Genomic DNA, 57,671 nt, shown 5'->3' with positions numbered 1-57,671 from the left:
TTTACAGCAATCTCATTCTTGTTAGGACTATTGCTTAAACGTCGCATTGACAACAAAAAACTCGCACAAGAGTTATTGCGTCATCAACAGTTACTCGAAACCGAAAAAAACCTACTGCAAAATATTATTGATGGCATACCCGACCTGATTTTTTATAAATCGACTGACGGTAAATATTTGGGCTGTAATAAAGCTTTTGCCAACGAAATGACCCTGACATTAGATCAAATCAAGGGTCGCACCGACCATGATTTTTTTAGCGCGCAACAAGCCAAAAAGTTTATTCACGATGACACTCAAGCATTAGCACAAAGAGCAACCATGGTTTGCGAAGACAAGATTGTCACAGCCAATGGTATTGAACACATTTACCGCACTCAAAAGACTCCATTTACTAATATTGATGGTGATATTTTAGGGATTGTTGGAGTAAGCCAAGATGTAGCAGAAAAGAGACATATCGAAGAGCAACTACAGCGCAGTGAGTCCACTTATCATAATATTATTAGCACCGCCCAAGATGGCTTTGTTATTGCCTCACTAGACGGCAGCATTGTTGAAGTGAATCAGAGCTTTGCCAATATGACGGGTTACACTACGGATGAGTTAATTAGCCTGTCAGTTAATCAAATTGAAACCGATGACAAACGCCAATTTTCAAAACGTAATCTTGACCGCGCAAAACGCGAGCAGCGTTTTAATTACACGTCATTACACAAACATAAACAAGGTCATCTTTACCATGTAGAAGTGACGGTCAGTTATTGGGACGGTGATAACGGTATGTTTTTCTGCTTTGTTAAAGATATTTCAGAGCGCATTGAGGCAGAAAAGAAACTCTTGCTCAGTGAATCAAAGTTTAGACATATCTTTGAACGGATCCCTGCAATATCGGTGCAAGGATATAACAAAAATCGTGAGGTGATTTTCTGGAATCAAGCCAGTGAAAACCTTTACGGTTACACCAAAGAACAAGCTCTGGGAAGTAAGCTTGAGGACCTTATTATTCCTGCACCATATCGCCAACATGTTATCGACAATGTAAATACGTGGATAACCGAGGGCTTACCTATTCCGGCAGAAGAGTTATTACTCATGAGATCTGACGGCAGTAATATACAGGTGTATTCGTCCCATACGTTAATTAATAACACCGACAATGAAGCGGAAATGTACTGTATCGACATTGATTTAAGTGCCCAGAAAAAGGCTGAAGCTCAAGCATTAACCCTGTCACAGGCTATTGAGCAAAGCCCTATTTCGATGATTCTGACCGATACCAATAGTAAAATAGAATACGTAAATAGTGCTTTTGAGAACATCTCGGGATATCGCGCGGAAGAAGTCATTGGTCAACAAACCAGTATATTAAAATCTGGATTAACACCAAAATCACTCTATAAAGAGTTATGGGAGGCTATCTCAACTGGGCAGGCTTGGCAGGGTGAACTCCAGAATAAAAAGAAAAATGGCGATATTTTTTGGGAACATGCTCATATAGCACCCATTTTTGACAGCGCGGGCGTGACTAAACACTACTTGGCATTAAAACAAGATGTCACTCAGTATAAACAGCAAGAAGAAAAAATCATCCATCAAGCACATTACGATAGCTTAACAGGCTTACCCAATAGGCTACTGTCACTTGGTCGATTGTCGCAAATGCTCAAAGATGCACATAGGGCAAAGAACCATGTCGCAGTACTGTTTTTAGATTTAGACGACTTTAAAAAAGTTAATGACACTTTGGGCCATTCTGTTGGTGATGAACTGCTGATCAAAGCCGCTACCCGATTAAAAAGTACCATTAGAGAGAGCGATGTGGTTGGTAGGCTGGGAGGTGATGAATTTATCATTATACTGAGCAATATCAATGCCCCTGCTGAAGTTGAGATCATTGCCAGTAAACTACTCAAGCAATTTTATACACCTTTTAAACTCGGCAGTCGTGAGTTAGTGTCGACCATCAGTATTGGTATTGCTCTATACCCTATAGACAGCGAAGAGCCCAAAGAACTACTAAAACAGGCAGATTCTGCAATGTATCATTCAAAGGATCGTGGCAGAAATACCTATAATTTCTATACCAGTCAGATGAATAATGACATGAATAGACGCCTTAGAGTTGAAGAGCAATTACGCAGTGCATTGAAGCGAAATGAACTAGAGGTTTACTTTCAACCTTTTGTCGACATTAAAAGTCGTAAAATTGTTGGTGGAGAAGCCCTTTTACGCTGGAACAATACTTTGCTAGGTCAAGTGACGCCAGATGAGTTTATTCCTATAGCGGAACAAACTGGACTGATCGTCTCTATCGGTCAATATGTTATCGAGATTGCATTTGCTGCTGCTAAAAAATGGCAACAAACATATGATCCTCATTTTAAAATTGCCGTTAATGTTTCCCCTAAACAATTCCGGGAAAATACTTTTGTTGATATGCTTAAAATTCAAATCGATAAATATAAAATTAATGTTAACTCTATAGAGCTTGAAATTACTGAAGGAGTATTGCTTAGTGGGGACTCAGTTATTGACAGTAACTTAACATCCATTAACGATATTGGGGTCAGTATCTCAATGGACGATTTTGGTACTGGATATTCGTCACTCAGTTATCTGCGCAGTTACCCATTTGACACCTTAAAAGTAGATAAGAGCTTTATAAACGATATAACCGTTGACCCAGGCGATCTACAGCTTGTTGGTGCAGCAATAGCAATGGGCCACGGACTTAATTTAAAAGTTGTTGCAGAAGGCATTGAAACTGAAGAGCAGTACCAATTACTTAACGCATTAAAATGCGATTACGGTCAAGGTTACTTGTTTAGTAAGCCATTACCACAACCTGCATTTGAAAAGCTTTTACAAACACAGGTAGAAAATGAATTAGCCAATAACTTAGTAAGCCATTAATCAACAATGCCTGTCAGCTGGCTGACAGGCATTGATAAGTATTTTACAGTTAACACTTCAGTGAATCATGAACGATTAAAAACGGTTATACCTAATTAGCTATGAGTGAATCATTAACTAACTAACGCCTCAACTAAGCGCTTTTCACTTTCCAATTCACAGTTTGGCCTGCAAAAAATGGCACGATAGGACTACCATTAGGTAAAATAATCTCTTCTGGTACCGTCCATTCTTGTTTGACTAGTGTCACAGTGCCAGTATTGCGTGGTAAACCATAAAAATCTGCACCATGTAAGCTGGCAAAACCTTCTAATTTATCTAATGCCCCTAAGTTATCAAACACTTGAGCATAGAGTTCTAATGCACTCCAGGCACTGTAACAACCTGCGCAGCCGCAGGCTGACTCTTTACGGTGTTTTTCATGCGGGGCAGAATCGGTACCTAAAAAGAACTTACTTGAACCGGTTGCCACAGCAGCTTGTAATGCATGCTGATGAATATTGCGTTTTAGCACTGGTAAACAAAAATTATGTGGGCGAACGCCACCAACTAACAAATCGTTACGGTTTAACAATAGATGCTGAGGGGTAATAGTTGCTGCAACATTAGCAGAAGCACTGGCAACAAACTCAGCAGCCTCTTTAGTAGTAATGTGCTCAAATACCACTTTAAGGCTAGGAATAGCATCGACAATGCGTGATAAGTAGCGATCGATAAATAGCTTTTCACGGTCAAAAATATCAATATGAGATTCGGTTACTTCACCATGGACTAGTAATAACATACCTTGCTGTGCCATCACTTCAAATATCGGAAATAGCTCATCTAATGCTTTAACCGCCGAATCTGAGTTTGTCGTCGCACCTGCTGGGTATAACTTCCCCGCCACCAAACCAGCCGCTTTGGCATCAATAATGTCTTGGGCGCTGGTATTATTCGTTAAAAATAAAGTCATTAGCGGTTCAAAATGACTTCCGCTTGGGCGAGCAGCTAAAATACGATCTCGATAAGCTAAGGCCATTGCTGCTGTGGTAACGGGTGGAACTAAATTAGGCATTACTATTGCGCGTTGAAATAAGCGAGCCGTAGCAGGAACTGTCTCACCTAGCATATCCCCATCTCGAAAATGCAGATGCCAATCATCGGGAGTGGTTAAGGTAATTTGCGTCATGTGGGTTCCTTGGCTTAAATAACAGATTGTTAGCCGTTATTGTGCCTGAATTCACTTTTTCTTAATAGATGCATAATTTGAACGCTGACTTTGCTATAGCAAAAAATCATCTCATTTTATCGGTATATTGAGTGATATATAGAATGTAAGGTAAATAAAACCAGCCATATTGCGCTATGCTATTATTTTGCAAATATCAAAGTTGCAAGTATCAATTTTTATAAGGGAATTAAATTGTTAGCTAATGCCAGATCGAGGTTACGACTCAACGTAAGTCTTATTATCGCTATCACGGTAACGATGATAGCTGTAGCCGGTTGCAATCAAGCTGTGGTGACGAAAACTCCCGACAAAATCCAACCCCTTGTTAATGAGCCCCTTATCGATGGCTTACTGTCTAACGATGCCAGTATGGCGGTTACATTAGGCAGAAGCCGCTCGTTATCAATATGGGATGTAGCGACAAGCCAATTATTACACCAATGGTCTGACAATGACTTTGATGAAACTAATTATCTGGTGGCATTGTCAGGTAATAAGCAATACCTTGCTACCGCAGGCAAACAAAAAATATCTATTTTTAATCTTGAAACAGGTAAATTAGATATTCGCTGGCCTGCCCAAGGCTTCAATCCCGATGCGAGTATTTCGAGCCTTTTTCTGAGCCAAACAGGCAGCACTATTTTAGTCGGTATGAATGATGGTTCGATCACTGTTATACAAAGAAGCAGCATGACAATGTCGCTGTTTAAACAGCATAGCGCCGCAGTGAATCATCTTGAATTATCTAATTTTGAACAACAGGTATTATCAACAGGACTTGATGGTGATGTACATATTTGGGCCGCTTACAGCGGTGAGTTGATCAGCAGTTTTTCACGTCCGCAACGGATCACCAGTGTCAGTTTTGATCAAGCTAACCGACGCTTGTTTATTGCCGATGCTCTGGATAATAATGTCATTATCGATACTCAAACATCACAAGCGATTAGCCAGCTCGATTACCTTGAACGCTATCGCTATTTTAGGCAGGCGCTATTCATTAACTATGGTAAAAACTTAATTACTGCAACCTCCAAGCAAAGTATTATCTATTGGGATACTTCATCGGGAAAGGAGCTTTCTCATTGGGATATTACCGCCTATAACGCTGGCACAACAGTGTTTTCAATGGTACTCAAACCTAATGGCAAACTATTAACGCTAAGTTCAGACGGCGCGCTTGAGACCTGGAGCTTATAGTTACCTCAACTTAAGATCATTCACCGCCAATACCCATTCAATGGCAGAATGAGCAGTCGTAGTGATCTCATCTGCGCTGTAAAATAATCAATTTTGTCGGTGAGTTCAAAGTTCTGTTGATATATCAAAGCAAGATAAACAATAATCTTGCATATATGAACCAAACTCAGTATATATGGCATATGCTAAAAATGAGGTATTAAATGGCAAGACCCAAAATCCCCCGAACCATATGTGGTCAAGCAGCCAACATCTGTTTTAAGCCCAATGGTATTCCGATGACACAGTTAGAGCAGGTACCACTTGCTGAAGATGAAATTGAGGCTATGCGCCTAGTTGATTTGCTGGGAATGCAGCAGCAGGAAGCCGCTAAATCAATGGGTATATCTCGACAAACCTTGGCTAACTTGGTTAAAGCAGCTCGCTACAAGGTGGTTGATAGTTTAATTAATGGCAAAGCATTGATGACCAAAGTATCAACTGAAAAGTAAACACTGAAAAGTAAACACTAGTAGCACGTATTAACGTGTTTAGGTAAGTCTAATGCAAACACTATTAAAAGACTCTGGCCTAAAAATAACCATGCAAAGATGTAAGTTGCTTGAGTTTTTAACTCAAGTTAATCAGCAACATCTAACTATAGAAAATATCTATTTGGGGTTAAACGCACAAGGTGAAACCATTGGCCTCAATAGCGTATATCGTATTATGGCTCATTTTGAACAAGCAGGCATTGTCTCTAGGCGAGTATTTGAGTCTGAAAGTGCTTTCTATGAACTTAATAATAAACCGCACCATGACCATTTACTTTGCCTAACCTGTGGCAAGTTAATTGATTTTATCGACCCCCTGATTAACCTTCGTTTAGGACTGGCGGCCGAACATCATGGTATGAGTATTCACCATCACAGCCTAAATATGTATGGTTACTGCTTTGATTGCCTGCAAGCACTTAAAAGCAAATCGACTCGGTAACCCCTTTATTAATAACGTTTATTTTACCAGTTTATGGCTAAAATTGTCATTATTGGTAGTGATGTTGATGTTGATGTTGATGTTGATGTTGATGTTGATGTTGATTCAGTAGCTGATGCCTTTACAGCAACAAGAGCAAGAGCAAGACGTATTTTTTAAAATAACAAGATTATCATCCTATAACGTCAAAGCCGACTCAACAAGCTTTCAAAAGACAAACAACTACTGGGTTTTCTGCTAATTGGTTTTATGCAGCATGTGGTCGATAACATCTTAATCCAGCATAGTTTTAAAGTGAGCAGTCTCAGCAGGATCACAAAACTTACCCTAGAGCTAATATCCACTTTTAGTGTCTTACAGGCTTTAGGGGAAACCTTAACAACCATCTATACCTATTTATAAATAAGGCTTTACGTGAGCAGTTATCAAGATTGTAAACAAAGCCACAGTCAATGTGTTGTCTGTGGTGACGCGAAACAGAATCCGTTGTCATTACAATGTAAGTTTTTTGCAGACGGTGACAATCAAGTTGTTGGTTATCATAAAGTAACTCAGCAACTCCAAGGCTATAACAGCTTCTTACATGGCGGCGTAGCAAGCACTTTAGTCGATGCCGCTATGACTCATTGTCTGCTCATGCAAGGCATTAAAGCTTTAACAGCCGAAATGACAGTCCGCTTTATTGTCCCAATAAAGGTTGGCGATGCCATCAAAATTGTGGCTAGTCTGGTAAGTAAACGCTTAGGAATGTACCAACTAGAAGCGGCGTTGTATGTAGAAGATACTGCTTGCGTAACGGCAAAAGCGAAGTTTATTCAGCCTAGGAGCGGAGTCATAGACTAGGGGCTGTTGATCTTTCAAGGTTATTTTACAGTCAATTGTGGGTCATTTGTACAAGAAAAAGACTTTATGCTGTCGTTATTCTACATCAAAAGTCGATAACGCAATAAAAATGACCTATACACGCTGCCCGAAAGCTTCAGCTAAAAACGTTTTACTCTTTATTGAGGATTCTTTGTTAAGCAAGGGCTACTTAGATTGCCAGGCAGCAATCCAGTAAGAACAAGTTTATATTGGCTGTTCATTTAACAAAAAAACCAGCCTGATGGCTGGTTTGATTTAATGACTGAGCTTACTTAATCTGAACTCGGGATAAGGGATGAACTTAGCTATTTGAAATCAGTATGTTAACCAAGCTCACTCTCAAGCTTATCATTTGTTATGCTAACAAGGCGAATTGACGCGTCAATAGCGAGTCTATTGTAAGTCGATTCAACACAGTTAGCAGAACAAAGAGCTGTTTGAAAGGCGTTTATTATCCCGAGCTCAGGTTACTTACTAACGATTAAGCTTGTGGGCGCATCGCTGGGAATAAAATCACGTCACGGATTGTATGCGTGTTAGTGAATAACATCACTAAACGGTCGATACCAATACCTTGACCTGCTGTAGGCGGTAAACCGTGCTCTAGTGCAGTAATATAATCTGCATCGTAGAACATCGCTTCATCATCGCCAGCATCTTTAGCATCAACTTGTGCTTTAAAGCGGTTGTCTTGATCTTCAGCATCGTTAAGCTCGCTAAAGCCGTTAGCGACTTCACGCCCACCGATGAAAAACTCAAAACGGTCAGTAATGAAATCATTGTTATCATTACGACGCGCTAAAGGCGAAATATCAGCTGGATAACCGGTAATGAACGTAGGTTGCATTAACTTAGTTTCAGCTGTTTCACCGAAGATTTCTTCAAGTAACTGACCACATGTCCAGAATTTTTCTAACTTGATGCCCAGGCTCGATGCTAAGTCGCGCATAAACTCTACATCTTTAACTTGCTCGTAAGTCATTGCTTGAATAGTTGCATTGTCAGGATTATATTTCTGAATAGCTTCTAACATGCTTAAACGTGCATAAGGACCACCAAAGTCTACTGTATGCTCACCGTATGGCATTTGGGCACTACCGAGCAAATCAATGGCAATAGAACTGAGCATTTCTTCAGTTAAGTCCATCAAATCTTTGTAATCAGCGTACGCCATATAGAATTCCATCATGGTGAATTCTGGATTATGACGTGGCGATAAACCTTCGTTACGGAAGTTACGGTTAATTTCAAACACACGCTCAAAACCACCAACAACTAAACGCTTAAGGTATAGTTCTGGCGCAATACGTAAGTACATGGCCATGTCTAACGCGTTGTGATGAGTCACAAATGGACGCGCTGAAGCACCACCAGGAATAACATGCATCATTGGGGTTTCAACTTCCATGAACTCTTTTTTGATCATGAAGTTACGAATGGCAGAAACCACTTTAGAACGCATAATAAAAGTATTGCGAGACTCTTCATTGACGATCAAATCAACATAACGCTGACGATAACGAGTTTCTTGGTCGGTTAAACCGTGGAATTTTTCAGGTAACGGACGTAATGCTTTAGTCAGTAACTGATATTCTTCCATGTTAACGTACAAGTCGCCTTTGCCTGACAAATGCAGCTGGCCTTTAACACCAACGATATCGCCGATGTCTAAACCTTGATAACGTTCTTTTAAGTCACCTTGTACTGGCTTACCAGCATAAGCTTGAATACGACCAGATACATCTTGAATAACTAAAAATGGACCACGCTTAGCCATAACACGGCCTGCAATGCTCGTCTGAAAAGCTAACTCTTCCAGCGCTTCTTTGGTCTGCTCGCCATATTGGGCCTGTAACTCAGCCGCTTTATGGCTACGTTGCCATGTATTTGGATGAGCGTTAGCAGAACAGCTGGTGCGGATGTGGTCTAATTTAGCGCGACGTTCAGCAATCAGTTTGTTTTCATCTTGTACGTGTTCAGTCATGATATATTCTCGCTTTTACCCGCCATCATTCCATGGCGGGAAGTATTAATGTTAATTAAAGTCCTGATTTTAGGCTGGCTTCAATAAACTTATCTAAATCACCATCCAGCACAGATTGAGTATTACGGTTCTCAACCCCTGTACGTAAATCTTTAATGCGGGCGTCATCTAATACGTATGAACGAATTTGGCTGCCCCAGCCGATGTCAGATTTAGCATCTTCAGCAGCTTGCTTATCGGCATTTTGTTTATGCATTTCTAACTCGTACAACTTCGCCTTTAATTGTTTATAGGCAGAGTCACGGTTTTTATGTTGCGAGCGATCGTTTTGACATTGCACCACAGTATTGGTTGGCAAATGCGTTATACGTATCGCTGAATCTGTTTTGTTAACGTGCTGACCACCCGCACCTGATGCGCGGTAAGTGTCGATACGCAAGTCCGATGGATTGATTTCAATTTCGATATCATCATCAATTTCTGGATAAACGAAAACAGAACAAAAAGAAGTATGGCGTTTACCCGATGAGTCAAATGGTGATTTACGCACTAAACGGTGCACACCAGTCTCTGTACGCATCCAACCAAAAGCATATTCACCGTTAAATTTAATCGTAGCCCCTTTAATACCGGCTACATCACCGTCGGTCACTTCCATTAACTCTGGGCTAAAACCATGTGCGTCACCCCAGCGTAAATACATGCGCAGAACCATATTGGCCCAGTCTTGTGCTTCGGTACCACCGGAACCAGATTGAATATCCAAGTAACAGTTTGCTGCATCACTTTTACCAGAAAACATGCGACGAAATTCGAGATCTGCCAGACGACTGTCTAACACCTCTAGTTCTGAAGCTGCATCATTAAAGGTCTCTTCGTCATCTTCTTCAATGGCCAGTTCAAGCAAGCCCTCGATGTCTTCTAGACCAGAGTCCATATCATCAATGGTTTTGACTACTACGACTAACGCAGCACGCTCTTTACCTAGTGCTTGAGCACGTTCAGGCTCATTCCACACTTCAGGACTTTCAAGCTCTCGACTGACTTCTTCTAAACGCTCACTTTTAGCAGCGTAGTCAAAGATACCCCCGAAGTAGCTCAGTACGTTCAGCGAGCTCTTTGATTTTGAATTTTACCGGATTAACTTCAAACATGAATATTCAACTTAAAATTAGCAGTTAACAGAAGGTGCAACGGCGCATTTTACCTCATGATAGGCGCTAAACCTAGACCAGAAGGCTGATTATTAATAAACAAATGACGAATATATTTCATCAAATCAACATCAATAAAACCATTTACCGCGAGTATAGCGATTAAATATGCGTCATATTATTTTATAGCGGATGGTGTAAAGGAGCATGCATAAGATTGGGTCACAAATTATGTCGCTGCTTATTCAAATGACGAGACGAGTAATCATCAAATAGCGGTTTATATTATGATAAAAAAAATGAACCCCTTAGAGTTCATTTCCCAATTCATATCAACAACGGTTATATTTTAAATTGACCCACTAGCTGAGATAAAGTCTGGCCTTCATTGGCGACTGTTTTACTCATACCAGATGCATCTTGACTGGCTGTTAATAGCGTATTAACAATCTCTTGTACTGAATTAATGTTACGATTGATTTCTTCAGTTACTGAGCTTTGCTCTGTCGCTGCTGTGGCAATTTGAGTACTCATATCATTAATACTGGTTACCGATGAGGTCACCGCACCCAAACTTTCAGAAATAGCCCTAGAAGACTCCACCGAACTCAAACAACTCACTTGGCTTTGTTCCATAGTTTGTACCGTTTGGGTCACTAGCTTATGCAGTTCAGACAGCATTTCATTAATTTCAACCGTGCTGGCTTGGGTACGGCTGGCCAAGTTTCTCACTTCATCAGCAACAACCGCAAAACCTCGACCTTGCTCGCCGGCTCGCGCGGCTTCAATTGCCGCATTTAATGCCAGTAAATTGGTTTGATCAGCAATCCCACCTATTACACTCAGTACAGAGTTAATTTTTTTAGACTGTTCACTTAGTGACTTAACGTTGGCGGCAGCATTGTCAATTTGGGTCATTAAACTGGACACCTCAGTTAATGAAGTATCAACACAATCTTGTGCTTTAGCGACGTTATCTGAAGCAGCATGGGTTGCTTCTGCTACCATATTAGTATTATGAGCCACATCATGAGCTGTCGCTGACATTTCAGTAATCGCGGTGACAATTTGGTCAATTTCATTATTATGGTTATAGAGTTGCTCAGTCATTGATACTGTTTGACCACTGATACTTTGCGCGGCATGTTTTACCCTGCCCGTTGCACCCGCTACATCACCAATAATATGCTGTAATTTATCGACAAATAAATTAAATGCACTGCCTAATTGGCCAATCTCATCTTCACTGGTGATATCTAAGCGTTTGGTTAAATCGCCTTCGCCTTTAGCAATATCATTTAATGAGGTGGCCATATTTTGAATTGGCACCACCATTTTATGTGCCATTAATACCACAGCAAACGCAGTTACGCCTGTAAGACCTAAAGCAATTAATAGAAATAATAATGACTTCTGGTTCATCTCTTCGGTTTTATAAACTTCATATGCCGCAATCGATTCTTCTATATCATCAATGTAGGCACCCGAGCCTAACATCCAATTGGTGTTGGGGATCATCACGGCAAAGCCTAGTTTTTCAATAAGCTGATTGCTTCCTGGTTTTTGATAATAATACGAAAAATTACCGGTACCCGCTTTAGCTGCATCCAACAAGCCAACAATGATTTTAGTACCATTGGGATCGGCCATATCGATTTTATTTTGACCTTCAAGTTCGGGCATGGTCGGGTGAAAAATATTCACACCTGCATCATCATATATAAAAAAATACCCTGCACTGCCAAAACGTAAATCCCTTAATGCCGCATTGACATTACCTTTGTCATCTAAAGCAAGTTGATACTCAACAACGCCTTGAGCGATCTGAATAGATTCTTTAAGTTGGTTTTTGCGTTCTGAAATTAGCTTACTACGAAAGTTATCTACATCGTTTTTCAGCGATGAGCCTTCGTTAACATAAAAAATACTCAGTAAAACGATGAGGATCAACGAAAGTGGAATTAACGATAACCCCAGTAGTTTATTGCGTAGGGAAGATCTCAGCATAGTGGCAAGCCTTTTTAGGGTAATGGTCTATTTAATATAATAGTCTATTTATTATAGATGTTTACACTAACTAACGAACAATTACAGCCCAATAAAGTGAAACATGTCGCAAAAATATACAATACAACCGCTTTTTACAACATCGACAATCCAGCGCCCACTGCAGCAAATCCTATGACTAACCATACAAGACTAGGCTTAAACACTTTTAATAAACTAAAACCAATAATCACTAATGCCATGTCCATTGGCATGATCACTGCGCTAGTAAACACTGGTTGATAAAGTGCTGAAAGCAATAAACCAACAACGGCTGCATTTACCCCTGCGAGAGCGCCAGCAATGGCTGGGTGTTGGCTTATAGAATGCCAAGTTTTTAAGCCCACCAGCATCAATAAAAAACCAGGAAGGAAAATAGCTAACGTAGCAACTAACGCGCCAAGAATAGGCGACTCTAACCATAAATCTGCCCCTAAAAAGGTCGCTAACGTGAACATAGGTCCAGGAATGGCCTGTGCAAGCGCATAACCAGTTAAAAAGCGGTCTGGGGTAATATATTCACCCACACTGGCTTCAAGCAAAGGCAGTACCACATGGCCGCCACCAAACACTAAACTGCCCACTTGGAAAAATTGTGCAAAAATTTGTCCGAGACTATCAGGTTGATTGATAAGATATAGCGACGCAGTTATTCCTATAATAAATAACGCTAACCACCCATAGTTAAGCTCTATAGCTGGGGCATCTGGCGTAATACTGTCTCCACGAGTCATCAACATTACCCCTATAATAGCCGCCACAATTAACACTCCAATTTGCATTAATAATGAAGGCATTAATATGATAGTAACGGCAGTTGCCGCCATCAGCATTTTAGCGGTCTTTCGTTGGCAAAATTGGTGAAACATTGACAAGGTAGCATCAGCAACAACGACTACAGCCAATAGTTTTAAGCCATGGATAACGCCCTCAACGGCCGTTAACTCTAGCCATTGAGCACTGGTCACAGCAAATAAAAACATCAATAAAAAGGACGGTAAAGTAAACCCTAAAAAGGCAGCTAATCCGCCCACCAAACCACCACGATGATAACCAATAGCAAAACCAATCTGGCTTGAACCAGGTCCCGGCATAAACTGACTTAGGGCAACAAAACTAGAATACTGTTTGCCGTCTAACCATTGCAGCTCATCAACAAAGGCTTTTCTAAAGTAACCGATATGAGCAGCTGGGCCACCGAAACTGATTAAACCTAACGCTAAAAAGCGACTGAATATTTGCCACATCGTCCTGATACCTTATTATGTTGATAAACAATGTTATGACATTGAGATTACATTTTTATGATGACAAAAACATCAAAAAGTGAACCGCCCAAATAAGTACTGAATGCCTGCGCGGGTTTACGGTAATCACTTAAGGCTTATCTTTAGCAAATTACCCTTAAGTAAAATAGGTGGCGTCAAGTACGCTAAAATAAGCTTGAGCGCTCAATTTGATTGCTGACAAAATGACACATCCAATAACTCAGATTTAATACCGGTTAAACGGATATGCTTAGCGGTTAAATGCTGCATGGCAAACAATCACCACGCTCAACATCATCATATGTCACAGCTGCTCGCCTCTCCTGCACTAAGCATGCTAAATACTTGGTCACACAGTTGCTTTAATTGTTGTAAATCTTCAATACTACCACCAACTTTACAGCGCATTTGCTCAGGAATACTCAACGCTTGCTGATATAACTGTTGGCCTTGTTCAGTAACATGCAGTACTCGCACGCGCTCATCTAACTCACTGCGACCGCGGGTGACTAACGTTTTACTTTCTAACCGTTTTAATAACGGTGTTAGTGTTCCAGAATCGAGATGTAATTTTTCACCTAAGGTTTTAACGCTTATTCCCGGTTCTTTCCAAAGTACCATCATCACCAAATATTGCGGATAAGTTAGCGACAACTCATCTAATAAAGGTCGATATGCACGGATCACAGCATTGGTCGCACTGTATAATGAAAAACATACTTGGTTTTCAAGAGCTAGCGGGTTTTGCGCTGTAGGTAATTGAGATTCAGTAAACGCTTTACTAGACATAGGATTCACTCCACTAACCAATAATATCTGTTAATCATAACATTGGTTGTGCACAACCTATAATCAAAAAAGACTCAATAAGTGTTTTTTAACAAAAAACCATCAAGCCGTTCGATTTTCAGCCGATATATTATTATCATTCTATTTTATATTAAGGTTAATCATGTCACTTAGTATTAATTCACCATCTTCAATGCCTACAACGATTGATTCAGGCAGCAGTTTAAAAGTTGCGGTTATGGCTAAAGATCAGCAAAAAATTGAAGGCCAAATGGCTTTACAATTGATTGAAGCAGCGCAACCACCCGCGCAGCAACCTGTTGGTAATAGTGGTCATAATGTTAATACAACTGCATAAAGTATTTGCAGCTGCATTAAAACCCTAGCGAATATGTATCATTATATTCCTAGGGTATTTGCAGCTTATCGACATCGCGTGATAAATAACCACTGACAGATCAACATCCGCTTATTTACCGAAAGAAGTTAGTAACGAAGCCATTTTAACGCATCATCTTGTTTTTCAAAATATTGGATCTCACCTGCAATAAACCAACTGCCTATTTTTGCCGCCCATTGTTGCCAGTTTTTATTACCCCAAATGGCGACCCTTTCAAACTCGGATTGATGTATTAATCCTAGCGTTAAATCATCCCAAGCGGCATGCAAATCCCAACCGTCGAGTTCAGTGGCATCAAGAAACAAACTCACTTTAGCTTGTTTAACTTGGCTTAATGCTCCTTCTAACATAGGCGTAATAACCAGATAATCATCATGAGTTAATGTACCCGTTACTTTTAATGTCACAAAGAACACATTTTCAATTCGATTTATGCCAATCGATAAACCATGTTTTTTCATTTCCATTTGAAGGCTCCTTTGTTATGCGATGACACAATCAACTATCCGTGCTTGAATAATACTTGCGCATGCTTAGATTTTAACCAACTCGAAAAGTAAGTATGCGCAGAAGTGCACAAAATGGCAGCTAGAGTACTCAAGGTGTAATTGAACATATTCGCTTTATGCGGTTAGTATTTGATGAGCCTGGGTAGCGGTTTAAGCTGAGGAGTCATTAGAGCTATTGCGACTAAGCCTAAGCCTAAGCAACGCTGACAATAGAGTGCTAAGGCTATAATTTTCAACATAATCATTATTAATATCGTTATTTTAAAAGCTATGATGGATAATCTACTTTATAAGCATCATTTCAACAGCTCACGGTCAAACCATCATCACAATAATGTCATTATATGGCGGGCCTATGGACAGAATAAAGGATGATTAGAGATCGTCAATTAAACCAAAACTCGCGTAATCCCCTTTTCTATGCAGATGTATTTTAACATCAACGAAGCAATTATAGATGCGTGCCCCTTCGTCCGTCTTGTGTCGACAATTGTGAAAAAATGGCTGCTGCTAGCATAGTCATCATTCCAACGGTAACAAAAGTCAGTTGAAACGCTCCAAGTACCGTCTCCACGACCTCGCTATCGACACCGGCACTGAAGCCGCCAAGTAAAGCGCCGGCACAGGCAACGCCCAAACTTAATGATAATTGTCCCACGACCGACAGTAGACTATTGCCGCTACTGGCATTGGCATCGTCAAGATCGATCAAGGTAACCGCATTCATCGCTGTAAACTGCAATGAGTTGATAGCGCCCAAAATGGCCAACATACTCAATAACAACCAGTAAGGCGTTTGCTCACTAACTAAGCCTATGCTTGCCAGCATGCTCCCCAGAGCTAAAGTATTCACGGTTAATACAAATCGATAACCAAAACGTTCAATAATAGGCCGAGCTACGGACTTAGCCATTATTGCTGCTGCGGCCAGTGGCAGCATACTCATCCCTGCCTGAGAAGGTGAGTAATCCAGCGCCACCTGAAGTAACAATGGCACCAAAAACGGCAATGCTCCACTGCCCCAACGGGCAAAAAAATTACCAAACAGACCGATAGCAAAGGTTCTGGTCTTGAACAATGAAGGTGAAAACAGCGGATTATTAATTCTCCCGGCTCGAAGCCAATAGGCAATTAAACACGCCATACCAGCAAATAACAGCAACATAACTCGCATGTGTGGCAAATGCAGTTCGCCTAGGCCTTCCATTGCAATGGTGATTAACAACATAGCCTCACCAAATAGTACAAAACCTAAGCTATCAAAACGCGATCTTTCTTTGCCCCGTAAATCGGGAATATATTTCCACACCGCATAACACCACACCTACGGGTAAGTTGATCAAAAAAATCCAATGCCAGGTTAAATATTGCACCATCCAACCACCCATCGTTGGACCTAGTAATGGACCAAGCAAACCTGGAATCGTGATAAAACCCATTATCCGTACTAATTCCGATCGCGGATACGCCCTAAGTACCACCAGCCGACCAACAGGTAACATCAGCGCACCACCTAAACCTTGAACCACTCGAGCGCCAATGAGCATGTCTAATGAATTGGACAATGCACATAGCAATGACCCTAAGCTGAATAAAAGGATGGCACCAAAGAATATTTTCTTGGTACCAAAGCGATCGGCAATCCAGCCAGAAGCTGGGATCAGCAAGGCAACCGTGAGCATGTAAGCGATAATAACGCCTTGCATGCGCAGCGGATGTTCATTTAAGTCGCTAGCCATAGTCGGTAATGCGGTGTTAAGGATCGTCCCATCAAGCGATTGCATAAAAAAGGCAATCGCGACCACCCAAGGTAACCCACGGGCAGTTTCGGCATCAAGCCGTTGACTATTGGGCATTAAGCCTCCATTTACCACATGAGTGTCGCCACACCAAGCAGTGCAAATAACACGGCACATCCTTGGTGAATAAGCTTCATAGGTAATTTATTAGCGCTAAAATGGCCTGCCAATACCACTGGAACATTGGCAATCAACATGCCCAACGTAGTACCAATAACAACCCAGATCAGAGATTGGTATTTTGCGGCTAAAACAATGGTAGCAATTTGAGTTTTATCGCCTATTTCAGCAATAAAAAACAAAATAAACGTTGCAGCAAAAGCGCCTAGTTTATAGAAGCGGTTATCATCATCGTCCATTTTATCGGGTATCAATACCCATAACGCAATAGCAAAAAATGAACCCGCCACCAGATAGCTTGCCCATTGTGGATCAATCCAAGCAATGGCCAACTGACCTAACAAAGCAGCAAGAAAATGATTCAATAACGTAGCAAGTAAAATACCGGAGATGATAGCGGCTTTGTTATTAAATCTTACCGCGAGCAGTAAGGCTAACAGCTGAGTCTTGTCGCCAATTTCAGCGATGGCAACAGTAAGAGTTGAGGCGAATAAAGCTTCCAATGTGATATTCCTAGGGGTAAATGACAACTAAGCACAAGCCGCCGCATACCCCTTGATGCAGTGACAGTGCTTAGGTCTTGCATAGCAAAATCATTAACATCAATGATTTGCTGTAAGTACCATGGCATGAGGCCAAGTATGTTGACACTTACTCCTACGCATATCGTTTCGACATGCTTAGGTTAGCTACTCCCCTAAAACGACTCGCATTATAACCAACACATGGATTTAATCAATCGGGTAATTTAACTAATAACATCAAAGTAACGCCGTAATGCTACGCTATTGCAAAGTTAGCGTGAAACAGTTTAGCTTAATGTTGTGTAATTGTTTATAAACACAGCTGTTAGCCTTTAACAGCCAAAGATCCTTGCCTGCTCTGTCACCCTTCTGCTAATGTCCGACACAAATAAAATAATAATTAGACAGGACGTTTTCAGTGAATTTTAAAACTTTAGGCTCTATTTCAATTGTAGCTGGAACGGCAATTGGCGGGGGAATGCTAGCATTGCCATTAGCTACGGCAGCCTTGGGAATGATCCCCGCATTAATCTTATTAGTCGTCATTTGGGGTTTATCGGCTTACACCTCGTTATTGATGTTAGAAATTAATCTTCACAGTGGTATCGGTGATAACGTCCATGCCATAACCGGTAAAACGCTGGGTAAAGTCGGCCAGTTAATCCAAGGAGGCTCATTTCTCAGCTTATTATTCGCCTTAACCATGGTGTATTTAATGGGAGGTTCATCGTTATTAGAAACCCGTTTACAACCCATTGGGATTAACATGAGCAATCAAGTAGCGGTAATACTGTTTACCGTTATTTTTGGCGGCTTAATTGCTATTGGCGTCAAATGGATTGATAAAGTATCACGCATTTTATTTACCTCTATGGTGGTGTTACTCATCATTGTGGTGGCATTTTTATTACCCGACGTTAATTTAATCGGTGCATTAAACAATTATTCAACCGATGTTGCTTCAGGTTCAGCGCTACAACAATTATGGTTAGCCGCTATCCCCGTTGTGTTCACCTCGTTTGGTTTCCATGTGTGTATTGCGACCATTGTGCGCTATTTAGAGGGTGATGCGGTTTCTCTCAGAAAGGTATTATTGATAGGCTCCACCATTCCACTGGTTTGTTACATTCTATGGTTATTAGTGACCTTAGGCTCTTTAGGGGGCGAAACCGTGCACCACTTTGGTGGTTCACTGCCTAAACTCGTGACCGCTTTGCAAGGTTTAGCCCAGTCAAACATTATCAGTCAAGCTATTGATTTATTTGCTAACCTTGCATTAATCACTTCATTCTTAGGTGTTACCATGAGCTTATTTGATTATGTCGCAGAGCTCACTCGCGCCAAAGATGATGCCGTTGGACGCGCTAAAACATGGTTAATAACCTTTATACCGCCACTATTATGTGCACTTTATTACCCCGACGGATTTTTTAAAGTGCTTGGTTTTGCTGCCATTCCATTGGTGGTAATGATTATCTACTTACCGATTGCAATGGCATTAACACAACGCTCGCAGCAATTAGGCGGTTACCAAGTCTCTGGTGGGACTTTCGGGCTTATCGTTGCCGGCTTACTGGGAACATTAATTGTTGTTGCTCAGTTAATGGTGGCGCTAGCCTAAATGGCTTGACTGATTAAATGGATTTGTAAGCGAGTTTTTCAAACGCTATTAAGATGGTTAAACATTTGTTAAAGTCAGGCCTAGCCTGACTTTTTTGTCTCTGTGATTTAATAATATTGATTCATATAATGAGGCAAGCTGGCACAATATTTATTACACGCTCCCTCTAAAAATGGAATTCTATAATGAAAAAATGGTTATTAACTGTCGCTATAGCAGCCAGCTTTGGCGCTACGGCAGATGAAGGTATGTGGCAGCCACATCAACTTCCCGCAATGGCTGATGAGCTAAAAGCAAAAGGCTTAGAGATCAGCGCAGATTCAATTTCTAAATTAACTGAATTTCCCATGAATGCCGTTATCAGCCTGGGTGGTTGTACTGCATCATTTGTGTCGCCTAAAGGCTTAGTTGTTACCAACCACCACTGCGCTTATGGTTCAATTCAGTACAACTCTACCCCTGAAAAAAACTTACTTAAAGATGGCTTCTTAGCAAAAACCTATGCAGAAGAATTACCTGCAACACCAGGTTCACGCATTTTCGTTACTGAAGAGGTGACCAACGTAACCGATAAAATTACCACCGGCCAAATGGATAAAGTGGGTAATGACTTTTATAAAGGCATTGAACTACAAGAAAAAACCTTAGTAGCAGAGTGTGAAAAAGAAGACGGTTATCGTTGTCAGGTTTACAGCTTCCATGGCGGCCTAGAGTATTATTTAGTTAAGCAGTTAGAAATTCGCGATGTGCGTTTAGCCTACAACCCAGCCGCTAGCGTGGGTAAATACGGCGGCGATGTTGATAACTGGATGTGGCCTCGTCATACCGGTGACTTCTCGTTTTATCGTGCTTATGTCTCTAAAGACGGTAAGCCTGCTGATTTCAGTAAAGACAACGTTCCGTACGAACCAAAAAGCTTTTTAAAAGTATCAGCTAAAGGCGTTAGCGATGGCGACTTTGTGATGGTTGCCGGTTATCCAGGCCGTACTAATCGATACCGCACCGCCGATGAAGTTAAAAACCAATTCGGATGGGCTTATCCAGAAGGGAAAGTGCTGCAAGAGCGGATGATTGATATCATCAAAGAAACGGCTCCAGAAGGTAGTGACGAGCGTATTAAATACGAAAGCTTAATTGCTGGCTTAGCAAACTACGCCAAAAACTTTACCTCGATGATAGAGTTTTATGGTAAATCCACTATGCTAGCCGAACGAGAGAAAGTCGAAACGGATTTAGCGAACTGGATAAGCAAAGATAAAAAACGTCAGCAACAATATGGTAAGACGTTATCAAGCTTAGAAAAACTGGTTGCTAAGAGCCAACAAAATCAGCAAAGAGACACTCTCTTAAGTTATATCGGTTACACCACAATGGCTACCACCGCACGTGACTTGTATCGTTTAGCCAATGAAAAAACCTTAGCTGATATGGCGCGTGAACCGGGATATCAAGACCGCGACATGACTAACTTCACTTCAAGTATGGAGCGTATTGATCGCCGCTATGCTGCCAGTGTTGATAAAGCGCTTTTAACCGACCTACTTAGTCGTTATGCAGCATTACCTGCAAAGCAACGTGTAGGATCGTTAGATAAAGCCTTTGGGATTAGCAATAAGTTTGATCCTAAAGCCTTAGCCAAAAAACTCGACAACATGTACGCCGATACCAAGCTAAACGATAAAGCGACACGGTTAGCGTGGATGAACAAATCAGTTGCTGACTTTAAAGCCTCAAACGATCCTTTCATTCAATTTGCGGTACAAACCTTTGCAGCCAATATGGCGCTAGAACAACAGCAAAAGCAATTAGCAGGTGAGTTAATGAAAGTGCGTCCGCAATATATGGATGCAATCATTGCCTATAACCGCGAGCTAGGTAAACCTGTGTATGCTGACGCAAACTCAAGCTTACGCGTGACTGTGGGTAATGTTAAAGGTTACTCGCCACAGGATGGTTTAGTTGCGGTACCATTTACCCGTCTAGAAGGTATTTTAGCTAAAGATACTGGCGTAGATCCATTTGATGCGCCCGCTAAACAGCTTGAGCTGATTAAGCAAAAGCAATACGGCGATTACTATGTCAAAGCGCTTGATTCGGTACCGGTTAACTTTTTATCGACACTAGACACAACGGGCGGTAACTCAGGTTCACCAACCTTAAACGGCCGCGCTGAATTAGTCGGTTTACTGTTTGATGGTGTATATGAAAGTATCATTGGTGACTGGGGATACGATGCTCAAAGCAATCGTTCAATCCAAGTAGATAGTCGCTATATGTTATGGGTGATGCAGTATGTAGATAATGCTGACAACTTATTGGCAGAAATGGACATTGTTAAATAACCCTTATTGTCATTAAGAGATTTAACTAACAGCTTAAATTAACCAATGGGTTAATTATCTCGTTCACTCGCTTTAAGACTCAACAACTCTGCGGCCGTTAATGGCCGCAGGGTTTTTTCTGCTAACTCATCAAGGCACACATCCAATAGCTTGATGCGCAGTAAATCAATCACCTTATACCCTAGCGCTTGACACATACGTCGTATTTGCCTATTTAGCCCTTGAGTTAATACAATCTCAAATCTGTCTTCATTAACAGACAAGCTCAATGGCCTAATATCACAAGGCCGAGTTTGTACATCAGCATATTGTACTCCTTGAGCCATCATCAATAAAAAATCTGCGCAAACAGGTTTATCAACTTGAACCACATAGGTCTTTGGGTGATAAAAATCGGGATGCATTAATGCTTGGGTTAATTGGCCGTCATTGGTGAGTAATAATAATCCGCGAGAATCTTTATCTAAACGTCCAGCAGGATAAAGCCTTGGAAAATCAGGTAATACATGTAGCAGACTGTGTGGGTCACCCGCTAATAAGCGGCAATCAATCCCAACAGGTTTATGATAGATAAAATACTGTTTTGCTTGCACTGGCAGAATCGGTTTACCGTCCACCAAAATAGTCACCATTTCAAATAAGTCAACTCGGTCGGTATGCACGCCTAATTGGTCATTAATGCTGACTCGACCAGTATCAATAAGTCGCGCGGCTTGACGCCTTGATGCCACGCCACACACTGCTAAATAGTGACTTAATCGCATCGGCTTCATAAATAATACTCAAACAGAATGGACAGTAATTAACGACTTTCAACTAATTGGTATAAGTGATTTTGTTGCATTTTAATGGCATTCAACAAGCTTAATCCAAGGCAGATACACCATAAAATGTTAGCCTGGGTTAATGACCACATTGATAATGACACTACACAATATTGAGGGAAATCAACTGAGCACTCATTAAAGTCTAACAGACTCCAATCAAGCAGCATCAATAATACAAATCCACTACACAAGGAAATAATACTCAACGTTAACATTCGCTTGGTCATCGTACTGCGCGGTTTGAAATAATCTATTAAGCAAAAGCAGTGCAACGCAATAGAGCTGAATAAATAAACTGTCGATACTTTACGATGTAAATCTAGAAAGTTAATCGGAAATACGCCCATTAATACAATACTGAGCCCCACCATGCCACCAATAATAGCAATATAACGACTGAGCAAATCAGGGAAAATATTAAATACTGCAACCATCGCCAGTAAGAAACATGAGCCACCGGCTAGTAATGATAAATTGAACACCACCGCAAACGATGAGCTCATATAGTTGCCAAGCGTATCAGGGCGGATCATTAACATATCTAAACTAATGCCATCGGCTTGCACAATTAGCGCACTTCCTACACCAAATGAGCAGATCGCAGCCGCTGCCAATGACATAAATACAATCACTAGGTGTAAATCATAGTTACGAACTCTATCTGTCACGGATTAATACTTATCTCAAAATGGGATGCAAATGTTAACGCGGAAAGTATAAAAGTAAAAGCTGATAATCAATAACAAAAATATAATAATCAAAAAAATGCCCAATCGATTGAGATTGGGCATTAACGACTAACAACTAATATTTACTTGCTTGAGCCGATGAAACTAAATGATGATTAAACGTATAACAGATTTAAGCTCGTTGACGGAAAATCACAATTAACACTGCCATAACCGCCAAAATCATACAATACCAAGCATTAGACACTGCCGTTAACGGACTAATAGTAAACACCGATGCGATTAATAGTGCCTGGGCGCCATGGGGAATTAAGCCCTGAACGATACAAGCAAAAATATCTAAAATACTCGCGGCTCGTTTTGGTGAAACGCCATGCTTTTCAGCAAGCTCTTTCGCAATATCACCCGTAACCACAATTGACACGGTATTATTAGCAACACAAGTATTGGTCGCGGCAACAATCGCTGCCATACCTAGCTCTGCTGCACGACTTGATGCTTCACCATTGGCTTTTGAAAAACGACTAATTAAGCCTTCAATTTGTTTACTGACAAAGGTTAAGCCACCTTGTTGTTGCATTAATGCTGCTAAACCACCGACTAACATCGACAGAATAAAAATTTCCTGCATGTTAGTAAAGCCAGTATAAATGTCATTACCAAATTGAATAACGCTATATTCTGAGGTCAGTACGCCTGTCATGCCTGCAAGTACAATCCCTAATGACAACACCACAAATACGTTTAAACCAACCACAGCCAACACCAGAATGGTTAAATACGGTAATACTTTTAATATTTCAATGTCCTGAGGCGCAATATCCGCTTGCCCTTGGCCAACAAACGAAAAAGCAATCAGGGTCAGGATTGATGCGGGGATTGAAAAGACTAAGTTTTCGCGGAATTTATCTTTCATTTCACAACCTTGAGTACGGGTTGCTGCAATCGTAGTATCGGAAATAATCGATAAGTTATCACCAAATAGTGCTCCAGACATAACGGCACCCGCCATTAATGCATAGTCGATTTGCGCTTGGTCGGCGACACCCAATGCGACAGGAGCAACCGCCGCAATAGTACCCATTGATGTACCCATCGATGTTGCAATAAAAGCGGCAATAACAAAAAAGCCAGGCAGCAATAAATTAGATGGAATAAACGATAAGCCAAGTGCAACGGTGGCATCAACACCACCAGTAGCTTTAGCCACTGCAGCAAACGCGCCAGCCAATAAATATATTAGGCACATAGCAATAATATTACTGTGGCCAATACCTTCAATAAAGGTTTCTATCGCATTATTGATTTGCTGTTTCGACAACAATACCGCCAATACAATGGCTGGCAAAATAGCAATAACACTGGGTAATTGGTAAAACGCATAATCAACACCCTGGCTTTGAAAATATAAACCTGCGCCAATAAATAGGCCTAAAAACAGAAATAATGGTAATAATGCCACAAACGATGCGGGACTATTGAGTGCCGTGGTGGCTGATGAAGTAGCTTTGGTCAAAGTGATCTCTCTTTATCTTAACGAATAGGGATTGTCGGATGAGAAAAGCGAGTACGACTCAATCTCAGTCATCGGTGATTATTTAACAACACATTCATCGGTGCTAAATATTGCAGTCGCATCATAACAAGTTGCGCCAAGAATAAGAGAACTCTTCACTACTGTCAATATAGACGTCTAGACTTCCTTGCTTCCGAAGCGTTTTTTATTCTAAAATCTGAAAAATACTACAAATCCGTTACATAATCATAATTAATTTATCTATTTAACTCTCTTTATTCACTAAAAAATTGATATACGTTAGCACTAACCTAATGCTGATTTGCTACGCTTACAAGGATTCACTGACATATATAAAGGTGAGGCTATGGAACGTAAACCAGACAGAATGACGGCGATGAAGCAACTCCTTGAACAAGTCAAAACCTCTTTGCCGCTTGATCAACCCGGTATATTTAGCTGTGGCCCAAGCAATAACTGTGTGGGCTGCCCTAAAAAGTTGCTCGACCTTGTTGATGCAGAAGTGAGTTACTGGGACGCAGCTGTTGCTCAGGGTGTTATACCTTCCTTTGGCGATATTAGTCGATTCGGTAAATTGTGTCACAACGTCAGCCGTGGTTTGAAACGCAATAATATTCAAACACTAGGGCCTGTTGATCTTTCAAGGTTATTTTTGCAGCGAATTGTTGGCCATTACTCACATTTACAACTGCGCGGCAGAGACTTCGAGGTGTAGTTATTCTACATAAAAAGTCGATAACACAGTAAAAATGGCCAACAAACGCTGCCCGAAGGGTTCGGCTAAAAACGTTTTACTCTTTGTTGAATGCATTTTGCTTAGATGACTAGGCATCAATCCATTCGCCTCGATTAAAACGTTTTTAACTCGAACAAAATTCAACCAGCAAAGATCAACAGGCCCTAGACTCAATAACCTCAGCGACTCGCGCTAAATTGGGATAAATTCCTGAACATAAAATAGATAACAAAAAGCCCACTAAAAAGTGGGCTTAGTTAACTTAAGCCAACCACTCGCTTATTCGTCAGTATCACCTAATGATAATAACGTCGCATTGCCACCAATAGCAGTAATGTTATTAGTACGAGTTTTTTCAGTCACAAAACGAGTTAAGTAATGAGGACCGCCAGCTTTAGGGCCCGTGCCCGATAGCCCTTGACCGCCAAATGGCTGCACACCAACAACTGCGCCAATTTGATTACGATTAATATACACGTTACCCACGTTCACTTTATCCGCTAAGTTAAGTGCATGGCCTTCATTACGGCTGTGAATACCTAAAGTTAAGCCAAACCCGGTACTATTAATTTCATCAATCACTTTACCTAAGTCAGCGGCTTTGTAGCGGATGACATGTAAAATAGGCCCAAAGTGCTCTTTTTCTAGCATCTTTATCGAATCAATTTCAACTGCTGTTGGTGCAACGAAGTGACCTTTTTCAGTACCTGCTGGTAACTCAAGTTTATTAATTAACTTACCTACTTGGCTAATATGATCAATATGGGCATTCAAGTTTGCTTTGGCCGTTGCATCAATCACTGGGCCTACGTCCGTCTTAACGAAACTAGGATTGCCAATGATTAATTGCTCCATCGCACCTTTCATCACTTCAATCACGCGATCGGCAATATCTTCTTGTAAAAACAATACTCGTAGTGCAGAACAACGTTGACCAGCACTAGTAAATGATGAAGAAACCATATCATTTACTACTTGCTCAGGTTGTGAAGTTGAATCAACCACCATGGCATTTTGACCGCCGGTTTCTGCGATGAATGGAATGATAGCGCCATCACGATTAGCCAAAGTGCGGTTAATTAATTTAGCCGTACCAGTTGAACCGGTAAAACATACACCGCCAATACGTTCATCGGCTGTTAATGCCGAACCAACAACAGCGCCTGTACCTGGTAAAAACTGCAATACGTCGACAGGAATACCAGCTTGATGTGCAAGTTGCACTGCGCGATAACCGATTAAACAGGTTTGCTCTGCGGGTTTTGCAATCACTGTGTTACCCGCAGCAAGGGCTGCAGAGACTTGGCCCAAGAAAATCGCTAACGGGAAGTTCCATGGGCTAATACACACAAAAATACCACGGCCTTGTAAAAACAACTCATTTAACTCACCTGTTGGGCCTGGAAGCAATTCAGGATTAGCCATCATTTTCTTTGCTTGTACGGCGTAGTAACGACAAAAGTCGACGGCTTCACGTACTTCATCAATGCCGTCTTGAATGCTCTTACCCGCTTCACGGGTACATAATGCAATTAATTCATCACGGTTTTCTTCTAATAAGTCGGCTAATTTTTGCAGAGCATTAGTACGTGTCTCAACTGGAGTTCGCGTCCAACGGGCAAAAGCCGCATCAGCACCCGCAACAGCTTGCTCTATCGCTTTCGCATCAGCAAATGCGACTTTACCTACCGTTAATGAGGTATCGTATGGACTGATAACGATTTGCACTTCACCAGTAAGTGTTTGACCATTGACCAAAGGACCAGCAGTCCATTGGGTATCGCTAAATTTGTCTAATGCAGCGAAGAATGGCTCTGATTCAGAAATAATATTCATGTTTAATCCTTTAGAGTTTTTACGTTCTGCACCAAAAATATCCGCTGGTTGAACAATTTTATGATTAGCTAACGACTTGTAACCTAATAGCGTCTCCAATGGATGAACCACTAGGCTTTCTATTGGAGTATTAGGGTCAACGAGTTTATGCACAAATGAGGTATTGGCACCGTTTTCAAGCAAACGACGCACTAAATACGGCAGTAAATCTTTGTGGGCGCCAATAGGAGCATAAATGCGTACCGCTTTAGCACCGCTTTCAGACAAAATCGTGTCGTATAATTCTTGCCCCATGCCGTGTAAACGTTGGTATTCATAAAGGCGATTACCTGCCATAGCATCAATACTGGCAACGGTTTGCGCATTATGAGTGGCAAATTGCGGATAAATAGCACCACGAGTGGCATCAGATAATAAATAACGGGCACAGGCCAAATAAGACACATCAGTGCCCGCCTTACGGGTATAAAGTGGGTAACCGGCTTCGCCAGCCTGTTGCGCCCATTTAAGTTCGCTGTCCCAGTAAGCACCTTTTACTAATCGAAGGGGGATTTCATCACCTTGATCTTTAGCAAGACGTGTCAACCAACACAACACCGGTAAACAACGCTTCGAATAAGCTTGAACCACAATGCCTAATAAGCCCCAACCTTTTGCGGCTTCTGACTCATAAAGTTGCTTAAACAACTTTAATGATAGCTCAAGACGATCAACTTCTTCAGCATCAATAGATATACCAATCTTCAAGGCACGAGCTTGAACAATCAACTTAATGACTGAGTCGTATAGCTCGGTTAATACTCGGCCTTCGTTAGCCACTTCATAACGAGGATGTAATGCTGATAGTTTAATTGAAATTGTTGGCCGTGGAGCCTCAGACTCATCGTATTGTTGCGCACCTAAATCAGCAATAGCATTGCTGTAATCCATAAAGTACTTTTGCGCATCATTGGTTGTTAAAGCGGCTTCACCCAGCATGTCATAACTGTGGGTATAACCTAATTTACGTTTAGCTTCGCTATTTTTTAGCGCTTCAGTAACATCACGTCCTAACACAAACTGCTTACCCATGATCTTCATAGCCGCTAGCATAGCTTGACGGATCATAGGTTCACCAACACGGTTAACGAGGCGTTTTAATATATGACTTGGCGAACCGTCAGTATTACGATCTAACTGAACCAGTTTACCCGTTAACATTAAGCCCCACGTTGAGGCGTTAACCAATAATGAGCCACTTTTATTAAGGTGTTCATCCCACTTAGCACCAGACAGTTTATCTTGAATTAGCGCGTCCGCGGTTTCAGCATCAGGAATACGCAGCAAGGCTTCAGCCAAGCACATTAAGATAATGCCTTCTTTCGTTTCTAAGCTATATTGCTGCAAAAATGCATCAATACCCACCATAAGACCTTTTTTCTCAAACTGACGAACGTTGCTCACGAGTTCATGGGCACGGCGTGTGACTTGTTCAATATCTTGTTCAGACGAAGGCACAAGCTTAATTAATTCAGACAGGTATTGCTCTTCATCGACAATGTAGTTGTTGGTTACTGCAGTAAACAGTTCCTCAAGAGTGGCATTGTCATAGCAACCGCCCAGTACTTCACTCGCTTTGAACATAGTATTCGCTTCCATCTAGGTCAGGTTAAGGATGGTTATTATTGTGATTATGGTGATTAATTAGACTCTGCATTGGTGAATAATTAATTTTGTATACAATGTACGATCTGTTTTTCGGCGATTATACATTCAAAATGTGAGCTTGGACACTCTAGTCGAAAACTTGCGGATAATTGTTTTATTTTGCTCACTGAAACAAACAGATATATCTGTATAAGGTTCGTGATCACGCATCAAGAATACAACTAACCGACTGTTACTAAGCACTTTTATAAAAAAAATCATTCTCCATAAAAGTATGGAGGTTCATCGATGCAAAAGGCAAAAAAAAAAGGCCAACGTTTGAATAGTTGGCCTTTATACAATGATATTAATGACATAAGTATCGTCATCGCATCGATGATAATCTATTCATTATTGGAGGTTCTACATCCAGCGACTTTTTTTGCGGCGCTGTGGACGAGGCAAGTACACCAGCACAATACCAATGAGCGCACCAACCCCAGCGATCAATCCGCCTTGCTGCCACATTTGATAACGTTGGTTATCAGCTATTTGCTGCACTTTTGACGTAGCGTCATCTCTCTCTTCAATGGCTTTGGTTAAAGCAGCTTTTAATTCAGCCACCTTTTCGTTAGACAGCGTTAGAGACTCAGCGGTATTATCAGTATTTTGAGTAATATTATTTAGTTGGTCATTTGCTTGCTTCAGTTGTGCTTCCATCTCAGGAAAACGTTCACGAAAGCTTGGCTGGTCTGACACTAAACTGGTTAACACCCAACCCTCACGACCTTTATGGTCAATGATTTGAGTAAAATCACCTTCGGTATTATCCAGTAAAGAGATCGGTTGACCTGCTTCAACACTGCCGATAATACGAAACTCTGTACCCGGTCCACCATGAATATAGGTAAACACATCATCAGAAATAAAACGCGTTGGTGCTTGGGCTGCAAATACGCCACTTGGCGCAAGTAAAAATATAAGGATTGAAAGTACTCTTAACACGGTATTTATCCAAACTCAGAAAACTTATTGTCATGCTATTTATTAAATGCTCGAAATGCAAGAAGGAAGTCATATGACTTCCTTCTTAAATACATTCAGCATTCACACTTTTGCTAATACTTCATCACGTCTTCGTTAAATTAACTGAAGATATTTTTGATAATGAAGAAGAACAAAATAGACAATGCGGCACCTGCTGGCAGGGTAATAACCCAAGACACAACAATGTTACGCACTACACCAATATTGATTGCTGCAATACCACGTGCCATACCCACACCTAACACAGCACCCACTAAAGTTTGCGTAGTCGAGATAGGTAAACCGGTACCAGAAGCAATAACTACGGTCGATGCGGCAGCTAATTCAGCAGCAAAGCCGCGACTTGGCGTTAAATGAGTAATGTTCTTACCAATGGTTTGCATCACGCGCTGACCGAAAATAGCCAAACCCATCACAATACCAACAGCACCAAGTGGTAAAATCCACCATGCTAGAACCGCTTGAGCACCAATAACACCGCCACTTTCAACTACTGAGACTACAGCAGCTAAAGGACCAATAGCATTGGCAACATCGTTTGATCCATGGGCAAATGCCATACAACACGCTGTCACAACCATCAATATGGCAAAGACTTTTTCAACGTTACCATATTGGGTTTTTATGTCAGCTTTGTCGCTCATTTTTAAACGACTAATGGCTACTTTACCTAGAAGACCGACTACGGTAGCGACAACTGCCGCTAAAAAATAAGCTTCAATTGTTGAAAAGTTTATACCCACATGTGATAAGCCTTTAGTAATGGTCACAAGTGACATTACAAAACCGGCCAATGCCATGTAAAAAGGCACATAACGCTTCGCGCTCGCTAACGGATCATCGGTGTTAAAAATTAGCTTTTGTACACTTTGAAAAATGATAAAAGCAATAAAGCCCGAAATGGCCGGAGTTATTACCCAAGAGCCAATAATACCGCCAACTTTACCCCATTCAACTGCATCTGCACTGACACCCACTGCAGCGAAACCGACAATAGCACCAATAATTGAATGTGTTGTCGAAACCGGCCAGCCTAACGCTGAGGCAACCACTAACCAAATACCTGCAGCGAGTAATGAGGCAATCATGCCGTATACCAACAATTCAGGGACATCTGTAAAGTAACTCGCGTCGATAATACCTTTACGAATGGTACTCGTGACTTCACCACCGGCTAAAAACGCACCGGCGAATTCAAAGATCATTGCAATAATAATCGCTTGTTTAATGGTAATGGCATTAGAACCTACAGAGGTTCCCATTGCATTGGCTACGTCGTTTGCACCAATACCCCATGCCATCAAAAATCCAAATGCAGCCGCTATCATAATAAGCGTAGGGCCGTTGGTGACTAATACATCAACCATGTTGTTTCCTTGATAACCTTTGTGATTAGTTACGAGCTAGCATCAGCTCTAGGCGGGAACCGACACGCTCAGCAATATCTGCTAAACCTCCAACCCATTCGATAATTTTATACATGAACATCACATCAATCGGATTCAATTCAGATTCTAATGCATACAACTGACGACGCACTTGAATTTGTAAATCATCAGAATCTTCTTCGATGAGATCTAATTCATTAATCATTTTGGCAACTAACTCAACTTCACGACCACGGAAACCGGTTTCGAGTAAATCATCGAGTTCGTTAATAGCCCGCTTGGCAAGTGATACTGCATCTAAACAACGTTTTAGATAAGCACCAAAGGCAACTTGCATAGGCTGAGGAAGGACTAACTGACGGCCAATAATACGGCCAGAGATATCTTTTGCCTTGTTAGCGATTTTGTCTTGTTGAGTTAATAACTCAAGCAAGTCAGTCCGCTCGACAGGCATAAACAATCCACCAGGAAGAGTCAGGCGAATTTCACGTTTGAGCGAGTCAGCGTCTTTTTCCAACAAACTAATTTGTTTGCGTATCTTTATCGCTTCATCCCAGTCACCTGAGTTGGTTGCGTCAAAGAAAGGAACAAGAAGTGATGCACACTCATGTACTTTGTCGATATGCTGTTCTAAAGGCTTAAGAGGTGATTTTGCAAACACACCTAAAATAGAGTTTACTGGCATTGCCGTTTACCTATTTAATAAATTCCAGTTTGGAAAAAGCGGGCGCATGTTAACCCAAGCGTCCGCATAATGAAACTGTGTTTTTTAATTTCGTACGACAGTTTCTCTGCTATCGTGGATCAGTATATATGATGCGAGCAACGCTATCCTAAGAGATTTTTATTACAACAATATGACATTATGAAGATAATGTGACGCATTAGTGAATATTTAATGACAAGGCAAACATAAAGTCAATGGACGCAGAAATAGAGTTAAAACTATTCATTCAACCACAACACCATGATTTATTGATAAAAATATTGAATGAACACCCTAATTCGACCCCTCAAGGGCTGAAAAAACTCACCAACGGATATTTCGATACCGACGATTTACAACTACGTCGTTGGGATATGGGCTTACGTGTAAGAGGTTTTGACAACCAACTCGAACAGACCATAAAAACGGCAGGCCGGGTAGTTGGAGGGATCCATTCACGTCCCGAATATAATGTTAGCATTAATCAAAAAACACCGATCTTGTCACGTTTCCCTAAAGAAATTTGGCCAACAGCAAATGATCTCGACAGGGTATCAACATCATTAACATGTATTTTTGAAACTAATTTTGAGCGTCAAACTTGGCATATATATCTCAATGATAGTCTTATTGAGGTTGCATTAGATGTCGGTGAAATTATCGCTCAAGATAACGTTGACCCCATATGCGAGCTAGAATTCGAATTACTCGCAGGTGATACTTCAGCCTTAATACAATTAGCAATGCAAGTGGCCATATCAGTGCCGTTTCGCTTAGGCAAGGCCAGTAAAGCTCAACGCGGCTATCAATTAGCCGGTAAATCAAAGCCTTTCTCAATCGAACATATTGATTATGTCGGTTTGCCAAAAAATAATAATTTACCACAAGCCTTAAGTACCTTATTAGAAACTGGCCTTGAGCGCTGGCAATTAATTGAAAATATATTAACGACTTCTAATGATATAGATCAACAATCAGCATTATGGGGTGAATTACGCCGTTGTGTGCGCTTGCTAAGGCTCAGCTTAAATCAATTTGGACTACTCAATCAGCAAACAAGCCTATTATTCGATCACCTTGAGCGTGCGCTGGAATTTGTTGGTCCATTACAAAGCTGTTGTTTATTGCTGCAAGATGGCGCAAAAATGTTGGCTAACATCAACGATAAACCTCTCGTTTGCCAACAACTAGAAAACCATATCAACTCAATGTCAATTTCAACCCAATTAATGTCGATATGGCAACAACCTGAATATGGTCAATTACAATTAACCTTAGTCGATTTATTATTAACGACTGAAAATGGCCAACATAAATTAGATAACTATCCAGAATTGGGTTTATTTGCCAATCAGTTACAACAATCGTCATGGAAGCGTATTGGCAAATTAATGCCTATTACAGCAAAAATGGACAGCGGAGATTACCAACATGTTGCTAATGCTCTGGACGAAAGTATCTTGGTTGGGTTTGCTTATGGAGAAATGTATCCTGCTAAAAAGCGCGAAGCTTTTCGGGCGCCTTGGCAAGACTTAGCTTTGGGGATTAGTACGCTATCGGCCTATAAAATATTAAGGCTACTTAGTGAACGGCATCAACTTAACATTGAAACCTGGTTAGACAATAAAGAAACCAGTTTACTGTTTGCCATGGAGCAGTCACGTAAAAGTGCTTTAAAAGCACCTATCTACTGGTAAATTTAATGGCTATGACACAGATCTAAACAGCTATAATAAAAATCTACACAGCTATAACAAAGCATTATACGAACACGATTCCAACAATATGTAATTGATTGTAAAACAGGAAGATAACCAATATCTTTCTGTTTTACGAAAACGCTAATTGATAGGTGATGATGTTAATCCATAAAAAAACCGCTATGACTTCGCTTAATGACAATTACTTTGCTAATGCATATTTAATAATCTACGCCCGCTTAAGTATAGTCGTCTTGATTATAGCAACTATAACCTGCAGTTTCATCTTCTAAACGCTGCAGCGACGGTTAAAAACAGATGTTCTCAGTTAATGTGGCCACACTATTTGGATTATAGTTTACACAAGTATCGCGCCGTTAAACTCCCTTAATAAGGATATTGCGTTCTTACCATCGCACCTGCACGCTGAGAGTTATTTATCTTAGCGCCATATGGAACGTTAACCAACAACTGATATAGTCGCTCTCAATACGACAACGCTGCGCTTCAGCGTATGAAAATAACCCCGTATACAGAGCGTTGTCTGGCGACTCCCCCACTCCTAGTACTAAATTCATAGCTAGTGTCACTTGCTCAACTTTGGCAAAGTTATTTTGCGGTAAACGAGTAAACTCAAGCCTACCCATTTTAATCGACAGATAATGAATTTTTGATCATCAGCTACCGTTGTGCAACTTTAGCTAAATAAGTCATCATATTAATTAATTATTATCTTATCCGCGATCGACTAACCACTGTTCAATTAAGTCATAAACTGTTGCCATAATGAAAACTCCTATTCAAAATCAGCATCTGATAGACACATAATAGAAGTCTGTCGACATTAACTAAAGCGATTAAAATAGATAGTTAAAACCGTAAAAATAGATTAAAAATCTGGGGGTTGACTAAATCAATTAATGCCAAGTGTTTAGATCTACAGTAGGCCATAAAAAAGCCAAAATTTTCATTTTGACTTTATCAATAAATAGATTTATTAACCCGCTAAAAGATTTATTATTTTTCTGGAGGGGTCGGCTCGCGGTATAACTTAACTAAATAATAGGCATCAATTAATACAATAAAAAAGTTAACCAATGCAACAGGAATCGCATCAATAGCCAAACCATAAGCCACAAATAAGCCGGCACCAATTAAGTTCCACCAGCGTAATTTTTTGATGTTAGCCATCATCAGTGAAATAGCAACAACGACCGAAGCCAAGTAACCAACCCATTCCCAGATGTTAATGTTATCCATAGATTTTCCTATAATTAATGTGTTGAATAACGATATCTGGCTATTAACACAATGACTCGACAATGTGTGCTCTGCTGGAACACAGCATCAAGGCTTATTCGCAATGACTAAATAGGTGATGCCACCTCTACATAGAGTTTATCGATAGCAAAGTTCAACATTGAACTCCAACAGATTAACTATAGCTTATCGCTCTACCACTGCAGCGGTCATTCTTGAAATACAACAAAGTTCGCCAGCACTATTACGCACCAAAATTTCCCACACTGAGCTGCGTTTGCCAATATGTACCGGTTTTGCTGTTGCGGTCAATTCACCATTACGCGAGGCTTTTAAATGATTGGCATTGATTTCTTGGCCGACACAATAGTAGCGGGTAAAATCGACCACAAAATTAGCCGCATAACTGGCGACAGTTTCCGCTAAAGCAACATTGGCACCACCATGAACAATCCCTAATGGATTATGTATCGCTGGATTAGCAGGCATGGTGGCAACCATATAATCATCACCAATCTCAGTAATTTTAATGCCCAATGTTTGCATTAAAGTGCCCTTACCATGCATCCCTGTATCTAAACGAGCACAATCTTCTAAAGTGACAGTCTTAAACCAAATACTCATTATTAATATCCATCATTATCATTATTAGAAAACTCAGTGTACTGATTAGCTTAAGCTTTTAAAAGGTAAACACGATTGATAGCACCAACCCATTAAAAAGGAGCCTAAGCTCCTATTATCATTAATCAATAATCTACCAGCAGATTAACTCACTAGTTCACTGTGGCTTTGATAGGTTTGTGCCCAACGTAATAACTCAACCCGGTTGCGAGATTCTGTTTTACGGAAAATAGAGGAGATGTGCGCTTTCACGGTATGTTCACTAATGCACAAACGCTGAGCAATTTCTTTGTTGCGCGCACCACTAGAAACAAGCTGAATAATGGTTCTTTCTCGACTAGTTAATCTTTGAATAATAGCGACGGTATCGGCAGGAATTTCAGTACTAGTGTCTAACTGTTGAACTAAACGTCTAAAAATTTTACTGATCAGTGGGCGGTCGTACCACAATTCGTCGGCAACCATTTTGCGTAGACCCGTCAACATTAAATCCATGCGTTGATCGCTGTATAACAAACCACGCACGCCTAGGAGTAATGCTGATTCTTGATCGAGCGATCCTCGTTCAACTTGGTATAATGCAACAGGGACATGTCCCACTAAACGCGATACCAGCAGAGGAATACCTTTACTGTCTAAAGCCGCGCCTTTTTGTGAAACAAGGTAAAAGTTATTAGATTTTTTGTCTAACTCAAGCTCAGCTGCATGTTTTACAATGCGTGTTTTTAACCCGATAGATTCAGCCAAAATAGCTAAATGGCAAGGTGCTGCGATTTGGTGCAAAAACACCAATTCATCAATATTTGAACTCATCACTCTTCTCCCTGAAAAGTACGTTATTGCTCAACATACCTTGAGCACATCCTTAGACTACATACTATACGTAAATAAAATACGTTTACTAGCCTTTAGAACTAGGCAGAGCAGGTCGTTTACTTTTATTTTATAATATTAAAGTACTTTTTTTGATGGTTATTTAATCGTTTTATACTACAAAGCCAATAACCGAAAAAACAATAAACCGAAACATGAGCTCATCGCGGTTAATCGGTAACGTTCAATAACGATTCTTGTAATAAAAACCTTCTATACAGCAAGCATAGTAAAAAATTGCTAGTTGTTATGGCTATTGTGTAAGCCTAAAGTATGAATAGTTACTTTGACTGACTTTGGACAAACTTAAGTATTAGGGTTTGTTGATCTTTGAAGGTTATTTTTACAGCAAATTGTTGGTCATTACTAAAACACAAAGCTACAAGGCAGAGACTTTACCGTGTCGTTATTCAACATAAAAAGCTGGTAACACAGTCGCCATTATCAACAAACACTGCCCAAAGTGTTCGGCTAAAAACGGCTTACTCTTTGTTGAGGTTATCTTTGCCAGTAAATAGTCGCTAAGATTACTAGCTGCAATCCACTCACCTCAAGTAAGCCGTTTTTTTCGAATAAAAATTCAACCAAAAAATCAACTGGCCTTAATTTACTTCGGCTAAGCTCATACTTTACATCGCTCAACATCATCAATAACTGCTCAAGACAGGCGGCCAAGTTAATCTATTTTATAACACCTTTTCTGTCACCAGAGACTCTGCGAACTGCGTCATACCGACGCATGCTTAGGAGACATTTTGGCGGCGATTTGTTTATTATGAAGCTTCGACAGCAACAATATGCCACAGACTCCACCAATTAAGGCTAAAAACATATCAGATTGGGTATCCCATACATAACCTTGAGTGCCTAAAAAGGCTTCAGCATTTTCGCCTGAAGCGACCGCGACCCACCACTCAATCAGCTCATAAAATGCCGAAAAAGCTAATACAAAACAAACGGCTAAAAATTGACACCATGCACCTATTTGCATGACTTGCTGACGGATAAAAATCTCGCGAGCCAATATCACAGGAATAAACCCTTGGGCAAAATGACCCACTTTATCGTAATTATTGCGCTCACTGCCCATCACCTGTGCTAACCAATCAAATAACGGTACTTCAGCATAGGTATAACGAGCGCCCACAAAAAGCACACAGCAATGCACTAAAATAAGTGCATAAGCTAATGTGGTTAGTGGAAAGTTTTTGCGACTAAAAAATAAAATGGGTAATGCAATTAATGCTGGAATAGCCTCTAGCCACCAAGTGAACATATCTTTGGGATTACTGACTGACCACAGCAATACCAACAAGTAGATTGCCATCCATATTACGCGTTTTTGCATCCTAAACTCCTCATCTACTATATTGTTCTCAATTTAAAATATTACTTCAGCCATCTAGCCCTCCACAAGCCTTAAAAAAAGTGCTACTTTGGCATTGCGTCGGAAGTCCGCATTTATATCATAACTATTGGCGAATGCATTAGTATAAGCATTCGCATAAGCACCATTTAATGATAAGAGGGTACCCATATCATGGCGAAACACTCGCTTGACAAGGATAAGATCAAAATCCTGCTGTTGGAAGGCGTCCACCAAACTGCGGTTGATGTATTAGAACGTGCAGGTTATACCAACATTGAATATCATAAAGCATCGTTAGGCGAAGAGGCTTTACTTGAGTCAATCAGAGATGCTCACTTTGTTGGATTACGCTCCCGCACTCAGCTTACTGCGGAAGTATTGCACCATGCAGAAAAGCTCGTTGCGATTGGCTGTTTTTGTATTGGCACCAATCAAGTCGATTTAGCCGCTGCCGAAAAATTGGGTATTCCGGTCTTCAACGCCCCGTTCTCTAATACTCGCAGTGTTGCTGAACTCGTGATTGGCGAAATCATCATGTTGATGCGCGGTATTCCACAGCGCAATGCCATGTCGCATCGCGGCGGTTGGTTAAAGAGCGCTAATGGTAGTGTTGAAGTCCGTGGTAAAACCTTAGGCGTCATTGGTTACGGTCATATTGGTACTCAGTTAGGCATTTTGGCTGAAACCTTAGGCATGAGAGTAATTTTCTTTGATATTGAAGATAAATTACCACTCGGTAACGCCTCACAAGTTCACTCTATGGACAAGTTATTGGCCCAAGCAGATGTTGTCAGTCTGCATGTACCTGAAACGCCACAAACCAAAGACATGTTCGCAAAAGCTGAATTTGCTCAAATGCGTCAAGGCAGTTTCTTTATCAATGCCTCACGCGGAACTGTGGTTGATATTGACGACTTAGCCCATGCGCTGAAGTCTGAACATATTGCGGGTGCAGCAATTGACGTATTCCCGGTTGAACCAAAGTCAAATGATGATGAGTTTGTATCACCGTTACGCGGTTTAGATAATGTATTACTGACGCCACACATTGGTGGCAGTACAGCAGAAGCACAAGAGAATATTGGTATTGAAGTGGCTGGTAAGTTAGTGAAATACTCAGATAACGGCTCGACGTTATCTGCAGTTAATTTCCCTGAAGTGTCTTTAGCACAACATAGCGGTACTTCACGCTTATTACACATTCACCAAAATCGTCCAGGCGTGTTGATTAAAATCAACCAAGCGTTTTCTGAAAAAGGCATTAACATTGCCGCGCAATACTTACAAACCACAGCTGAAATTGGTTATGTGGTAATGGAAGTAGATTCAGATCAAGCAGAAGAAGCCTTAGTAGAACTTAAATCCATTGAAGGTACTATTCGTGCACGGGTATTGTTTTAATATTTACTTAGAAAACGATTAACTCTGATAAATGGGCTAACTCTAAAAGCTATCTTGGCCACAAGGTAGCTTTTTTATTGGCTTTTAAAACCTTGCCCCCTGTTGAGCATTGTATTATTCCGTTACACTCCAACCATACCGTCGTATTCTCAGCTTAGGGATAGTTATGACCATTTCAGTAAACCAACCAGATTGGGATTTCATCGCCACATCTCCTGCATTAATGTTATCAAGTTTGTCTCATATGGGATTAATCGAAATCACCGGTGAGCAAGGGCGCAGCTTTATTCATGGCCAAGTCACCACCGACATCACCTCTCTTGGTACAAACGAATGGAAATGGGGTGCACATTGTGACCCTAAAGGTAAAATGCTTGCGAGCTTCCGCACGTTTGCAATAGCCGATAGCTTATTAATGTTACTGCCAAAAAGCGCCTTGAGCTTAGACTTACCGCATTTACAAAAATATGCAGTATTTAGTAAAGCTGAACTAGCTGATGTTAGTGGTGATTACCACATAATCGGCATTGCCGGAACAGAAGCACAAGCCTTTGCCACGCAACATTTTGGCGATGTATCGCAAGCACTTAATTTAGTCGAGCAAGGCGCTATTATTCGTGATGGTGAACGTTTTATTGCTATCATTAAAAGTGCAGCAGCAGACGCTATCATCAGTCAATCAGGCCAAAAATTGTTTGATGCCAACACATGGCAAGCATTAGAAATTAAAGCCGGTTACCCCAATATCGATGCCGCTCATTCAGGCCAGTACGTAGCACAAATGTGTAACTTACAAGCCATCAATGGCATTAGCTTTACCAAAGGCTGTTACATGGGCCAAGAAACTATTGCCAGAATGAAATACCGCGGTGGTAATAAACGTGCACTGTATATTGTCTCTGGCACCACCAGCCAAACTATCAATACCGAAACACAGTTAGAAATTGCCCTTGAAGACGGTTTCCGTCGCGGTGGTAATATTATTGAGTGCGTCCAATATGGCGATAAAGTGCTGCTGACAGCCGTACTGCCTAATGATACTGAAAACGATACTCAACTGCGCGTTGCTGATGATGAAAACTCGCAGTTATCAATTATCGAATTACCTTATTCATTAGTCGATGCTTAATTAATTCAATGTTTTACTGTAACTAAGCGAGCTATTAGCTCGCTTTTTTATTTTTAGACATAAACAGATTATATCGCGTATATTATTAATGATATGACTCAGTCAATACTGTAAGTGTATTAACGCAATTCGTTATGGAGCAATTATGACAAGCATCGTCACCTTAGAAAATATCAGTAAAGGGTTTCGCGATGGCGAGTCGTTTCATCCGGTATTGAAACAAGTAAATCTGACACTGCAACAAGGTCAAACGATTGCACTAACGGGCCCTAGTGGTAGTGGTAAAAGTACTCTGCTTAATATCATTGGCGGTTTTGAAACGATTGACAGTGGTGAGATGTTAATCCGTCAAAGTGATAACATGCACTCAGTAGCAAAGTGGCAAGATAAGCAGTGGAGCCAATATCGACGTCGATCGCTTGGGGTCATATTTCAGCAATTTAACTTACTTACGCCATTAAATGTACGCGACAACATTCAATTTTCACTCGCGCTCAATCAATTAAGCTGGAGCCCTTGGTGTGATGAGTTATGCCATCAACTAGGCTTAAGCACATTACTCGACCGTAACGTTGAAAATCTCTCTGGCGGACAGCAACAACGAGTGGCCATTGCTCGTGCATTAGCCCACAAACCGCAATTAATTTTGGCTGATGAACCAACAGGTAATCTCGACCAACATGCTGGTATGCAGGTAATGCAATTGCTTACCGACTTAGCCCAACAAGCTAATAGCTGCATTTTAATGGTTACCCACAGTGAGCAATGTGCTGAGTTTATGCAACACCGTTGGCATGTTGAAAATCAGCAAATAATGGTTAATCCTACCAATAAAAAACTGCAGGGTTAAACCATGATGACCGACTCTTCATCACACTCCCCATCACGCTCTTTATCGCACTCTTCATCACTGAGTCGCTTAAGATTATGTTTGCACCTATTTGCCAGTCATTATAGACACGCGCCGCTGCAAGCTAGCGCTATTTTACTAGGCATTATGTTAGCCGTAACACTATTAATTGGAGTGTATGCCACTAATGAAAATGCCAAACAAAGCTATGGTAATGTATCAGAGTTGCTCAGCCAACAAGCGCGCCTATCTATTAGCCATCGCACACAAGACACTATTGATGAGTCGGTTTACTTTGCATTAGCCAATGCCGGATTCAATACGATCGCCAGCATCGAAGGCATCGCCACCGATGAACAAGGCCGGCTTTGGCGGATTAATAGTAGCGATATTATTGCAGCCATCAGCACTAGTAAACAGCAAAACGCTAACGATTCGTCTTCCTCAGCGAATATGACCTCGACCAATATTCCACTTGCCGAGTTACTCAGCGGCCAACCTAAAATATTAATGTCGACGAGCCAACGCGATCGTATTAGTAACATCACTAATCAGTCTAATCGCATTATCTTAAATGGCATGCCCCTTAATATCATTACCATTGATGATAGTTGGGGTCTGGGTTCTGCTTTGCTCGCGGATATATCATTAGCACAACCGTTATTGAATATGCAGGGAAAGCTGAGTTACATTGCTGTGTTTAACTCTAGCGCTGAAAATTCTAACATTGCTGACCCAAACGCCGCTGACACAACGGCGTCGGAGGCAGACACTCAACTTATCGCTCGATTAACCAATACGCTAACTCAAGCAGGTATTGATACCAGCAAGTTAAATTTCACCACTCAAACCAGTGAAGGTGAGTCGCTTACAGCCCTAACGGCCAGTTTTCATCTTAATCTTGATGCCATGAGCATGCTAGCATTCGTGGTTGGATTATTTATTGCTTACAACGGCGTACGCTATAGTTTAATGAAACGTCAAAAGCTGCTGGTACAAATCATGCAGCAAGGCCTAGATAGACGCACTGTGATGCTTGCCTTAAGCATTGAAATACTCTGCTTAGTGTTTGTCGGCTGTGTATTGGGCTTTATTGTCGGCTTGCAGCTGTCGCAGTGGTTGCAACCTATGGTCGCGATAACACTTGAACAGCTTTATGGTGCCAAATTATTACCCGGCATTTGGCAGTGGCAATGGTTTGCACAGGCATTGATATTAACCTTATCGGCGGCGTTTGCAGCTTGCATCCCAATGTTAATCAGTCTAATCAAAACACCATTAGCCCAGGGGGCACAAAAACAACCGCAAAACCAACGATTCAATATGATTCATTGGCGACAATTTATTATTGCAGCGCTACTGCTACTCATTTGTACTGTTGGATTTGCCTTTACCGAGCAGTATCGCCATAGCTTAGTGTTACTGGGGATTATCTCGGTGGCAATTCCATTACTATTACCCCAATGCTTGCATTGGGCTGTTAACTTACTCAGCCCATTTATGCCTAAAGGGCTTTGGCAATATGTGATTGCTGAAACCAAAGAGATTATCGCCCCGCTTGCTCTGGCAATGATGGCGATGTTGTTAGCGCTGTGTGCCAACATTGCCATGAACACCTTAGTCGGTAGCTTTGAAATCACCTTAAAGAAATGGCTCGACGCCCGCTTGCATGCAGATTTATACATAAGACCTAATCCGAATCAGATTGATGCCTTAATCTTACTGTTAAATAACGATCCTAAGGTTGAAGCTATTTATGATCAATGGACTATTGATAGTAACCTCAATCGAATAGAGACGCCGCAAACACAAGTACCTATCAATCTTGTGAGTCGCGATCATTTATCGTTGACCGAAACAACCGTCTTTAAAATCACCGCCGATGACTTTTGGCCAACATTTACTGCAGGTGAAAGCCTGATGATCAGTGAACCCTTATCAATCAAATACCAACTTGATATAGGCGACAAAGTACAGCTATCACAACTTAATCAACATGTATTGACCGTTGGCGGGATTTATTACGATTATGGTAATCCCCAGGGTGAAGCGATTATTACCCAGTCTTTATGGCAACAATCTCAATTACCGGCCAAACCCATTAGCCTAGCAGTGTCGTATCAAGGTGATCTCACACCATTGCAAAACAGCATTAGCCAGAAAATCAATTTATCTTCCGCCTATATGTACAGCCAGCAGCGGATCAAAACTGAAGCAATTACCATATTTAATAAAACATTCTCTATTACTGTGGTGCTCAATAGCTTGACCTTATTGGTGGCTGCCATCGGCTTATTTAGTGCTTGCATGATGCTAACGCAAGCCAGGCAAGCACCTTTAGCACGCTTGTACGCCCTAGGTGTGAGTCGTAATCAATTACGAATAATGGTATTAGTACAAATGTTATTTATTGTGCTGCTTACCTGTTTAGTTGCTTTACCCACTGGCGCATTACTGGGTTATTTGTTAATCCACAAAGTCACATTACAAGCATTTGGCTGGAGTATCGCCATGGTGTGGGATTGGGCTGCCTATTTTCAGGTGGTGGTTATTGCGGTGGTAAGTTGCTTATTCGCCGTATGTTTACCTTTATATTGGCAGACTCGAAAACCCTTGATATCCAGCTTACAACAGGAAGCACTATGACCCCTTTTACATTGCAAAAAGTGCTCAGCTTCAGCTTGATAGCTTTTGTTATTTCGACGTTGATATCAGCTTGTTCGCCCGCACAAGATGTGAGCAATAAACCATCAACTATTAGCAATATGTCATCAACATCTTCTGAGGGGTATAGTGAGGTAATTCAAGGTAAAACATTACAATTCCCCCAAGACCATTTAGCCCACGATGACTTTAAAATTGAGTGGTGGTACTTAACCGCTAACTTAGCCACCGCAACAGGTGAAGACGTTGGCGTGCAGTGGACGCAGTTTCGTATTGGCCTAACACCACCGAGCAACACAGTCACACCGAACAATGACTGGAGTACCAATCAGCTGTATATGGCACACGCAGCAGTAACCAGCAAAAATGAACACTTAATAGCTGAAAAATGGTCGCGCGCCCACCCACAACTTGCTGGCGTAGACGCCCAACCATTTCAGGTGCATTTACAAAACTGGCAATGGTTGAGTCAATCCGACACGCTATTTCCTGCGACATTAACGGTAGCAGATGAACAATTTAGTTATCAACTGCAGCTTAATAGTCAACAACCACTGCAATTACAAGGTGAACAAGGTTATAGCAGTAAAAGCGCCGATAAAAGCGTAGCATCTTATTATTACAGCCAGCCCTTCATAGATGTAACGGGAGAGATAACTCGCCATGGTGTTACCGAACACGTTACCGGTAAAGCCTGGCTTGATAGGGAGTGGAGTTCACAATTTTTAACCAAGGCTCAACAAGGCTGGGACTGGTTTTCACTGCGTTTGGATGACAACTCAACACTAATGGCTTTCAGGCTTCGTGGTGATAATGAGCAACAACATTTTTACAGTGGCCGACGGATGTTTGCCGATGGCAGTGGGCGTAACATCAATAGTAAAGATAATCCTGGTGATATCTTCATGGAGCCAACGCAGTGGCAACAAACCGCATTAGGTAAGCATCCTATTGCATGGCACATTCGCATTAACAGTGAAGCAATAGATATTACCACCCAGGCATTAAATCCTAACAGTGACATGTTAGTGTCGACCTCGTATTGGGAAGGCCCAATTACCATTAAAGGCTCTCACCAAGGCATGGGCTACATGGAGCTTACTGGCTACTAGTCATACCTATAAAGATCATACCTCCTCCAACATCACTCAACCATTCCTTCGCGCTATGTTAACAACCTAGCGCTACAAGTACTTCAATCAATGAAGAAACCTATATATCAGGCACAACAAGCTTTACAAGCGATTGCTAAAACAGTAAATGCCTAATTGTTAAAATGAGATTTACGTCACGCTGAAAAATGTGACCTTGCACAACTATTAACCACTATACCCATTCTGAGGTATACCCATGTTGTTAGTAAGGTCTAGACTCACTCTATCACGTCACCTCCAATGACTATCACGTACCAAGTACAACATTCTAAGAGTGAGGAACACCATGAGCATCAGTCGTCGCGAGTTTTTAAAAGCCAACGCCGCTGCCGCAGCAGCGTCGGCCGTGGGTATCGCTATTCCAATTAATATCGTTCAAGCTGCAGAAGGTAAAAGTGAAATAAAGTGGGATAAAGCCCCATGTCGCTTTTGTGGCGTAGGTTGTAGCGTTTTAGTGGGCACACGAAATGGTAAAATAGTTGCCACTCAAGGTGACCCAGAAAGCCCGGTTAACAAAGGCTTAAATTGTATTAAAGGTTATTTTTTATCTAAAATAATGTATGGCAAGGACCGATTAACCTCGCCGTTACTTAGAATGAAAGACGGTAAATATGATAAAGAAGGTGATTTTACCCCAGTAAGTTGGGATGTTGCCTTTGATACCATGGCTGAAAAATGGAAAGCCAGTATTGCCAAAAAAGGCCCTACCTCTGTCGGCATGTTTGGTTCGGGTCAATGGACAATTTGGGAAGGCTATGCGGCATCTAAACTTCATAAAGCAGGCTTTTTAACTAATAACATCGACCCAAATGCGCGCCACTGTATGGCTTCGGCTGTAGGTGGTTTCATGCGAACCTTTGGTATTGATGAACCTATGGGTTGCTATGATGACTTAGAGGCTGCTGACCACTTTGTGTTGTGGGGTGCCAATATGGCAGAAATGCACCCTATCTTGTGGGCGCGATTAACCGATCGCCGTTTAAGTCATAAAGATGCCCGCGTACATGTACTTTCTACTTATGAAAACCGCAGCTTTGATCTAGCAGATAATGCTATGGTGTTTAAACCACAAACTGATTTAGTATTATTAAATTATATTGCTAACTACATCATTCAGCATGGTGCAGTGAACAAAGACTTCGTCAACAAGCACACTACATTTGCACTCGGCACCACTGATATTGGTTATGGTCTACGCCCAGAACACCCATTGGAAAAGAAAGCAAAAAATCCAGCTAATGGTGGTTCTACTCCAATAAGCTTTGATGAGTATGCCAAGTTTGTCAGCACTTACACGGTTGAATACGCATCAAAAATGAGTGGTGTACCGGTTGAAAATCTAGAAATCATGGCTAAGGCCTATGCCGATCCTAATATCAAAGTGATGAGCTTATGGACCATGGGGATTAACCAGCATACCCGTGGTGTGTGGGCTAACAATATGTTGTATAACATTCACTTACTCACCGGTAAAATTGCCACCCCAGGCAACAGTCCATTCTCATTAACCGGTCAACCATCAGCGTGTGGAACAGCTCGCGAAGTCGGTACTTTCTCACATCGCCTACCCGCTGACATGGTAGTAGCAAATCCTAAACACCGTGAAATTACTGAAAAACTATGGCAAGTCCCTGCTGGTACTATTCCCGCTAAACCCGGGTACCACGCTGTGATGCAAAGTCGCATGCTCAAAGACGGTAAATTAAATTGTTATTGGACCATGTGTACTAACAATATGCAGGCTGGTCCGAATATTAATGATGAAGTTTACCCCGGTTTCCGTAACCCTGAGAACTTCATTGTCGTATCAGATCCCTACCCGACGATTACCGCAATGGCTGCAGATTTAATTCTGCCTACCGCTATGTGGGTTGAAAAAGAAGGTTCATATGGTAATGCAGAACGTCGTACCCACTTCTGGCATCAGCTTGTTCCAACACCTGAAGGGTCTAAGTCTGATTTATGGCAGTTAGTTGAATTTTCTAAACGTTTTAAAGTCAGTGAAGTATGGCCTGCTGAATTAATCGCTAAACAACCTGAGCTCGCCGATAAAACATTATATGAAGTGCTATTTGCTAATGGGGTGATCAATAAGTTCCCAGCAAGTGAATGTAAAGGTTCTTATAACGATGAAAACGAACACTTTGGCTTTTACCTACAGAAAGGTATTTTTGAAGAATATGCTCAATTTGGTCGTGGCCATGGTCACGATTTAGATGCCTTTGACAACTATCATGAAAACCGCGGGAAGCGTTGGCCAGTGATTGATGGTAAAGAAACCCTGCGTCGTTTTGTTGAAGGTAGCGATCCCTATGTCAAAGCGGGTGAAGGTTTTAACTTCTACGGTAAACCAGACGGTAAAGCAGTCATATTTGCACTGCCTTATGAACCTGCAGCAGAAGAACCTAATGAAGAATTTGATCTGTGGATGTCGACAGGACGAGTACTGGAACATTGGCATACTGGCTCAATGACCGCTCGTGTACCTGAACTGCATAAAGCAATGCCGAGTGCTCAGGTCTTTATGCACCCAGCTGACGCTAAAGCTCGTGGTTTAACTCAAGGTGATGAAGTGACTGTTGCATCACCGCGCGGTGAAATTAACACTCGAGTGGAGACTAAAGGCCGTAATAAGCCGCCAAGAGGAGTGGTATTCATGCCATTCTTTGATGCCAAGCAATTGGTTAATAAGTTACTTCTTGACGCTACTGACCCATTATCAAAAGAAACTGACTTCAAAAAGTGTCCAGTCAAAATATTTAAAGCTTAATACGCCTTTTATATTAATTGCGACAGCTGCCATGGGGTTCGTCCACCATGGTAGTTGCGACACCCAAACTCTACATTCATTAGGATGTAACGGAGATGAAAATGAAAAAACTACTTAGCATCGCGGCCATACTCTTAAGCCTTAACGCCTATTCTGGTCAGCAAACATTACCCGAGAATACCCCGGTTAAAGTTGAGTCTCGTGTAGATAATGTCGCCATAACAGACAACTTGCCTGCAGATGCTATTGCAACGTATCCCACTCGCGGAAAAGCTATCGCGCGTACTTTTGCTGAACAGCCGCCTTTAATCCCCCATAAAGACAGCTATAGCATCACCAAAGACAAAAATGGTTGCCTTACATGTCACAGCTGGGATAAGGCTAAAAGAATGAAAGCAACACCTGTGGCGAAGTCACACGTAATCGATGACCAAGGTACAGTGAATGGCATGAACTACTTTTGTGTACAGTGCCATGTTGCGCAAGCAGATAACAAACAGGAACTTGTGGAAAACACCTTTACCACTAAGTGATCCATGAGGACATAAATCCCTCTATGCCTCAATTTGAGCAATGCCACTTCTGTTGAAGTGGCATTTTTTATGTTCAGTCTTTTATTGTTGTAAGCAGAAATAACGAAAGCGATAAAAATAAAAACCCAGCTTAAGCTGGGTTTATTGGTTGAGACTTTTGTTGGATAATTTGTGCACTCGGTACTGCTGCGGTTTGTGACACACCAGATGATTGAGTCTCATGTGTTATAGGCATCGCTGCTTGCCATAATGCACCGACCCATAAACTTGAAGTAGATTTCATTGCCGTTCCTCCGATTCTGTTAACAAGTTCAAAGTAATCGTTTAGGCTTCATAGGTAAAATGAATAATTACCATACAGTGAATTCCATTTAAGCATGAACATTCCAATCAAGACCTTACAGATCTTTCTCACCATAGTGGAAACCAAAAACTTTACCCGTGCGGCGCAAAAATGTTTTATGACCCAACCGACACTGACAAAAACCATTCAACGTTTAGAAAGCAATATGGGTGAGCAATTGTTGATAAGGAATAATCAAACAGTAGAATTAACCCAAGCAGGACAATTGTTTGAGCAAAGTGCCAGGGAAATTTTAGGCCATTGGCATCGACTTCAAGAAGATATGAGTAATCTCAGTGGCTTAAAGTCAGGACGATTAAGACTTGGTGTCTGCCCGATGATGAGCAGTTTAATTATCAGCTTATTGACGGCTTATCGACAACAGTACCCTGGGGTCGAGATACAAATGTACGAATATGGCGGATTTGGTTGCGAACAGGCACTACTGAACAACAGTCTAGATATTGCATTTACCGCACTACCGACAACCCATAACACAGAGCTAGCGAATCAACCCCTAACTAGATATCCCTTACTTGCGTGCTTACCTGAAGGACATCTGCTTACAGACAAGGCTGAAATACGCTGGCAAGACTTTGAATCTCACCCCTTCATTCTTTATAACGAAGACTTTTCATTAGCTAAGTTAATTAACCATTTAAGCCGCAAAGTTGGCGTACAACTCAATATAGCCTTTAGAACTGGCCAATGGGATTTTTTAGCCGCGATGGTTGAAGCTAACTTGGGCGTAGCAATTCTACCCGAACCTATTTGCCAACGGTTAACCAGCAGTAAACTAGTATTTAAGCCAATGCAGCCAGCTATGACGTGGGATTTAGCATTAATATGGCGAGAAAACCTACCGTTAACTCCACCAGCAAGAGCACTATTAACGCTTAGCAGAAACTGTCATCAATAATAAATTCTCTGATAATATTAATTTTATATTACAGCAACAGCATAAAATAGGCATAAAAAAACCGTTGCCTAGGCAACGGTTTTTATCAGCAAATCGAAACTAGAATTACTTCTTAGCTTCAGCAGCCTTACGCTCTTTAACTTGAGCAACAACTTTCTCAGAAACGCTGTTTGGACATGGTGCGTAATGAGCAAATTCCATAGAGAATTGACCACGACCAGACGTCATTGTACGTAAAGAACCGATATAACCGAACATTTCTGATAACGGCACGTCAGCTTTAATACGGACACCTGTAACACCAGCGTTTTGATCTTTGATCATACCGCGACGACGGTTAAGGTCACCAATTACGTCACCAACGTTGTCATCTGGGCTGAATACGTCAACATTCATGATAGGCTCAAGAAGTTGTGCACCGGCTTTAGGCATAGATTGACGGAACGCACCTTTAGCAGCGATTTCGAACGCGATAGCTGACGAATCAACTGCGTGGAAAGCACCGTCTTGAAGTTCAAGTTCAACGTCTAACACAGGGAAACCAGCAATAGTACCGGTATTCATCATGCTTCTGAAACCTTTCTCAACAGCAGGCCAGAATTCTTTAGGAACGTTACCACCAACGACTTTCGAGGTGAAAGTGAAGCCAGTGTTTTGCTCGCCAGGGCGAATAACGTAATCAATTTTACCAAACTGACCAGAACCACCAGACTGTTTCTTATGCGTGTAGCTATCTTCAATTTCTTTAGTGATAGTTTCACGGTAAGCAACTTGAGGCTCGCCTACAATTAGGTCAACGCCGTAAGTACGCTTAAGAATATCAACCTTAATGTCTAAGTGAAGCTCACCCATGCCTTTAAGGATAGTTTCACCAGAATCAATGTCAGTTTCAACACGGAAAGATGGATCTTCTGCAATCATTTTACCGATAGCGATACCCATTTTCTCGCTGCCGCCTTTATCTTTTGGCGTTACAGAGATAGAGATAACTGGCTCAGGGAATACCATTGCTTCTAGAGTACAAGGGTGCTTAGGATCACATAAAGTGTGACCAGTTTGCACGTTTTTCATACCAACGATAGCGATAATATCACCAGCTTGTGCTGATTCAAGTTCGTTACGTTCGTTAGCTTGCATCTCAACCATACGGCCAATACGTTCTGTTTTGCCAGTGAATGAGTTAAGGATGGTGTCACCCTTCTTCAAACGGCCAGAGTAGATACGTACGAAAGTTAACGCACCAAAACGGTCATCCATAATCTTGAACGCTAATGCTTTAAACGGTGCATCAACATCAACGATTGCGAACTCGCCATTTTCGTTACCTTCTTCGTCAGTTAGCGGTTGTGGATCAACTTCAACTGGATCAGGTAAATAATCAACAACGGCATCTAGTAATAACTGCATACCTTTGTTTTTGAATGCGCTACCACAATATGTTGGAAACACAGACATTGTACGAGTACCAGCACGGATACAACGCTTAACGTCTTCTATAGATGGTTGAACACCTTCCATATAAGCTTCTAATAGCGCATCGTCTTGCTCAAGAGCAGTTTCGATTAGCATTTCACGGTATTCTTCAACTAAGTCAACCATGTTAGCTGGAACATCAGTGATTTCGAAGTTTTCTGGTAAACCAGTATCATCCCAAATGTGCGCTTTACGAGTTAGTAGGTCAACAACACCACAGAATTCGTCTTCAATACCAATTGGTAAAACCATGACTAATGGGTTAGCAGCTAATACGTCTTTAGTTTGCTTAACAACACGTAAGAAGTCAGCACCCATACGGTCTAACTTGTTTACGAAGATGATACGCGCAACTTCAGAATCGTTAGCATAACGCCAGTTAGTTTCTGATTGAGGCTCTACGCCGCCTGAACCACAGAATACACCGATACCGCCGTCAAGCACTTTAAGCGAACGATAAACTTCAACTGTAAAGTCAACGTGGCCTGGGGTGTCAATAACGTTAAAACGGTGATCTTTCCAGAAACAGCTTACTGCTGCAGACTGAATGGTAATACCGCGCTCAGCTTCCTGTTCCATGAAGTCTGTGGTTGATTCACCATCATGTACTTCACCGATCTTGTGGATCTTACCGGTTAGCTTAAGGATACGCTCGGTGGTCGTGGTTTTACCCGCGTCAACGTGAGCGAAGATACCAATGTTTCTGTATTTGGATAATTCGGTCATGATTCAACTTTAATGATTAGTTTAAGAAGTAGACGGAGCATGCGAAAAAGAACCGACACACCGCACATCAGGTTATTAAGGCGCATATTGTAAATTGGAACCTTGCTGGGCGCAAATAGCTGGTGCAATATTTATTTATTTTTAGCCAAAAAAAACACATTTAATGCTCATAATTCTATATAAAACAAAAGACTAAAAAATAGTAGATTATTTTTTAGTCTTTAGGTTAATTTCAGCTAAAAATGTTAAATTTCAGCTAAAATACGTAAATCTGCATTTTTAGACCCATAAAATGCTCCAAATGAACATCGCGCTAAAACAAACAAGCATTTATTAACTCATCGAATGAATTTAACGAAGGGAACAAACATCCTTCAAGGTGGTGTTTTTATCTGCGAATGACAATATTGATTATGCCCAAACTGCTTAGCGTTGAATAGCGCTACATCATCTCGATCAAAGTAAGGCTGAATAGATTGATTATCACCCAATAGAGCAATACCGCAATTTTAGTTCTCATTAATGTAGTTATAAACATGAGAATAAATAAGTTCATCAGTCATTATTTGGCATAGCTCACGGGCATCGAACTACTGCACGTGCTGACAAACCACCACAAACTCTTCACTGCCCTATCTTGTAACAACATCCACTTTTTTAGCGAAACTTGCAGTACTTATGCTGCATGGCTCCATATTTTTAAAGCTTTGAAAAAGGTTGATACTTTAATGAACCATTGCGCTTGGATATTTAAAAAAATATCGCTAAACAAGAGAGACTGGACGCACTTGGGAGTTTGATTGCAAGTGCGTTAACTCGCATCGACCTGGTTTAGTTATTCCAGACCCTGAGGCCAAAATGAGGTGGACACTAGGGCCTGTTGATCTTTCAAGGTTATTTTTGCAGCGAATTGTTGGCCATTTGTACAAGGCAGAGACTTTGAGGTGTAGTTATTCTACATAAAAAGTCGATAACACAGTAAAAATGGCCAACAAACGCTGCCCGAAGGGTTCGGCTAAAAACGTTTTACTCTTTGTTGAATGCATTTTGCTTAGATGACTAGGCATCAATCCATTCGCCTCGATTAAAACGTTTTTAACTCGAACAAAATTCAACCAGCAAAGATCAACAGGCCCTAGCACAAAGGTCAAATAGTTATCACCGGCTAATAGATATAAATAATTAGCTAAAATGCTGATATAGCGACCATTAATAATAGCTTCACAAGGCAACCAATCAGATCAACCCAGTAGCGGATGACATTGCGATGTTGTGAGTAGATGCAAAACTGGCTTTTGGGTACCAAAACATTGACATATTCAATATCAATCTAATTAATAAGCAATAATATCAATTTCTTATAAGAAATTATTAGATCAAATATTCGATAAATAATTAAATAATATACTTGAACGAAAAAGTGTGTAGGCCATCTAGAATATTACGTCATACAAAAATAAGACAAAAAAATACCTGCCCATAAGGCAGGTATTTGTCTAACAACCTATTGTAGGTATTACGCTTCGATAGGTGATATTACAAACAGTAAGTCACCTTGTGAAACTTGTTGACCATTGCTATTAAGAATACGTTCAATGCGATACTGTTGATCTTCAGGATATAACACACCCGTTTGACGATTAAAGCCCGCTAACGTTAATTGAGAGAACATCTTCATTGCTTCCATCAATGCCAATGTTTGCTCAACGGTAACAATGTCACCTTCTTTTACAAAGTCTGCTTCACCTGGAGCTGGAGAGGTATAGAAAATACCTGCGCCTTGCGCCAATACTTTCAGCTCGTTGCTTTCGCCAACACGTAATGATTCAGTATCAACCTCAATCGCTTCAGCTGCTGCTTCCATTTCAGCAATCAGTGCAGGTATGTCTAACTCAGCCATTAAACGTGGCAAATAGTTAGTGTCATACACGCCTTCATTGAAAGTTGGATCTTTAAGGATAAGCTTCAATAATGGAATGTTAGTCGCAATACCTTTAATCACTACGCTATCAAGATAAGCATACATTTTAGCCACTACATCAGCACGATCTTTACCACGCATAATGATCTGAGCGATTAGACTGTCATAGTATGGTGATACTTCTTTGCCCGCTGCTGCAATCGAAATAATTTCAACATCATCACGCTCAGGCAACACACATTCAGTAATTTTACCCGGGTTAGGAATAAGCTGAAGAATACCATGGCTATCAAGCGCCGCCTTTTCCGCAGTTACACGCACTTCCATGGCGTAACCTTGGTCAATTGGCTCAAGTTTCTCAATTGAACGACCTGCAGCAATATCAAACTGCGCGCTAACAATATCAATGCCCGATGTCGCTTCGGTTACTGGATGCTCTACTTGAAGACGAGTATTCATCTCCATGAAGTACACTTCGTTAACATCTAAGTTATAGATAAACTCAACCGTACCTGCACCCATGTAGTCAGTGGCATCTCCCAACGCACGCGTGTATTCCATCACGCGTTGTTTGAGCTCTTCAGGCAACATGGTTGAACCAGATTCTTCAATCACTTTCTGGTTATTACGTTGTACAGAACAATCTCGAATACCTAATACTTTGCTATTACCAAACTGGTCACGCAGTAACTGCACTTCAATATGACGTAATGAGGTAACGTACTTCTCTAAATACAAATCACCATTACCAAATGCCGCGGCAGCTTCTGTGGCGGTTTTTTGGAAGAAGCCAATCATGTCTTCAGGGCGTTTAACAACCTGAATACCTTTACCACCACCACCTTGTACCGCTTTTAATAGCACAGGATAACCAATTTCAGATGCTACGTTCACCGCTTGTTCTGCGTTAGTCAAAATACCATGACTACCAGGCACAACTGGCACATTTTGCGCTTGTGAGGTATGAATTGCGTTAGATTTGTTACCCATAGTCGTCATTGAATGCACGCTAGGACCGACAAAGTTAACCCCATTGTTAACACACAAAGCTGCAAACTGCGGACTTTCTGATAAGAAACCAATACCAGGATGTAATGCGTCAACATTTTCATACTCAGCAACTTTTAATACTGAGTAAGCATTTAGGTAACTTTCGTCTGAAGTATTACCACCAATACACACAAGTTTATCAGTCTCTTTAAGCATGTCAGCTGGAACAGATGTCATGTCTGGGTCTGAGGCTACCAACACTACATTAATATTATTGTCATGTGCTTTACGGATTAATTTAACTGCCGTACAACCACGTGCATGCACGAGAACTTTATTAATAGGCTTCATCAACGCACGAGGATCGTTTTGTACAATAACTTCCTCTAGTTCAATCACTTCAGGGACTAGCGTCGATAACGCTTTGCTGATCACTTCTTCAATATCCATCGTCGGTAATGGCATAAGTGGATCTATACCCGACAACTGAGTGTCTAAAGTGTCACTAAATGGATTATGGACTAACCCAGTCATTGCACCAGGCACTTTAGATAAGTAGTTCGACAATGTTGCTGTTGAAGGTAAGTACGCAGGTACCACCATTTGACCAGCAAACGGCATATTGGTGCCAGATAAGTAGTAAGTCTGTACCAAAGGATGAGTGACGAAACTAGCTTGCGCACCGCCTGTACAATCACCAAAACCAAACATTAGTACAGGTAATTCGTTATCACGAATAAAACGTGTAATACGATCGTTCACTACCGCCATTGAAAACAATGCCGCAGCGCCCTCTTTGGTTTGCATGCCACCAGAACTGATAAAACAAATAACCGGTAATTTACGCTTTGCACATTCGATTAATAGCGAACTGAATTTTTCAGCGCTGGCCATATCAAATGCACCCGCTTGGAATGCGGTATTGGATACTGCAACACCAACACGTAACTTACTGCCATTATGGTTAAAATCAGCCAGACCAGTAATTAAACCGCAAGGGCGGATCTTTTTATCAATAGCATCTTCAATTGATAAACGGAAACCAGGGAAATTAAGCATATTAGCTGACATTTTGTCGGCATCAATTTCATCAAACTTAGTAAAAAACTGTTTGATGATATTTTCCCAACCCATCTTGCCCTGTTTTTTCTCATCACGAAGCACTTTAAGGATCAGTAAATCCTGGTAACCCATGGTTAAGCGGTTCCAGAAATCCTTACGACGACCAATACGAACAGGGTTTATTGTACCTGTGTACTTGTCATGATCATCTTCACTGTCGAAATATTCAGGGAGTAGACGTTCGAAGAAGTACGTCAAAATAACAAATAAAGAATCGTTTAACTGCGGGAAACCAACGCTCTTCCATTGTTCGACACGCGTTAGTAATTCGGCACGATTAGATTGATCCATAAAGTATTTTAACCACTTATAGAACTTACTCTTGTCGTTAGCTTTATCACTTGTCGATAATGCATTATCAATAGATTTATGGAGTAACTTATCAACAGACTCACGAGATAAGCTTTTTGACATCATGGCTTCTTTAGAAATTGACGCCAAGCTGCCTACGACATTGTCATATAATGCATTGAAAATAAGTACGTTATGACACTGCCAAATAAAGTCTGCCCGTAATTCATCATTAACCACAATATCGAGCACAGTAAGCTGACTAAGCTCAGGCCATGGGGCTTGTGTTGTAGACTTAGGCAATGACTCTAAATGTTTAATTAAGCCATTGAAATTGTTAGCAGCATTACTTTTCCAACGATGGTATAACGACCAACCAATGTTAAATAGCAACGCTTTACGCGCTTTTTTATAGTTTTCTTTTGGTTCACCCAAAATAAACCGAGTAATCACGTTACGCTCGGCAGAAATATCTTTACGTTTAGCGCTAAAAGTACCCCAAAGCTTATTCAGCTCTTCATCGTAAACTAACTTATCAGGGTTGGTTAACCATGCTTGGAATACGCGTTCCTGTTCTTGCTTAATACGCGCTAACAAATCACCTTCTGGTACGCTCACTTTTGACAAGCGACCATACTGTTCCTGTGAAATTGAATGAATACGGCTACGCAAGGTCAAATAACGTAAATAGCGATATGCACTACCGAAAATATTGTGGTACATAGTCGGGTTATTGGCGACCGATAAACGGGTATTGTTTTCAAGCGTCAGTAAATTAGCCGACGGCGCTAAGAAACGCTGTAAACTGCGATCGTAATGTTCTTTTAAATCAGTCGATTCACGCACAAAATTTATTGCCGCACGTTCAACGGCTTCAATAGCACTGATAATCGCACGACGGAAATTATGCTGGCGCTCATCTTTATCTGATGGAGTGAAGTCGATAATCCCATCGATACAACCAGCGGTATATAATTCTTCTGGTGACACGCCTACTGATTTAGCACATTCCTGCCATGACAAGTTGTACTTACGCGCAATGCTTTGTAAGCCTTGTGGCTGAATGGTGTTGAAAATACCATCACGTACCGATAATAGAATATTGGCTGCTGCTAATGGAATAGCACCACCTGAGTAGCCTGCACCAATCACAATACCCACTGTCGGCACATCAACATTAGCACTTTCTGCAATCGCTTTAGAAATGGTATGCGCTTGGTTTTGGCTATTGGCAATCTCACCAGCATCAGCACCAGGAGTATCAATTAAATATACAATTGGCATCGACAATTCAGCGAAGTGACGAATCGCCTTACACGCTGCTAGATGATGTTCTGGCATCCATGCACCGTTTGCGGTCGTGCGCTCTTGCGCAATAAAACCAATACGGCGAGTACGAGTACCAAAGCTTAACTCCACTTCAGCACGATAAAACGGTCCGAT

The 57,671-nt window shown here is 41.2% G+C and carries 44 protein-coding genes and 1 riboswitch (2 of these 45 cut by a window edge); of the genes, 19 read left to right on the top strand and 25 right to left on the bottom strand.

All coding sequences use genetic code 11. From position 1 onward, the window contains the following. Positions 1 to 2,916, top strand: partial view of a PAS domain S-box protein gene (locus EGC82_RS04485; RefSeq protein WP_164839088.1) — the 3' portion only. 513 nt of this gene lie to the left of the window's left edge; only the last 2,916 of its 3,429 coding nucleotides appear in the window; its start codon lies off the left edge, out of view; its stop codon occupies positions 2,914 to 2,916. Between the two features lie 133 nt (positions 2,917 to 3,049). Here EGC82_RS04485 and pyrC read toward each other — a convergent pair whose 3' ends face one another. Next, a complete protein-coding gene (gene pyrC / locus EGC82_RS04480) occupies positions 3,050 to 4,087 on the bottom strand; it encodes a dihydroorotase (RefSeq protein ID WP_124729694.1) in 1,038 nt (345 codons plus the stop codon). Between the two features lie 300 nt (positions 4,088 to 4,387). Here pyrC and EGC82_RS04475 point away from each other — a divergent pair, with 300 nt between their 5' ends. The 5 genes from EGC82_RS04475 to EGC82_RS04460 all read left to right on the top strand — a co-directional run bounded on the left by EGC82_RS04475 (position 4,388) and on the right by EGC82_RS04460 (position 7,147). Next, entirely contained in the window at positions 4,388 to 5,329 is a 942-nt protein-coding gene (locus tag EGC82_RS04475; protein WP_124729693.1) for a WD40 repeat domain-containing protein, read from the top strand. Between the two features lie 203 nt (positions 5,330 to 5,532). Further along, positions 5,533 to 5,820 carry a DUF134 domain-containing protein gene (locus EGC82_RS04470; protein ID WP_124729692.1) on the top strand — a complete coding sequence of 96 codons (288 nt, stop codon included), beginning with the start codon at positions 5,533 to 5,535 and terminating at the stop codon, positions 5,818 to 5,820. 52 nt (positions 5,821 to 5,872) lie between these two features. Then, the gene (locus EGC82_RS04465; protein ID WP_124729691.1) at positions 5,873 to 6,304 is read left to right on the top strand and encodes a transcriptional repressor; all 432 of its coding nucleotides are present in this window, start codon (positions 5,873 to 5,875) and stop codon (positions 6,302 to 6,304) included. A 33-nt stretch (positions 6,305 to 6,337) separates the two neighbouring features. Continuing rightward, positions 6,338 to 6,463, top strand: a complete 126-nt coding sequence (locus EGC82_RS21710; protein ID WP_279630025.1) for a hypothetical protein — start codon at positions 6,338 to 6,340, stop codon at positions 6,461 to 6,463. Positions 6,464 to 6,718: 255 nt separating this feature from the next. After that, entirely contained in the window at positions 6,719 to 7,147 is a 429-nt protein-coding gene (locus EGC82_RS04460; protein ID WP_124729690.1) for a PaaI family thioesterase, read from the top strand. A gap of 502 nt (positions 7,148 to 7,649) precedes the next feature. On the opposite strand, the gene lysS is transcribed toward EGC82_RS04460, so the two are convergent. The 5 genes from lysS to ohrR all read right to left on the bottom strand — a co-directional run bounded on the left by lysS (position 7,650) and on the right by ohrR (position 14,409). Then, positions 7,650 to 9,152: a lysine--tRNA ligase gene (gene lysS, locus EGC82_RS04455; RefSeq protein WP_124729689.1), complete on the bottom strand. Its 1,503-nt coding sequence runs from the start codon at positions 9,150 to 9,152 to the stop codon at positions 7,650 to 7,652. A gap of 55 nt (positions 9,153 to 9,207) precedes the next feature. Continuing rightward, positions 9,208 to 10,306 (bottom strand): peptide chain release factor 2 gene (prfB, locus tag EGC82_RS04450; RefSeq protein ID WP_164839087.1). Its coding sequence is split into 2 segments (ribosomal slippage): positions 9,208 to 10,230 and positions 10,232 to 10,306, totalling 1,098 coding nucleotides; the frame shifts between segments, so codons are not numbered across the junction. A gap of 342 nt (positions 10,307 to 10,648) precedes the next feature. Further along, on the bottom strand, positions 10,649 to 12,313 hold the full coding sequence (locus EGC82_RS04445; protein WP_124729687.1) for a methyl-accepting chemotaxis protein: 1,665 nt from the start codon (positions 12,311 to 12,313) through the stop codon (positions 10,649 to 10,651). 134 nt (positions 12,314 to 12,447) lie between these two features. Further along, positions 12,448 to 13,599 (bottom strand): chromate efflux transporter, encoded by a 1,152-nt coding sequence (gene chrA, locus EGC82_RS04440; protein ID WP_124729686.1) that lies wholly within the window; start codon positions 13,597 to 13,599, stop codon positions 12,448 to 12,450. A 318-nt stretch (positions 13,600 to 13,917) separates the two neighbouring features. Continuing rightward, positions 13,918 to 14,409, bottom strand: a complete 492-nt coding sequence (gene ohrR / locus EGC82_RS04435; protein WP_124729685.1) for a transcriptional regulator OhrR — start codon at positions 14,407 to 14,409, stop codon at positions 13,918 to 13,920. A gap of 163 nt (positions 14,410 to 14,572) precedes the next feature. Here ohrR and EGC82_RS04430 point away from each other — a divergent pair, with 163 nt between their 5' ends. Beyond that, on the top strand, positions 14,573 to 14,767 hold the full coding sequence (locus tag EGC82_RS04430; RefSeq protein WP_124729684.1) for a cytoplasmic protein: 195 nt from the start codon (positions 14,573 to 14,575) through the stop codon (positions 14,765 to 14,767). Between the two features lie 128 nt (positions 14,768 to 14,895). On the opposite strand, the gene EGC82_RS04425 is transcribed toward EGC82_RS04430, so the two are convergent. From EGC82_RS04425 to EGC82_RS04415, 4 genes are all read right to left on the bottom strand, one after another. Further along, positions 14,896 to 15,276, bottom strand: a complete 381-nt coding sequence (locus EGC82_RS04425) for a SpoIIAA family protein (protein ID WP_208646928.1) — start codon at positions 15,274 to 15,276, stop codon at positions 14,896 to 14,898. Between the two features lie 493 nt (positions 15,277 to 15,769). After that, entirely contained in the window at positions 15,770 to 16,627 is an 858-nt protein-coding gene (locus EGC82_RS21350; protein WP_208646927.1) for an MFS transporter, read from the bottom strand. Further along, positions 16,578 to 17,174 carry an MFS transporter gene (locus EGC82_RS21345; RefSeq protein WP_208646926.1) on the bottom strand — a complete coding sequence of 199 codons (597 nt, stop codon included), beginning with the start codon at positions 17,172 to 17,174 and terminating at the stop codon, positions 16,578 to 16,580. Before EGC82_RS21345 ends, EGC82_RS21350 begins: the two co-directional genes overlap by 50 nt. Before the next feature lie 11 nt (positions 17,175 to 17,185). Next, positions 17,186 to 17,740: a TMEM165/GDT1 family protein gene (locus EGC82_RS04415; protein ID WP_124729683.1), complete on the bottom strand. Its 555-nt coding sequence runs from the start codon at positions 17,738 to 17,740 to the stop codon at positions 17,186 to 17,188. An 83-nt stretch (positions 17,741 to 17,823) separates the two neighbouring features. After that, positions 17,824 to 17,947: riboswitch (yybP-ykoY riboswitch) on the bottom strand. 232 nt (positions 17,948 to 18,179) lie between these two features. Between EGC82_RS04415 and EGC82_RS04410 the strand changes: the two genes are divergently transcribed. Further along, entirely contained in the window at positions 18,180 to 19,382 is a 1,203-nt protein-coding gene (locus tag EGC82_RS04410; protein ID WP_124729682.1) for an aromatic amino acid transport family protein, read from the top strand. Between the two features lie 185 nt (positions 19,383 to 19,567). Further along, positions 19,568 to 21,724: a S46 family peptidase gene (locus tag EGC82_RS04405; RefSeq protein WP_124729681.1), complete on the top strand. Its 2,157-nt coding sequence runs from the start codon at positions 19,568 to 19,570 to the stop codon at positions 21,722 to 21,724. A gap of 50 nt (positions 21,725 to 21,774) precedes the next feature. Here EGC82_RS04405 and EGC82_RS04400 read toward each other — a convergent pair whose 3' ends face one another. The 3 genes from EGC82_RS04400 to EGC82_RS04390 all read right to left on the bottom strand — a co-directional run bounded on the left by EGC82_RS04400 (position 21,775) and on the right by EGC82_RS04390 (position 24,756). After that, on the bottom strand, positions 21,775 to 22,488 hold the full coding sequence (locus tag EGC82_RS04400) for an RNA pseudouridine synthase (protein ID WP_164839192.1): 714 nt from the start codon (positions 22,486 to 22,488) through the stop codon (positions 21,775 to 21,777). 38 nt (positions 22,489 to 22,526) lie between these two features. Next, positions 22,527 to 23,219 (bottom strand): hypothetical protein, encoded by a 693-nt coding sequence (locus tag EGC82_RS04395; protein WP_124729679.1) that lies wholly within the window; start codon positions 23,217 to 23,219, stop codon positions 22,527 to 22,529. Positions 23,220 to 23,412: 193 nt separating this feature from the next. After that, positions 23,413 to 24,756: a Na+/H+ antiporter NhaC family protein gene (locus EGC82_RS04390; protein WP_124729678.1), complete on the bottom strand. Its 1,344-nt coding sequence runs from the start codon at positions 24,754 to 24,756 to the stop codon at positions 23,413 to 23,415. A gap of 367 nt (positions 24,757 to 25,123) precedes the next feature. On the opposite strand from EGC82_RS04390, the gene EGC82_RS04385 reads away from it, so the two are divergent. Continuing rightward, entirely contained in the window at positions 25,124 to 25,492 is a 369-nt protein-coding gene (locus EGC82_RS04385) for a hypothetical protein (protein ID WP_244212534.1), read from the top strand. A gap of 300 nt (positions 25,493 to 25,792) precedes the next feature. On the opposite strand, the gene putA is transcribed toward EGC82_RS04385, so the two are convergent. The 4 genes from putA to EGC82_RS04360 all read right to left on the bottom strand — a co-directional run bounded on the left by putA (position 25,793) and on the right by EGC82_RS04360 (position 32,095). After that, positions 25,793 to 28,987 (bottom strand): bifunctional proline dehydrogenase/L-glutamate gamma-semialdehyde dehydrogenase PutA, encoded by a 3,195-nt coding sequence (putA, locus tag EGC82_RS04375; RefSeq protein WP_208646925.1) that lies wholly within the window; start codon positions 28,985 to 28,987, stop codon positions 25,793 to 25,795. Positions 28,988 to 29,398: 411 nt separating this feature from the next. Beyond that, positions 29,399 to 29,980 (bottom strand): TIGR04211 family SH3 domain-containing protein, encoded by a 582-nt coding sequence (locus EGC82_RS04370; protein ID WP_124729676.1) that lies wholly within the window; start codon positions 29,978 to 29,980, stop codon positions 29,399 to 29,401. Between the two features lie 140 nt (positions 29,981 to 30,120). Then, positions 30,121 to 31,389, bottom strand: coding sequence for an inorganic phosphate transporter (locus EGC82_RS04365; protein WP_124729675.1), 1,269 nt, complete (start codon positions 31,387 to 31,389; stop codon positions 30,121 to 30,123). Between the two features lie 25 nt (positions 31,390 to 31,414). After that, positions 31,415 to 32,095, bottom strand: a complete 681-nt coding sequence (locus EGC82_RS04360) for a TIGR00153 family protein (RefSeq protein ID WP_124729674.1) — start codon at positions 32,093 to 32,095, stop codon at positions 31,415 to 31,417. 236 nt (positions 32,096 to 32,331) lie between these two features. Here EGC82_RS04360 and EGC82_RS04355 point away from each other — a divergent pair, with 236 nt between their 5' ends. Beyond that, the gene (locus tag EGC82_RS04355) at positions 32,332 to 33,813 is read left to right on the top strand and encodes a CYTH domain-containing protein (protein WP_124729673.1); all 1,482 of its coding nucleotides are present in this window, start codon (positions 32,332 to 32,334) and stop codon (positions 33,811 to 33,813) included. A 440-nt stretch (positions 33,814 to 34,253) separates the two neighbouring features. On the opposite strand, the gene EGC82_RS04350 is transcribed toward EGC82_RS04355, so the two are convergent. The 5 genes from EGC82_RS04350 to EGC82_RS04330 form a co-directional block, all read right to left on the bottom strand. Then, positions 34,254 to 34,463, bottom strand: a complete 210-nt coding sequence (locus EGC82_RS04350) for a catalase (protein WP_124729672.1) — start codon at positions 34,461 to 34,463, stop codon at positions 34,254 to 34,256. 370 nt (positions 34,464 to 34,833) lie between these two features. Then, the gene (locus EGC82_RS04345) at positions 34,834 to 35,076 is read right to left on the bottom strand and encodes a YgjV family protein (RefSeq protein WP_124729671.1); all 243 of its coding nucleotides are present in this window, start codon (positions 35,074 to 35,076) and stop codon (positions 34,834 to 34,836) included. 186 nt (positions 35,077 to 35,262) lie between these two features. Further along, entirely contained in the window at positions 35,263 to 35,700 is a 438-nt protein-coding gene (locus EGC82_RS04340; protein WP_124729670.1) for a PaaI family thioesterase, read from the bottom strand. Positions 35,701 to 35,844: 144 nt separating this feature from the next. Further along, positions 35,845 to 36,513, bottom strand: coding sequence for a helix-turn-helix transcriptional regulator (locus EGC82_RS04335; RefSeq protein WP_124729669.1), 669 nt, complete (start codon positions 36,511 to 36,513; stop codon positions 35,845 to 35,847). Positions 36,514 to 37,300: 787 nt separating this feature from the next. Further along, on the bottom strand, positions 37,301 to 37,921 hold the full coding sequence (locus EGC82_RS04330) for a DUF2238 domain-containing protein (RefSeq protein WP_124729668.1): 621 nt from the start codon (positions 37,919 to 37,921) through the stop codon (positions 37,301 to 37,303). A 192-nt stretch (positions 37,922 to 38,113) separates the two neighbouring features. On the opposite strand from EGC82_RS04330, the gene serA reads away from it, so the two are divergent. From serA to EGC82_RS04295, 7 genes are all read left to right on the top strand, one after another. Next, positions 38,114 to 39,343 carry a phosphoglycerate dehydrogenase gene (serA, locus tag EGC82_RS04325; protein ID WP_124729667.1) on the top strand — a complete coding sequence of 410 codons (1,230 nt, stop codon included), beginning with the start codon at positions 38,114 to 38,116 and terminating at the stop codon, positions 39,341 to 39,343. Between the two features lie 166 nt (positions 39,344 to 39,509). Continuing rightward, entirely contained in the window at positions 39,510 to 40,472 is a 963-nt protein-coding gene (gene ygfZ / locus EGC82_RS04320) for a tRNA-modifying protein YgfZ (protein WP_124729666.1), read from the top strand. 145 nt (positions 40,473 to 40,617) lie between these two features. Next, complete coding sequence (locus EGC82_RS04315; protein ID WP_124729665.1) at positions 40,618 to 41,322, top strand: ABC transporter ATP-binding protein; 705 nt, start codon at positions 40,618 to 40,620, stop codon at positions 41,320 to 41,322. Positions 41,323 to 41,325: 3 nt separating this feature from the next. Next, on the top strand, positions 41,326 to 43,968 hold the full coding sequence (locus EGC82_RS04310; RefSeq protein ID WP_124729664.1) for an ABC transporter permease: 2,643 nt from the start codon (positions 41,326 to 41,328) through the stop codon (positions 43,966 to 43,968). Then, the gene (locus EGC82_RS04305) at positions 43,965 to 45,098 is read left to right on the top strand and encodes a lipocalin-like domain-containing protein (RefSeq protein WP_124729663.1); all 1,134 of its coding nucleotides are present in this window, start codon (positions 43,965 to 43,967) and stop codon (positions 45,096 to 45,098) included. The genes EGC82_RS04310 and EGC82_RS04305 overlap by 4 nt, the downstream gene beginning before the upstream one ends. Before the next feature lie 328 nt (positions 45,099 to 45,426). Further along, positions 45,427 to 47,910, top strand: coding sequence for a nitrate reductase catalytic subunit NapA (gene napA, locus EGC82_RS04300; RefSeq protein ID WP_124729662.1), 2,484 nt, complete (start codon positions 45,427 to 45,429; stop codon positions 47,908 to 47,910). Positions 47,911 to 48,011: 101 nt separating this feature from the next. Next, complete coding sequence (locus EGC82_RS04295; protein WP_124729661.1) at positions 48,012 to 48,443, top strand: nitrate reductase cytochrome c-type subunit; 432 nt, start codon at positions 48,012 to 48,014, stop codon at positions 48,441 to 48,443. A 130-nt stretch (positions 48,444 to 48,573) separates the two neighbouring features. On the opposite strand, the gene EGC82_RS21210 is transcribed toward EGC82_RS04295, so the two are convergent. Continuing rightward, positions 48,574 to 48,726: a hypothetical protein gene (locus tag EGC82_RS21210; RefSeq protein WP_164839067.1), complete on the bottom strand. Its 153-nt coding sequence runs from the start codon at positions 48,724 to 48,726 to the stop codon at positions 48,574 to 48,576. A gap of 94 nt (positions 48,727 to 48,820) precedes the next feature. On the opposite strand from EGC82_RS21210, the gene EGC82_RS04290 reads away from it, so the two are divergent. Then, complete coding sequence (locus tag EGC82_RS04290; RefSeq protein WP_124729660.1) at positions 48,821 to 49,705, top strand: LysR family transcriptional regulator; 885 nt, start codon at positions 48,821 to 48,823, stop codon at positions 49,703 to 49,705. Between the two features lie 105 nt (positions 49,706 to 49,810). Here EGC82_RS04290 and fusA read toward each other — a convergent pair whose 3' ends face one another. Together fusA and EGC82_RS04280 are read right to left on the bottom strand one after the other, a co-directional pair. Further along, positions 49,811 to 51,904, bottom strand: coding sequence for an elongation factor G (gene fusA, locus EGC82_RS04285; RefSeq protein WP_124729659.1), 2,094 nt, complete (start codon positions 51,902 to 51,904; stop codon positions 49,811 to 49,813). Between the two features lie 1,516 nt (positions 51,905 to 53,420). Next, positions 53,421 to 57,671 carry the 3' portion of an ATP-binding protein gene (locus EGC82_RS04280; protein WP_124729658.1) on the bottom strand. Its footprint extends 303 nt past the window's final position, so 4,251 of the gene's 4,554 nt are visible here — the last part of the coding sequence; its start codon lies beyond the right edge, outside the window — the gene reads right to left on this strand; its stop codon occupies positions 53,421 to 53,423.

Source organism: Shewanella livingstonensis (assembly GCF_003855395.1).
GTDB classification, from domain to species: Bacteria; Pseudomonadota; Gammaproteobacteria; order Enterobacterales; family Shewanellaceae; genus Shewanella; species Shewanella livingstonensis.
Note: the sequence above shows the minus strand (reverse complement) of the source record. Positions and strands in the feature narration are given on the sequence as shown.

Coding starts and splice junctions, on each gene's coding strand:
- napA (WP_124729662.1), top strand. CDS start 45,427: ATGAGCATCAGTCGTCGCGAGTTTTTAAAAGCCAACGCCGCTGCCGCA.
- EGC82_RS21210 (WP_164839067.1), bottom strand. CDS start 48,726: ATGAAATCTACTTCAAGTTTATGGGTCGGTGCATTATGGCAAGCAGCG.
- EGC82_RS04350 (WP_124729672.1), bottom strand. CDS start 34,463: ATGGGTAGGCTTGAGTTTACTCGTTTACCGCAAAATAACTTTGCCAAA.
- EGC82_RS21345 (WP_208646926.1), bottom strand. CDS start 17,174: ATGCCCAATAGTCAACGGCTTGATGCCGAAACTGCCCGTGGGTTACCT.
- pyrC (WP_124729694.1), bottom strand. CDS start 4,087: ATGACGCAAATTACCTTAACCACTCCCGATGATTGGCATCTGCATTTT.
- EGC82_RS04355 (WP_124729673.1), top strand. CDS start 32,332: ATGGACGCAGAAATAGAGTTAAAACTATTCATTCAACCACAACACCAT.
- chrA (WP_124729686.1), bottom strand. CDS start 13,599: ATGTGGCAAATATTCAGTCGCTTTTTAGCGTTAGGTTTAATCAGTTTC.
- EGC82_RS04400 (WP_164839192.1), bottom strand. CDS start 22,488: ATGCGATTAAGTCACTATTTAGCAGTGTGTGGCGTGGCATCAAGGCGT.
- EGC82_RS04295 (WP_124729661.1), top strand. CDS start 48,012: ATGAAAAAACTACTTAGCATCGCGGCCATACTCTTAAGCCTTAACGCC.
- EGC82_RS04345 (WP_124729671.1), bottom strand. CDS start 35,076: ATGGATAACATTAACATCTGGGAATGGGTTGGTTACTTGGCTTCGGTC.
- EGC82_RS04315 (WP_124729665.1), top strand. CDS start 40,618: ATGACAAGCATCGTCACCTTAGAAAATATCAGTAAAGGGTTTCGCGAT.
- EGC82_RS04465 (WP_124729691.1), top strand. CDS start 5,873: ATGCAAACACTATTAAAAGACTCTGGCCTAAAAATAACCATGCAAAGA.
- ygfZ (WP_124729666.1), top strand. CDS start 39,510: ATGACCATTTCAGTAAACCAACCAGATTGGGATTTCATCGCCACATCT.
- ohrR (WP_124729685.1), bottom strand. CDS start 14,409: ATGTCTAGTAAAGCGTTTACTGAATCTCAATTACCTACAGCGCAAAAC.
- EGC82_RS04475 (WP_124729693.1), top strand. CDS start 4,388: ATGATAGCTGTAGCCGGTTGCAATCAAGCTGTGGTGACGAAAACTCCC.
- EGC82_RS04290 (WP_124729660.1), top strand. CDS start 48,821: ATGAACATTCCAATCAAGACCTTACAGATCTTTCTCACCATAGTGGAA.
- EGC82_RS04365 (WP_124729675.1), bottom strand. CDS start 31,389: ATGGTTGATGTATTAGTCACCAACGGCCCTACGCTTATTATGATAGCG.
- serA (WP_124729667.1), top strand. CDS start 38,114: ATGGCGAAACACTCGCTTGACAAGGATAAGATCAAAATCCTGCTGTTG.
- EGC82_RS04385 (WP_244212534.1), top strand. CDS start 25,124: ATGGAACGTAAACCAGACAGAATGACGGCGATGAAGCAACTCCTTGAA.
- EGC82_RS04360 (WP_124729674.1), bottom strand. CDS start 32,095: ATGCCAGTAAACTCTATTTTAGGTGTGTTTGCAAAATCACCTCTTAAG.
- putA (WP_208646925.1), bottom strand. CDS start 28,987: ATGGAAGCGAATACTATGTTCAAAGCGAGTGAAGTACTGGGCGGTTGC.
- EGC82_RS04310 (WP_124729664.1), top strand. CDS start 41,326: ATGATGACCGACTCTTCATCACACTCCCCATCACGCTCTTTATCGCAC.
- EGC82_RS04430 (WP_124729684.1), top strand. CDS start 14,573: ATGTCACTTAGTATTAATTCACCATCTTCAATGCCTACAACGATTGAT.
- fusA (WP_124729659.1), bottom strand. CDS start 51,904: ATGACCGAATTATCCAAATACAGAAACATTGGTATCTTCGCTCACGTT.
- EGC82_RS04425 (WP_208646928.1), bottom strand. CDS start 15,276: ATGGAAATGAAAAAACATGGTTTATCGATTGGCATAAATCGAATTGAA.
- EGC82_RS04330 (WP_124729668.1), bottom strand. CDS start 37,921: ATGCAAAAACGCGTAATATGGATGGCAATCTACTTGTTGGTATTGCTG.
- lysS (WP_124729689.1), bottom strand. CDS start 9,152: ATGACTGAACACGTACAAGATGAAAACAAACTGATTGCTGAACGTCGC.
- EGC82_RS04305 (WP_124729663.1), top strand. CDS start 43,965: ATGACCCCTTTTACATTGCAAAAAGTGCTCAGCTTCAGCTTGATAGCT.
- EGC82_RS04405 (WP_124729681.1), top strand. CDS start 19,568: ATGAAAAAATGGTTATTAACTGTCGCTATAGCAGCCAGCTTTGGCGCT.
- EGC82_RS04445 (WP_124729687.1), bottom strand. CDS start 12,313: ATGCTGAGATCTTCCCTACGCAATAAACTACTGGGGTTATCGTTAATT.
- EGC82_RS04335 (WP_124729669.1), bottom strand. CDS start 36,513: ATGAGTTCAAATATTGATGAATTGGTGTTTTTGCACCAAATCGCAGCA.
- EGC82_RS04470 (WP_124729692.1), top strand. CDS start 5,533: ATGGCAAGACCCAAAATCCCCCGAACCATATGTGGTCAAGCAGCCAAC.
- EGC82_RS21710 (WP_279630025.1), top strand. CDS start 6,338: ATGGCTAAAATTGTCATTATTGGTAGTGATGTTGATGTTGATGTTGAT.
- EGC82_RS04340 (WP_124729670.1), bottom strand. CDS start 35,700: ATGAGTATTTGGTTTAAGACTGTCACTTTAGAAGATTGTGCTCGTTTA.